This is a genomic window from Streptomyces sp. NPDC037401, from assembly GCF_055602345.1.
Genome location: NZ_JBVJWO010000001.1, coordinates 313,225 through 370,895 on the forward strand (window position 1 = coordinate 313,225; position 57,671 = coordinate 370,895).

The 57,671-nt window shown below is 73.3% G+C and carries 37 protein-coding genes, 2 pseudogenes and 1 riboswitch (1 of these 40 running past the window's edge); of the genes and pseudogenes, 12 read left to right on the plus strand and 27 right to left on the minus strand.

All coding sequences use genetic code 11. The annotated features are described in order from the left end of the window. Positions 1-190: 190 nt before the first annotated feature. Positions 191-1,501, minus strand: a complete 1,311-nt coding sequence (locus ACZ7H1_RS01345; RefSeq protein ID WP_470782683.1) for a serine hydrolase domain-containing protein — start codon at positions 1,499-1,501, stop codon at positions 191-193. Positions 1,502-1,825: 324 nt separating this feature from the next. On the opposite strand from ACZ7H1_RS01345, the gene ACZ7H1_RS01350 reads away from it, so the two are divergent. Then, a complete protein-coding gene (locus ACZ7H1_RS01350) occupies positions 1,826-2,452 on the plus strand; it encodes a LysE family transporter (RefSeq protein WP_470782685.1) in 627 nt (208 codons plus the stop codon). An 88-nt stretch (positions 2,453-2,540) separates the two neighbouring features. On the opposite strand, the gene ACZ7H1_RS01355 is transcribed toward ACZ7H1_RS01350, so the two are convergent. Next, the gene (locus ACZ7H1_RS01355; protein WP_470782687.1) at positions 2,541-3,455 is read right to left on the minus strand and encodes an oxygenase MpaB family protein; all 915 of its coding nucleotides are present in this window, start codon (positions 3,453-3,455) and stop codon (positions 2,541-2,543) included. A 236-nt stretch (positions 3,456-3,691) separates the two neighbouring features. On the opposite strand from ACZ7H1_RS01355, the gene ACZ7H1_RS01360 reads away from it, so the two are divergent. The 3 genes from ACZ7H1_RS01360 to ACZ7H1_RS01370 all read left to right on the plus strand — a co-directional run bounded on the left by ACZ7H1_RS01360 (position 3,692) and on the right by ACZ7H1_RS01370 (position 7,229). Then, on the plus strand, positions 3,692-3,847 hold the full coding sequence (locus tag ACZ7H1_RS01360) for a DUF6131 family protein (RefSeq protein WP_470782689.1): 156 nt from the start codon (positions 3,692-3,694) through the stop codon (positions 3,845-3,847). 595 nt (positions 3,848-4,442) lie between these two features. Further along, on the plus strand, positions 4,443-6,467 hold the full coding sequence (locus ACZ7H1_RS01365) for an RICIN domain-containing protein (protein ID WP_470782691.1): 2,025 nt from the start codon (positions 4,443-4,445) through the stop codon (positions 6,465-6,467). Positions 6,468-6,605: 138 nt separating this feature from the next. After that, a complete protein-coding gene (locus ACZ7H1_RS01370) occupies positions 6,606-7,229 on the plus strand; it encodes a hypothetical protein (RefSeq protein ID WP_470782693.1) in 624 nt (207 codons plus the stop codon). Between the two features lie 12 nt (positions 7,230-7,241). Here ACZ7H1_RS01370 and ACZ7H1_RS01375 read toward each other — a convergent pair whose 3' ends face one another. The 5 genes from ACZ7H1_RS01375 to ACZ7H1_RS01395 form a co-directional block, all read right to left on the minus strand. Further along, positions 7,242-7,994, minus strand: a complete 753-nt coding sequence (locus ACZ7H1_RS01375; RefSeq protein WP_470782695.1) for a class I SAM-dependent methyltransferase — start codon at positions 7,992-7,994, stop codon at positions 7,242-7,244. Between the two features lie 9 nt (positions 7,995-8,003). Further along, the gene (locus tag ACZ7H1_RS01380) at positions 8,004-9,227 is read right to left on the minus strand and encodes an aminotransferase class V-fold PLP-dependent enzyme (RefSeq protein ID WP_470782764.1); all 1,224 of its coding nucleotides are present in this window, start codon (positions 9,225-9,227) and stop codon (positions 8,004-8,006) included. Between the two features lies 1 nt (position 9,228). Beyond that, positions 9,229-10,548 carry a pyridoxal-phosphate dependent enzyme gene (locus ACZ7H1_RS01385; RefSeq protein ID WP_470782697.1) on the minus strand — a complete coding sequence of 440 codons (1,320 nt, stop codon included), beginning with the start codon at positions 10,546-10,548 and terminating at the stop codon, positions 9,229-9,231. Continuing rightward, a complete protein-coding gene (locus ACZ7H1_RS01390; protein WP_470782699.1) occupies positions 10,545-12,056 on the minus strand; it encodes a type III PLP-dependent enzyme domain-containing protein in 1,512 nt (503 codons plus the stop codon). The genes ACZ7H1_RS01385 and ACZ7H1_RS01390 overlap by 4 nt, the downstream gene beginning before the upstream one ends. Positions 12,057-12,187: 131 nt before the next feature. Beyond that, positions 12,188-12,751: a GNAT family N-acetyltransferase gene (locus ACZ7H1_RS01395; RefSeq protein WP_470782701.1), complete on the minus strand. Its 564-nt coding sequence runs from the start codon at positions 12,749-12,751 to the stop codon at positions 12,188-12,190. Positions 12,752-12,962: 211 nt separating this feature from the next. Between ACZ7H1_RS01395 and ACZ7H1_RS01400 the strand changes: the two are divergent. Then, positions 12,963-13,178 (plus strand): annotated as a pseudogene (locus ACZ7H1_RS01400) (TOBE domain-containing protein); the annotation flags it as partial. Between the two features lie 12 nt (positions 13,179-13,190). Here ACZ7H1_RS01400 and ACZ7H1_RS01405 read toward each other — a convergent pair. From ACZ7H1_RS01405 to ACZ7H1_RS01435, 7 genes and pseudogenes are all read right to left on the minus strand, one after another. Further along, a complete protein-coding gene (locus tag ACZ7H1_RS01405; protein ID WP_470782703.1) occupies positions 13,191-13,643 on the minus strand; it encodes a molybdopterin-dependent oxidoreductase in 453 nt (150 codons plus the stop codon). Then, positions 13,589-14,332: pseudogene (locus ACZ7H1_RS01410) on the minus strand (molybdopterin cofactor-binding domain-containing protein); the annotation flags it as partial. The pseudogene ACZ7H1_RS01410 and the gene ACZ7H1_RS01405, both read right to left, overlap by 55 nt. Further along, on the minus strand, positions 14,257-14,820 hold the full coding sequence (locus ACZ7H1_RS01415) for a hypothetical protein (RefSeq protein ID WP_470782705.1): 564 nt from the start codon (positions 14,818-14,820) through the stop codon (positions 14,257-14,259). The pseudogene ACZ7H1_RS01410 and the gene ACZ7H1_RS01415, both read right to left, overlap by 76 nt. Before the next feature lie 368 nt (positions 14,821-15,188). Beyond that, the gene (locus ACZ7H1_RS01420; protein WP_470782707.1) at positions 15,189-15,875 is read right to left on the minus strand and encodes a hypothetical protein; all 687 of its coding nucleotides are present in this window, start codon (positions 15,873-15,875) and stop codon (positions 15,189-15,191) included. Continuing rightward, on the minus strand, positions 15,872-16,357 hold the full coding sequence (locus tag ACZ7H1_RS01425) for a DUF6114 domain-containing protein (RefSeq protein ID WP_470782709.1): 486 nt from the start codon (positions 16,355-16,357) through the stop codon (positions 15,872-15,874). The genes ACZ7H1_RS01420 and ACZ7H1_RS01425 overlap by 4 nt, the downstream gene beginning before the upstream one ends. 1 nt (position 16,358) lies before the next feature. Beyond that, entirely contained in the window at positions 16,359-16,967 is a 609-nt protein-coding gene (locus ACZ7H1_RS01430) for a DUF6230 family protein (RefSeq protein WP_470782711.1), read from the minus strand. 135 nt (positions 16,968-17,102) lie between these two features. Further along, a complete protein-coding gene (locus ACZ7H1_RS01435) occupies positions 17,103-17,846 on the minus strand; it encodes a MerR family transcriptional regulator (RefSeq protein ID WP_470782713.1) in 744 nt (247 codons plus the stop codon). A 100-nt stretch (positions 17,847-17,946) separates the two neighbouring features. Here ACZ7H1_RS01435 and ACZ7H1_RS01440 point away from each other — a divergent pair, with 100 nt between their 5' ends. Further along, positions 17,947-20,022 carry a SpoIIE family protein phosphatase gene (locus ACZ7H1_RS01440; RefSeq protein WP_470782715.1) on the plus strand — a complete coding sequence of 692 codons (2,076 nt, stop codon included), beginning with the start codon at positions 17,947-17,949 and terminating at the stop codon, positions 20,020-20,022. Between the two features lie 90 nt (positions 20,023-20,112). Here ACZ7H1_RS01440 and metE read toward each other — a convergent pair whose 3' ends face one another. After that, positions 20,113-22,431 carry a 5-methyltetrahydropteroyltriglutamate--homocysteine S-methyltransferase gene (gene metE, locus ACZ7H1_RS01445; protein ID WP_470782716.1) on the minus strand — a complete coding sequence of 773 codons (2,319 nt, stop codon included), beginning with the start codon at positions 22,429-22,431 and terminating at the stop codon, positions 20,113-20,115. Between the two features lie 171 nt (positions 22,432-22,602). Next, positions 22,603-22,833: riboswitch (cobalamin riboswitch) on the minus strand. A gap of 182 nt (positions 22,834-23,015) precedes the next feature. Between metE and ACZ7H1_RS01450 the strand changes: the two genes are divergently transcribed. Further along, positions 23,016-23,849 (plus strand): class II glutamine amidotransferase, encoded by an 834-nt coding sequence (locus tag ACZ7H1_RS01450; protein ID WP_470782718.1) that lies wholly within the window; start codon positions 23,016-23,018, stop codon positions 23,847-23,849. Positions 23,850-23,898: 49 nt separating this feature from the next. On the opposite strand, the gene ACZ7H1_RS01455 is transcribed toward ACZ7H1_RS01450, so the two are convergent. Then, complete coding sequence (locus ACZ7H1_RS01455) at positions 23,899-24,864, minus strand: hypothetical protein (RefSeq protein ID WP_470782720.1); 966 nt, start codon at positions 24,862-24,864, stop codon at positions 23,899-23,901. After that, on the minus strand, positions 24,837-25,139 hold the full coding sequence (locus ACZ7H1_RS01460) for a hypothetical protein (protein ID WP_470782722.1): 303 nt from the start codon (positions 25,137-25,139) through the stop codon (positions 24,837-24,839). Before ACZ7H1_RS01460 ends, ACZ7H1_RS01455 begins: the two co-directional genes overlap by 28 nt. A gap of 872 nt (positions 25,140-26,011) precedes the next feature. Here ACZ7H1_RS01460 and ACZ7H1_RS01465 point away from each other — a divergent pair. The 3 genes from ACZ7H1_RS01465 to ACZ7H1_RS01475 all read left to right on the plus strand — a co-directional run bounded on the left by ACZ7H1_RS01465 (position 26,012) and on the right by ACZ7H1_RS01475 (position 28,934). After that, complete coding sequence (locus ACZ7H1_RS01465) at positions 26,012-26,521, plus strand: hypothetical protein (RefSeq protein ID WP_470782724.1); 510 nt, start codon at positions 26,012-26,014, stop codon at positions 26,519-26,521. Positions 26,522-26,696: 175 nt separating this feature from the next. Further along, the gene (locus ACZ7H1_RS01470) at positions 26,697-28,226 is read left to right on the plus strand and encodes an FAD-dependent monooxygenase (protein ID WP_470782725.1); all 1,530 of its coding nucleotides are present in this window, start codon (positions 26,697-26,699) and stop codon (positions 28,224-28,226) included. Positions 28,227-28,259: 33 nt separating this feature from the next. Then, positions 28,260-28,934, plus strand: a complete 675-nt coding sequence (locus tag ACZ7H1_RS01475; protein ID WP_470782727.1) for an FMN-binding negative transcriptional regulator — start codon at positions 28,260-28,262, stop codon at positions 28,932-28,934. A gap of 86 nt (positions 28,935-29,020) precedes the next feature. Here the strand turns inward: ACZ7H1_RS01475 and ACZ7H1_RS01480 are convergent, their stop codons facing one another. After that, positions 29,021-29,674 (minus strand): TetR family transcriptional regulator, encoded by a 654-nt coding sequence (locus ACZ7H1_RS01480; protein WP_470782729.1) that lies wholly within the window; start codon positions 29,672-29,674, stop codon positions 29,021-29,023. Positions 29,675-29,808: 134 nt separating this feature from the next. Between ACZ7H1_RS01480 and ACZ7H1_RS01485 the strand changes: the two genes are divergently transcribed. Together ACZ7H1_RS01485 and ACZ7H1_RS01490 are read left to right on the plus strand one after the other, a co-directional pair. Continuing rightward, positions 29,809-31,305: an MFS transporter gene (locus tag ACZ7H1_RS01485; RefSeq protein WP_470782730.1), complete on the plus strand. Its 1,497-nt coding sequence runs from the start codon at positions 29,809-29,811 to the stop codon at positions 31,303-31,305. Between the two features lie 217 nt (positions 31,306-31,522). Next, a complete protein-coding gene (locus ACZ7H1_RS01490; RefSeq protein WP_470782731.1) occupies positions 31,523-32,758 on the plus strand; it encodes a cytochrome P450 family protein in 1,236 nt (411 codons plus the stop codon). On the opposite strand, the gene ACZ7H1_RS01495 is transcribed toward ACZ7H1_RS01490, so the two are convergent. The 9 genes from ACZ7H1_RS01495 to ACZ7H1_RS01535 form a co-directional block, all read right to left on the minus strand. Next, entirely contained in the window at positions 32,712-35,543 is a 2,832-nt protein-coding gene (locus ACZ7H1_RS01495; protein ID WP_470782733.1) for a helix-turn-helix transcriptional regulator, read from the minus strand. The genes ACZ7H1_RS01490 and ACZ7H1_RS01495 overlap by 47 nt on opposite strands. Before the next feature lie 244 nt (positions 35,544-35,787). Further along, positions 35,788-37,881 (minus strand): HelD family protein, encoded by a 2,094-nt coding sequence (locus ACZ7H1_RS01500; RefSeq protein WP_470782735.1) that lies wholly within the window; start codon positions 37,879-37,881, stop codon positions 35,788-35,790. Between the two features lie 109 nt (positions 37,882-37,990). Then, on the minus strand, positions 37,991-39,571 hold the full coding sequence (locus tag ACZ7H1_RS01505; protein WP_470782737.1) for a prenyltransferase: 1,581 nt from the start codon (positions 39,569-39,571) through the stop codon (positions 37,991-37,993). Next, positions 39,568-40,398, minus strand: a complete 831-nt coding sequence (locus tag ACZ7H1_RS01510) for a glycoside hydrolase family 16 protein (RefSeq protein ID WP_470782738.1) — start codon at positions 40,396-40,398, stop codon at positions 39,568-39,570. The genes ACZ7H1_RS01505 and ACZ7H1_RS01510 overlap by 4 nt, the downstream gene beginning before the upstream one ends. Before the next feature lie 7 nt (positions 40,399-40,405). Then, positions 40,406-43,558, minus strand: coding sequence for a non-ribosomal peptide synthetase (locus ACZ7H1_RS01515; protein WP_470782739.1), 3,153 nt, complete (start codon positions 43,556-43,558; stop codon positions 40,406-40,408). Between the two features lie 50 nt (positions 43,559-43,608). Next, positions 43,609-44,463, minus strand: a complete 855-nt coding sequence (locus tag ACZ7H1_RS01520; RefSeq protein ID WP_470782740.1) for a hypothetical protein — start codon at positions 44,461-44,463, stop codon at positions 43,609-43,611. A 135-nt stretch (positions 44,464-44,598) separates the two neighbouring features. Beyond that, positions 44,599-45,357 carry a thioesterase II family protein gene (locus ACZ7H1_RS01525; RefSeq protein WP_470782741.1) on the minus strand — a complete coding sequence of 253 codons (759 nt, stop codon included), beginning with the start codon at positions 45,355-45,357 and terminating at the stop codon, positions 44,599-44,601. After that, a complete protein-coding gene (locus ACZ7H1_RS01530; RefSeq protein ID WP_470782742.1) occupies positions 45,354-55,601 on the minus strand; it encodes a type I polyketide synthase in 10,248 nt (3,415 codons plus the stop codon). Before ACZ7H1_RS01530 ends, ACZ7H1_RS01525 begins: the two co-directional genes overlap by 4 nt. Positions 55,602-55,605: 4 nt before the next feature. Then, the coding region annotated (locus tag ACZ7H1_RS01535) for a type I polyketide synthase (protein ID WP_470782743.1) crosses the window boundary (this coding region is incomplete at its 5' end): on the minus strand, positions 55,606-57,671 show 2,066 of its 3,321 nt. 1,255 nt of the annotated region lie beyond the right edge of the window.

Sequence of the window (57,671 nt, forward strand, 5' to 3'; positions counted from 1 at the left end):
GCGAAGAAGGGAGCAAAAAGCGAGGGGAACCCCGTGGCGGGGAGGTCGCCCCCTCTGTCGCCTCCCCTGCCCCCCCCCCCCCCCCCCCCCCTCCTCCCTCCCTCCCCCCCCCCCCCCCCCCCCCCCCCCCCCCCCCGCCACGCCCCGCCGTCGGCCCGGTCACTCGGACCGGGCCGACGGCGTCACCGGGTCAGCGGCGCGAGCCGCGCTCCGGCAGGTCGGCCTCGGCCGGGGCCGGCGTCAGCGCCGGGTCCTGCGACACCGCGGCCGCGAAGCCGCGCGCGGTGGCCGGGGTGGCCGGCTTGGGGCAGAACACGGCCTCCAGCGAACCGCCCAGCGCGGTGTTGGCCGTGCCCCGGTTGGAGGTGTTCGCCATGGCGGCGATGCTCCGGCTGCCGTCACGCGTGGCGAACGCGTAGGTGTAGAAGCCCTGCACGGTGCCGGTGTGGCCGTAGAGCTGCACCCCGCACGTCAGGTCGTAGCGGCGCAGCCCCAGCCCGTAGAAGCGGGTGTTCGTCGCGTCGGTCGGGGTCATGGTGATCATGGCGTCCAGCATGGGCTTGGACAGCAGCTTGCCCTTGAGGAGCGCCGACATGAAGGTGTTGAGGTCGGCCGGGTTGGAGATCATCGCACCGGCGGACTGGCCCCAGGACACCGTCTGCTCGGTGGAGTCGACCAGCGGGGCGCCGGCCTCGTCGGGGTGGAGGTAGCCGCGGGCGTGCAGGCCCTTGATGGTCGTCTTGGGGTGCACGTAGAAGGTGTTCCGCAGACCCAGCGGCTTGATGATGCGGCTGCTGTACTCCTTGGCGACCGTGCGCTTGCCGACCTTCTCGATGATCATGCCGACCACGACGAAGTTGGTGTTGGAGTACTTGTACGACACGCCCGGCTCGGTCGTGCGCGGCTCGGCGAGCGAGAGCTTGACCAGCTCGTCGTACGTGAACACCTTGTTCCGGACGGCCTCGAAGCCGGGCACGGTCTTGTCGAACATGGCGTTCGTGTAGTCCGCCAGCCCGCTGCGGTGCGTGAGCAGGTGGCGCACGGTGATCCGGTCGTCGGGCAGCAGGCCGGGCAGGTACGTGTTGACCGGGTCGTCGAGCTTGACCTTGCCCTCGGCCACCAGCTGCAGCAGGACGACGGTGGAGAAGGTCTTGGTGACGCTGCCGATCCGGAAGCGGGACTTCGGGTTCATCGCCGTGCCCGTGGTCCGGTCCTGCACGCCCACGGCCTTGGTCTGGACCCCGGCGGGGCCGGTGATCCGGGCCATGGCGCCGGGCGCTCCGGCCGCCATCGTGTTCTCCAGCACCTTCACGAGGGCGGTGAGGTCGGGGGTCGTCGCCTTGCGCGCCGTGACGGCGGAAGCGGCGGAGCCCGCGGTCGCGGCCGAGGCTGCGGAGACCGGGGTGGTCGCGGCGTGGGCGGCGGTGGCCGGGACCACGCCGGCGACGGCGGCCAGCAGGGCGGCACTTGCCGCGAGGCGGCGGTTCAGAGGCAGGGGCACGTGGTTCCTCAACTCGGCTGGTGTGGGGAGGGCATGCGGACAGGGGCCCACCAGTACGCACAACGTGCGGCAGGTGAGCCGATCTTACGAAAGCTGACGCAGCGTCCGAGCCGCCGACCTGCCGTTCCGTACCGGCGGCCGGGGCGGCTGACGACTCCGCGCAGAGATCAGGACGGAAAACGGGTTGCTCCCGTTCCCGGCGCGCGACCAGAATCCGCGCATGACTTCCACCTCGACCGCCGTCCTGCCGCCGTCCGCCGCCCTCCGGCCGGTGGGACGACAGCAGCAGTCCGGCCCGGAGCGGAGGCCGATCCCCGCAGACGCGTGAGCACGGCGCTGGTCGCCGGCCTGCTCGCCGGCTACGGCATCGCCGTGCCGGTCGGTGCCGTCGGGGCCTACCTCGTCGCCCTCACCGCCCGCACGTCGCTGAAGACCGGTGCCTGCGCCGCCCTCGGGGTGGCGACCGCCGACGGCGTCTACGCCCTGGTCTCCGTCCTGGCGGGCTCCGCGCTCGTCCCCCTGCTCCAGCCGGTCGTCGGTCCGCTGCGCGCGGTCTCCGCCGTCGTGCTCGTCGCGCTGGCGGCCCACGGCGCGGTCGCGGCCGTGCGCAGCCACCGCGGGGGCCGCACCGCGGATCCACGTGCGGACACACCTCCCAGCCCGTCGCGGGCGTACGGCGCCCTGCTCGCCCTCACGATCGCGAACCCGCTCACCGTGATCTACTTCGCGGCCCTGGTGCTGGCCGGCTCGTCGGCCGCGGACCCGGGCCGGGCCGAGCAGGCGGTGTTCGTCCTCGCCGCCTTCGCCGCGTCCGCCAGCTGGCAGCTGCTGCTCGCCGGGGGCGGCGCGCTGCTCGGCCGCCTGCTGACCGGCCGCCGCGGACGGCTGCTCACGGCTCTGGCGTCGAGCGCCGTCATCACCGCGCTCGCCGCCCGGCTGGCCCTTTCGTGACCGCCGCCGCGGTGGCGGTCGCCGGTCACGATCACCACGAAGGGCTTCGGCGGGGATTACACGGTCAACGACTCCGCCGTGCCGGCGCTCACCCCTGCACGGCGGGCACCTGCGGCACCGGAGGCCGCGCCATGGCCCACCGGATCAGCCCGGTCACGGCCGTGCCGGCCGGTCCCGCGAACCAGCGCTCGGTCCGGGGGAGCAGCGGCAGCCGCAGCGGCTCGCGGGCCCAGTCGGGCAGCAGGGCGACGGCCGCCGCGCCGAGCGCCGAGTAGGGCAGCCGCGCCGGCCAGGGCAGCGGCGGATGCAGCAGGATGAACCGCGCCGCCTCCCTGGCCTCGGGCGTGGACCGCAGCTCCGGACGGTAGGAGTCGATCCGTTCGGCCAGCGCGGCCGTGGTCGTGGGCGGATCCGCCACCCCGAGCGCGGCCCCCACGCGGGCCATGTCGGCGACGTACCCGTCGCAGCCCGCCGCGTGCAGCGGCTGCGCCCCGTACCGCTGGTGCGCCCGCAGGAAGGAGTCCACCTCGGCGATGTGCACCCAGGCCAGCAGGTGCGGGTCGGACGCGTGGTACGCCGTGCCGTCCGCGGTGCTGCCGCGGATCCCCTCGTGCACGGCCCGCACCCGGTCGACGGCCTGCTGGGCGTGGTCCGCCGTGCCGTACGTCGTGTACGCGAGGAAGGTGCTGGTGCGGGCCAACCGCCCCCAGGGGTCGCCCCGGTAGCCCGAGTGTCCGGCGACGGCCGCCATTGCCAGCGGGTGCAGGGACTGGAGGAGGAGGGCGGAGAGTCCGCCGACGAACATCGAGGCGTCGCCGTGCACGGTGCGGACCGGCCGGCCGGGGGCGAACCAGCGCGGTCCGGGGGTTCCGTGGATGCGCAGCCGGCTCTCCGCTCCGCCGGGGCCGGCGACCTGCCGGAACAGGGCGTCGCCGAGACGCTCGCGGACTCCGTGGTGGCGGCCCGGCGAGGAGCCCCCGGCAGGACGGCCCTGGCTCTCCATGGCGCCAGTATCGGCCGGACCGCCGCACAAGTGGTAGCCCGGCCGCCCTTGACCCCTGGCCACCCGCGTGCGGCCAGGGGTCAAGGTCGCTGCAGCGTGACGCGACTCTTACGCTCCGTACTCGCCGGGTACGGAGCGTCAGTCCGCCATGCATGACGCGGGGGGTTCGGGGTAGTCGCGCCAGTACTGCGGGACCGTTCACGTACCGCAGTCACTTCGCACGAAGGGCGGACACCATGATCCTCATAGGCGCCATCCTGCTGATCCTCGGCTGGATCCTGGGGATAACGATCCTGTGGACCATCGGAGCGATCCTGCTCGTCGTGGGCGTCGTCCTGTGGGTACTCGGGGCGGTCGGCCACTCCGTCGGCGGGCGTCGCCACTATTACTGATGGTGCATGACCCGATCCGATCCCACGCCGCTTCGCCGCCCGCGCCGCCACGGCCCGGGCGGCGCCCGACTGCCCGCGGCGCTCTGCGTGCTCCCGTACTTCCTGATGCGAGCGTGACGTAGCCGCTCGTCCCCGCCGCAGGTCCACGAACTCGCCCGAGAGGGCGAGTTCGTCGTTGTGTCCGCTTCGCACCGTGCCGTGCTCACCATTGGTGACCGGGGGAATTCGCGAGGTAAGCAAAGGGTGAATCTTCTACTGAATTCGCGTCAATAACCCTCCGGCGATTATCTCGATTCCATAACGAGATTACCCAGAAGGCCTGGACCAAGCTCCAGCAACGCGCGTAACTCCCTTTGTTTTCAAGTGAATTGAAGGTTCATCAGAAAAGGCCGCAAGGTAACGGAATGGATTCTTCGGGCAGGCTCCCCTTTGTCCGAATTCTCCACCGAGGGGGTCTGGCAGGCTTCCGCGCACCCACTCTTCTGACCAAAGAATTGAGGTGCGCATGTCCAAACATCGAAGACTGAAGCAGCGTCAGCCGCGTCAGCCGCGTCAGCCGCGTCCGCGCGGACGGTTCATAGGCATCACCGCCGCCATGGCTGTGGCGGCGGTGGTCGCAGGAGGCTTCGCCTACGAAGCCGGCCGTACCGACGGCGGCGGGAGCGCCCCGCTCACCCAACTGGGAGCGCACTCCGCGGAGATACCCGTTCCGGCCGCCGCACCGGCCAGGGACGAGGAACCGAAGCCCATCAAGAAGAAGCCGGCCAACGAGCCGGCCCGGGGCATGGTGTTCGACGGGCTGAAGATCGCGCCCAAGGGCGACCGCTGCGCGGGCGTCTACAGCACCACCACCGGCCACTGCACCCACGGCCCCGACGCCCCGCCCAAGGGCGTCGACATCAAGAAGGACACCCCGCCCGCGGTCAAGACCCGTGCGGCAGCAGCCGACCCGGCCAAGCCGGCCGCCCAGGACCCGGTGCCCGAGCAGGGCGGCGGGCGCTCTCAGGACACGCCCGCCGTGGACGCCCGTACCGCAGGCTCGGCCGCGGCGCGGCCCGCGCCCACCCCGTCGGCCGGCGGCAACACCGCGGCCGGCACCGCTGCAAAGGCCGCCGCGCCCGCCGGACAGGCCGTCCAGTGCGACGGCGACGGCAGCAGCGGCAACCGCGTCCAGGTCGTGTACGTCCACGGCCCCGGCCGCGACCGGTACTCCCAGTACGTCGCGTCCTTCCGCAAATGGGCCGCCGACGCCGACCTCATCTACTCGGCCAGCGCCCAGGAGACCGGCGGCGTCCGCCACATCCGGTACGTGACGGCCGCCGACTGCACGCCGACGGTCCTCAACATCGAGCTGACGGACTCCGCACTCTCCGAGTTCAGCGCCACCAACCGGGCGCTGGCCGCCAAGGGCCTCGACCGCCGCGACCGCAAGTACATGATCTTCGCCGACGCGCAGGTCTACTGCGGCATCGGAACGTTCAACGGCGACGAGCGGCCCGGCCAGACCAACCTCAGCAACTTCGGCCCCTCCTACGGGCGCACCGACACCGGCTGCTGGGGCGGTCACACCGCCGCGCACGAACTCGGCCACAACCTGGGCGCGGTCAACAACAGCGCGCCCAACACCAGCCGGGGCGCGCACTGCACGGACGAGTGGGACGTCATGTGCTACTCGGACAGTCCGCACTACCCTCGGATGCGCGACGTGTGCACCAACCGCGCCGCGGACAACATCCTCGACTGCAACCACGACGACTACTTCCACACCAACCCACGCCCCGGCAGCTATCTGGCGACGCACTGGAACATCGCGGACAACCAGTTCCTGATGCGCGGCAAGGGCGGCGGCGGAGGCACCGACCCGGGACCCGGGCCGAGCCCCAAGCCCACCCCGACGCCCACCCCGTCCCCGACCGCGCCGAGGCCCGGCGCCGGACCCGACGTGACGGTCGGCCAGATCCAGTCCGACTCCGCCGTGGCGAGCTGGCCGCGGGTCGCCGGAGCCGCCTGGTACCAGGTCATGTTCAACGGACAGCACCTGACGTGGGTGCAGGGCACCGCAGTGCGGATCTACGGCCTGCGGCCCGGCACCTCGTACACCGTCGCCGTATCGGTCCGTGACGGACAGGGCCGGGACAGCGGACCCGGCCGTGCGACGAAGTTCCGCACCGCCGGCCCGAGCGGCACCACCGCACCGAACACCCGCTACCTGCTCTCCAACGGCCGCACCGGCATGAACGCCGAGCTGTGGGGCGGTCGTTCGGCCGACGGCACGGTGCTCGTCGGCTCCCAGGCCAACGGCTACGCCCAGCAGCAGTGGTTGTTCGACAAGGCGGGCAGCGGGCTGGTCCGCATCCGGTCCGCCGCCTCCGGCAAGTGCCTCCAGCCCGGCGGAGCCCCGGCCGCAGGCATGTGGGTCGCCCAGCAGCCGTGCTCGACGACTTCCGCCGCACAGCAGTGGAAGCTGACCGTCAAGGACGGCGCGGCGACGATCACCCACCGCGGCGGAACCTACGCGCTGACCGTCAGCAGCCGGCCGTACTACGGCGCCTGGCTGCTCGACCTCCAGCGAGCGGACGGACGCCCGGCGCAGGTCTGGACGGCCCGCAAGGCCGGCTGAGCCGACAACACGCCCGGCCGGGCCGACGGTAAGACCGGCTGAGCCGGCCGTCGGGCCGCACGGGCCGACAGCAGGGCGGGCGGGCCGTCACGGGGGGCCCGCCCGCCCCACCCCTCTCACCGCCATCGGAGGACCGCAATGCACAGAAACCCGAGGCCGGCCCTCGTCCTCACGGCGCTGGCCGGGGCCCTGACCCTCGGTGCGCCCCTGCCCGCCGCCGCGCACGACGGCACCCTGAAGGTGGTCGTCACCGGTCACCGCGAAGGGCACGTCACCACGGATGTGACCTGGGAGAACGACGGCGACCCGGTCGAGGAGCAGGTCGGCGCCACGGTCAACGCCGTCAGCGGCGACGGCTCCCGTACGGCCGGACCGTTCCGGCTGGTCCGCGCTCCCGGCGGCGGCAGCAGCAGCTGGACCACCGCCGAGGCGCTCCCCGCCGGCGAGTGGACGGTCACCGTCGAGGCCGGGTACCCGGGGCTGGGGCGCGGCGAGCGGCGACTGACCGTCGCCGCCGCGGCACCGGTCAAGCCCGCGCGTTCCGCAGCCGCGTCCGTCGCGCCGTCGGCCCCTGCTTCGGCCCCTCCTTCGCTTCGGCCTCCGGCCGTGGTGACGGCCGCAGCCACGGACGGCGCGGAACCGGCCGACGACGGCGGCGGCAACGGCGCACTCGGTCTGACGCTGGCTGGACTCGGTGCGGCGGCGCTTGCCGGAGCCGGCGTCGGCATGGCCCTGCGGCGCTCCCGCGCGCGGCGCCGCTGACACGGCTCGCCTTCAGCGGACGGCGACCATCACGTGGCTGTGGCCGAACTGCCAGACGGTCCCGATCTGACGGAAGCCCGCCTCGCGGAGCAGCGCGGTGTGGCCGGACAGCGTCAGGTCGTTGCCCTCGCACGGCGGATGGCTGGGGCGCTCGGGCCGGGCGAGACGCGGCGCCAGCTCGGGATCCGCGGCGGCGTCCGACCACCAGGACTCCCAGTCCTCGGTGGTGTCCAGGTAGCGCTCGGTACGGAGCTGCCCGACGTGGAGGGCGAGTTCGCGGACGGATTCCGAGTCCGGGCCGATGTGGTCGCCGTTGACGAACACGCCGCCGGGGCGCAACAGGCCGGCGAGGTCCCGGTAGACGCGGCGCAGCGCCGCCTCGCCGAGGTAGTGCAGGGCCGTCGCCGAGACGGCCGCGTCGACCGGGCGGTCCAGGCCGAGGGGCTCGAGCCAGCCGGGTGCGCCGATCACGGACTCGACGTGGCGCAGCGCCGATCCGTAGTACGACCTGCCCAGTTCGAGCAGGAGCGGATCGGCGTCGACGGCCAGCACCTCGGCCGTGGGGAGGCGGGCCGCGAGCCGCGAGGCCAGGGCTCCGGGACCGCTGCCGAGGTCGAGCACCAGCGGGGCGGCCTGACCGAGGGTCACGTGCTCGACGACGTCGGCCATGACTGTGAATCTCTCCTCGCGGTCCACGGCGTACCGCTGCTGCTGGCTCTCCCAGCGCTCCACCCACCGTGCTGCCGTCATCGTGCTCATTCCCACAAATGGAAATCATTGCAGACTGGTGAGGACCGCGAGCAACTCTCGTACCTCTTCAGGTGTGTTGTGGACGTGCAGGCTGACCCGCACCGAGTCCTCCGTCTCCCCGGAGCCGGAGCCGGAGCCGGAGCCGCCCGCCTGGCAGTGCCCGTCCGAGCGCACCATGATGCCGTGGCTGTACAGGACGAACCCCAGGTCCTGGGCGCTGATCCCGCGGTGCCGGAAGGTCACGATGCTCCGGCGCCGCTGCACCTCGGACGCGGCCGCCAGGCTCGCCCCGCAGCCGAGCACCTCGTACGCGTCCATCCGGGCGAGCCCGTCGGTCAGCCGCGACGCCAGGGCCACGGTCCAGCGCTCGATGCGGTCGGTCCCGGCGCGGTCGAGCCAGTCGAGGGCCGCCGCGAGCGACGCGATCCCGGCGGTGTTCGGCGTTCCGGCCCAGCCGCCCGGCCGGAACTCCGGCCCGCGCAGCCCGCGGGCCCAGACGGCCCCGGTGCCGGGCAGTGCCAGTGCCTTGTGCCCGGAGAAGACCACGAAGTCCACGTCGAGCTCGGCCACGGACACCGGCAGGTGGCCGATGCTCTGTGCGGCGTCGAGGCAGATGGGTACGTCCGGCCCGACCGCCCTGCGCACCCGGTGGACGTTCATGTCGACCCCGTAGACGTGGTGCACGTGGGTGGCGGCCACGAAGCGGGTACGGGGGCCGGTGATCCGCGCGAGGGCCTCGGGGTCGTAGTCCCCGGAGCGCTCCTGGCACGGCAGCGCGCGCACCGCGATCCGTACCCCCTGGCGGGCCAGCAGCTCGCGGGCCTCCAGCCAGGGCGCCAGGTTCGCCTGGTGGTCGGAGAACGGGACGACGATCTCGTCCCCGTCCGCCAGCAGGCCGGGCAGCCAGTCCCGGGCGATGGTGCGCAGCCCTTCCGTGGCGCCGCTGGTGAAGTGCACGGTGGAGCGCTCCGGCTGCGGATCTCCCAGGAACTCCCCGATCCGCTCGCGGGTGCGCTCCACCAGTGCCGTCGTGGTGTTGGCCCACGGGTACGAGCCGCGGCCCGCGTTGGCGTTCGAGGTGGTCAGGTAGTCGTGTACGGCGTCCAGGACCGCCTGCGGCTTCTGCGACGTCGCCGCGCTGTCCAGGTAGGCGAGGCCGGGGTTCGCGGCCACGATCGGGAACTGGACGCGCAACTCCCGCTGCCAGGCCGCCAGTTCGCGGATGACCTCGTCGTACTCGGCGGCCACGTCAGTCACGTACCAGCGGCGCGCCGGCGTCCCGCCAGGCGACGATCCCGCCGGCGAGGCTGCGTACGTCCGGGTGGCCCATCCGGGTCAGCAGGGCCGCGTACCGGGCGGACTTCTCGCCGACCGGGCAGGCCAGCAGCACGGGCCGGCTCTTGCTGAAGGGCAGTCCGCCGCGGACGAGTTCGTCGAAGAGCTCGTCCACGATGTTGACCGCGCCGTCGATGTGCAGCGCGGCGTACGCGAAGGGTCCGCGGAGGTCGATCACCAGCGGCCGCCGGTCCTCGATCCACTTCTGCGCCTCGGCGGCCTCGATCACGCAGGCCGTGCGGACCTCGGCATCGGTCAGGGAGGCCACGGAATTGCGTACCGGCGGCCTGCCGAACAGCTCCGGACGCCGGCTGCGCACGTACCCGAGATAGCTCTCCGCCCGGTCGCACACGATGAAGACGGCCGTCGCCCGCTCCGTCAACGCGGCGTCCAGCGGCCGGAGATGGCGCACCGTGCCGTAGTACGCGGCCCCGCCGGTGGGGCCGGCGAGCAGCCCGCAGCGGCGCAGCAGGGTGAGCATCCCGTCGACGGCCTGCCCGGAGCTCACCGTCGCGATCGTGTCGTAGGCCGACGGGTCGAAGATGCCGACCTCCTGCACCTCGTCGGCGGTGCGGATGCCGGGGATGAAGTCCGACTTCTCCCCGACCAGGCCCACGACCCGGACGGCCGGATCGTGGGCGCGCAGCGCCGTGGTCACGCCGGTGGAGGAGCCGGCGGTCCCCACACAGGCGACGAACCAGTCGGGGGCGCGGCCGTCGAGATCGGCGATGATCTCCGGGCCGGTGCCCCGGGCGTGGGCCTCGGCGTTGAGGGGGTTGAAGTACTGGTCCGTGTGCAGGTGCGTGCTCCCGGGACGGCTCAGCTGCTGGTGGAAGACGGTCAGCGGGTCCTCGGTGTCCGTCGGGTCGAGGCACTCGCTCTGCCCGGGCAGCTCCTCGATCTCGGCGCCCAGCAGCAGGAGCAGTTCCTTGATCTCGGGGATGCGCATGCGGTTGGTGACGCTCTTGAACGGCAGCCCGTGCAGGCCCGCGATGAGGGCCAGCGCCTTGGCGGTGTTCCCGCTGGAGAGCTCCACGATCGTCTCGCCGCGCTCCACGGCCCCCGGCAGGCCGCCCCGGACCATGTTCCAGGCGGCCCGGTCCTTCAGCGAGCCGAAGGGGTTCAGCATCTCCAGCTTGGCGTAGAGGTCGATGTTCCGCAGGCCGTGCACGGCCGGGTCGATGCGGACCAGCGGGGTGTTGCCGATGGCGTCGGTGATGCTGTCGTACCTCATGCGCGCGCTCCCCCCGTGCGTTCTATCGGCCAGTACTGCTCGTCGAGGCACCAGTTCCAGGCACCGGCCTCCTCCTGGACGGCGACCTTGCGGGCGACGGGCTGCTGCTGGGCGTGGGTGGCGCCGAAGTCCATGCAGTAGCCGGCGGTGTTGGCGAAGGCCAGGAGGTCGCCGCGGCGGGGCAGGCGGGGCAGGAAGACCGTTCTGCGGGTGATGAGGTCGGCCTCCAGGCACAGGTTGCCCATCAGATGGACGGCGGCCGGTTGCCCGGTCCGCCCGGACCCCTCCTGCCGCTCCTGCCGATCCCGCCGCTCCGGATCCGCCGGGGAGCCGGCCCGGGGCACGACCAACGGGTCCACCAGCACGCCGTGGTCCTCCAGACCGACGTCGCCGGCGTTCATCGCGAGGCGCACCAGGTGCTCCCCGGACCCGGTGTCCCGCACCTCCAGCACCCGGGCGAGGGAGAGGCCGCACTGGTCCACGAGCGCCCGGCCGGGCTCGGCGTACAGGTCGTACAGGCTCTCCAGGAGCAGCGTGCCCAGCGGGCGCCCCAGGCCGGGCGCGGGGCGGGACAGCAGCTCGTCGAGGTAGCCGGGGCCGGCGACCGGCCGGTGCGCCGGGTAGAGCCCGAGCGCCCCCTTGAGGGTGCCGTTCTCCACGCGCAGCCCGTAGCCGTGACCACCCCAGGTCAGGGGCGGCCGGCGGCCCATGACGGCGGCCGTGAGGCCGGTCGTGTAGCGCTCCCACTGCGCGGCGTGGGCCAGGTAGCTGACGCCGAACCCGCCGCCGACGTCGATCGCGCCCGGCCGGAACCCCCTGAGCTGCAACTCCTCCATGGCCCGCAGGCACCCTTCGAGTGCCGTGGCCTTCTCGTCCAGGCTCGTGGTGTCGAGGTGGTAGCCGACGCCGACCGGCACCACCGCGTCCCGGTGGCGTTCCAGTACGTCGAGCAGGCCGCCCAGGGACTTCACGGACGTGCCGAACCGGCTGCGCCGGGAGAGCATCCGGGTGCCGGAGGTCTCGAACCCGGACAGCCGGAGCAGGACGCGTACCCGCGGCAGGCCGTACGTGCCGACGAGCCCGGCCACCTCCGCCAGCTCCGCGGCCCCGTCGACGCCGACGACCGCGCCGCTGCGCGCGGCGAGCCAGAGGAACTCCGGGTCCTTGGGGCCCGTCGCCATGATCCGGTCACCGGTGAACCCGGACCCGAGGGCGTGCTGCAACTCGCCGAGCGAGGCGGCGTCCAGGGCGGCACCGGTCGTGGTGAGCCGCCGGACCAGCGCGCTGGAGCGGTTGGCCTTGTGCGCGAAGTAGACCTGCCCGCCCAGCCGGTGGCGCTCCAGGACGGAGCGGAATTGCGCCACGTTCTCCGCGAACTGCTGGGGGAGTACGAGGTTCAGGGGCGAGCCGAGCCCGTCGACGAGCGCATGCAGGAAGGCCGGCTCTCCGAGCAGGGACGTCAGCCGCGGCGAGAGCCGCGGTTCCAGGTACAGAGGTGCGTCGCTCATCCCAGCTGTTCCTCCCCGACGAGGAATGCGTACCGGTTTCGGCAAACGGCCATACGACCGTAACCGCAGACGGGCGCTTTGCGCCCGGCCCGGCGGGGGGAGGGGCTGCTTCACGACGCCGGACGGCCGGATCAGGACGGTCGGAGGGCGAGGCTCATCAGGATCTCGTCCCGGTCGTCGCCGGGGGCGATCCGCAACGCGCCGGGCAGCCGGCCGACCTCGACCCAGCCCAGCTTGCGGTAGAAGTCCTCCAGTCCGAGTCCGCCGCGAGCGGCGAGCGAGAGCCGCTCGAGGCCCATCTCGTCCCGGGCGAGGTCGCGGGCCCGGTCCATCAGCGCGGCGCCGATCCCGCAGCCGCGGAAGCGGGGGTCCGTCTGGACGTGGTTGACCACCCCGCAATGCGCGACGAGGGGGTGCGGATCGCGGCGGACGATCAGCCAGCCCGCGAGGGCGCCGTCGACGGTGGCGACGAGCAGCCTGCGGCAGGCGGGGTCGAGCCCGCGCAGGAGCTCGTCCAGCACGGGGCGGACGTCGTGTGCGCTCACCGGCGGCAGCGGGAACTCCGCCGCGATCACCGCGCCGCCGGTGTTGACGACCGTCTCCCAGCAGGTGACGAGCTGGCCCCTGAGCGCGGCTGTCACGCCCTCGGCACGGGTGTAGTCCCGCAGGGCGATGGCCGCCTTGTGCACCGTCATGTCCGGCAGCCTTCCAGAACCCCCGCCGCCCCGTCACGCGGCACGAGCCGCCGCCGCGCAGGCGGCGCCGGTCTCGTTCATGTCGATGACGAAGACCGCCCGCCGGTGCGTCTGCGCGGCCGCTTCCCTGGATCTCGGGGCGCAGCCCCTATCGTCACGCTCGTGCGGCTTCGTCGGGCCGTGCCGAACCACTCGGTAAAGGGGTCGAACCGTCATGAGCCTGAGCATCCGCAACCAGATCGCGGGCACGGTGGCGGACGTCGCCGCCGGCCCGGCGATGGCCGCGGTGAAGGTGAATGTCGCCGGTGCCGGCGGCGGCCTGACCGCCGCCGTCACCGCCGACGCGGTGGACGCGCTCGGCCTGGCCCCCGGCACGCCCGTCGTCGCGCTGATCAAGTCGACCGAGATCTCCCTCGCCACCGCCTGAGGCGGCCCGCCCTCAGCCCGCGGGCGGCGGTGTCGGCAGGGACCCGAACCACACATCGGTGATCGCGCTGACGTAGCGGGCCCCGCACCGGTCCGAGGGGACCACCAGCTGGGCCCCCGCCTCGTCGAGGTCCTCACCATCGAGGCGGGTGGCGAGCAGCACCGGGCTGTCGCCGAAGTCGGCGTCCAGCTCGGCCCACGCGAGGACGGTGTGGTGCCCGTCCCCGCCGCTGACCGTCAGCAGGAAGCGCGACCGGTCCTTGCGGCGCCGGGCGTCGAAGGCCGGGCCCGCGCCCGCGACCACGTCCCGCAGCAGCGCGCCCTCGAACACGTGGTGCTGCGGGCCGTTGCTCGCGCAGTCGAACACCACCTCCGCGCGGATCTGCTCCCACTGGCGCAGGTCCGCGACGCTCAGCGTCGCGGGGTGGTCGAGGTCTCCGTGCAGCGTAAATTCGGCCATGGGCATCCGATGCCCGGACCTCCCGCGTGCTGAAACGCATCTGCCATGACGATTTCGCCATGTGACTTGCAGATGTGTGCATACCTGCCCTGTGCAGCTCGCATCTTCTGCCAGACCGCGTCCCGGGTCACGGGGAGCTCCGCGAAGCGCACCCCGGTCGCGTCCCGCAGCGCGTTCGCGAAGGCCGGGGCGACCGGGTCGAACGGGCTCTCGCTCATCGACTTCGCGCCCAGCGGTCCGATCGCGTCCAGCGTCTCCGTGAAGTGCACCTCCGTACGCGGGACGTCCGCGAACTGCGGGAGCCGGTAGCGGCGGAACGCCGCCGTCGTCACCTCGCCGCGCCCGTCGACGCGTACGGTCTCGAACAGCGTCGCGCCCAGCGCCTGCGCCGTGCCGCCCTCCACCTGGCCGCGGCACTGCATCGGGTTCATGACCTTGCCCGCGTCCGCCGCGTGCACGCTGCGCAGGATCCTCATCTCGCCCGTGTCCGGGTCGGCCGCGATCCGGAACCACTGCGCGTCGAACGCCACCGAGCGCGGGGAGCCGCCCCGGTGGCCGTCCGCCGCCAGCTCGGACGCGGCGCCCTTCGCGTGCGCCGCTTCGTACGGCTCCTTCAGCGTCACGGTGCGGCCCGCGCAGTCGAAGGCCTCGGCCGAGAGCGTGCAGAGGTGGCGGGCGACCCCGGTGTGCCGGGCCTGCCGCCGCTGATGCCCGCGCCACCGCTGACCAGGGTGCCGTCGCCTTCGCCGCATCCGACGGTGGCGCTCCGGCCGCTGGTCGCCGCGGTGGGGCCGCTCACCTCGGTGTGGCGGACCTTCACGGCGCCGCCGCTGCCGCCGATGCCGAGCCAGTGGGTGACGTCGGTGCCGACGACGCCGGTGGAGCCGGTGTACTCGGTGCTGCCGTCGGGGCTCGGTGACGTGCCGTTGACCTTGTTGCCGTTCGACGAAGTGCCCGTGCCGATGGCCTGGTTGAGGCCACCGCCGGAGACGAGGCCGCTGCTGCAGGCCGCATCGGTCGAAATCTCGGAGAAGGGGGACGCCGGTCCCGCCGTGGCGCCGGGCGTCTTCACGGTCACGCCGACCGTGTTGGCGTAGGCGATGCCCGGTACCGCCAGCGCCAACAGGGCGCCCACGGCCAGTGCTTTGCCCGCCGCGGGGTGCCGCTTCAGCGTGTTCCTCAACGTGCTCTCCCTCCGGATGGCCGGTCTCTGTGCGAAGGCAGCGCGGGTCACACGGCAGGGCCGTGACGGTTCCCGGGGTGGTGACTGCGGTGTCGGAGGAGCGTGGGCCCGCCCGGACAGGGGGCGGTGAATGCCGACGCCGACAGGGGCAGGCCAGGTCATGGGCTGCCGTGACGCGCTGCGGCGCTGATTTGCGCCTGCGGAATGTACCAGCCGACTTGGCATGCAAGTAAGGGAATATTCCGCGTAATGGACTCGCACATGCGGTACTGACGGATAGCCGTTCGGGGCGAACTCGCCTGCCCGTCGGTCCTGGAACCGCCGGTGCCCGGCCGGGGCGGGAGAGGGTCCGGCCGGGCACGCGGGGATCAGGGGGTGACGTTGATCTGCTGGGACGGATCCGTGGTGTCCGCCACCGTGTACACGGCGTTGAACGTCGACGTGGTCGCGCTGGTCGGGCAGCCGAAGCCGCCGGTGACCTTGACGGGGACGGTGGCGTTGGTGAAGCGCAGGGTGGGCGGGGCCCCGTTGGTCCAGGTGCCCGCGGCCCCGGCCGGTGCGGTCGGCGCGGCGAGCACGGTACAGGTCGCCAGGCCGGTCGTCTTGACCACCAGCCCGCCGGTCGGCACGGTCAGGGTGGTGGTGATGGGCGAGCCGTGCTGCATGGTCACCGTCCACGCACCGCTGGTGGTGACCGTCGGCGTGACGCCCGGGATGCTCGCCGTGCACGAGCTGTACGTGGGTGCGGAGATCGGCGACGAGACGGCTCCGGCCGGGTTGTGGTTGCCCGGGGCGGCGGGGACGCTGCCGGTGGCCACCGAGACCGAGCACGTCACCGTGACCGAACCGGCCTTGAGGGTGGCCTTGCCGCTCAGCGTGGCCTTGAAGCCGTGGCCGGCCGGGGTGACGGTGGTGGAGCCGGCCGCTGCCGGCGCCGTCGGTGCCGTCGGGGCCTTCGGTAAGGAGACGGGGGCTGCGGTGGCGGTGGCGGAGGCCAGGGTCAGGGCTCCGGCGGCTGCGATGCCGAGTGCGAGAGCGGTGCGCGTACGGCTCATGGCTGTGCTCCTTGGGGATGGTCGTGCGGGGTGGGGGTGGGACTGCCCGGTCCGGGCCCCGGTGGGGCGGGGTCCTCGCGGGTGGGGCCGCCGCGGCCGGTGGCGTCCGGCTGCGCGGCGGAGTCGTGGTGGTCCTGCCAGGCGAACATGAGGCCGCCGCCGAGGATGCCGAGCAAGGTGCCGATCAGGAAGCCGCCGAGGTTCGAGAGCACGAGCGCGGCGACGGCGATCAGTGTGGTGAGCACCCCCGCGAGGGACCGGTGCTGCGGGGCGACCCAGACGGTCAGGCCGAGAAGGATCATGACCAGGCCCATCAGGACGGACGGGATGCCCGCCACGCCCTGGGTCAGCATGACCTTCAGCGGGGCCAGCGGGATCGAGCAGATTTCGGCCCCGGCGAGCACGGCGGCGAGCCCGCCCCAGAAGGGCCTGCTGCGCCGCCAGCGCCGGAACCACGCGAGCGGGCGCGGATCCGACGGCATCTCAGAAGCATTCCTTCGAGCCCTTGCTGATCTTCATGCTGAGCCCGGAGAGCTTGAACGTCCCGGCGTTCGTGGCCCACGCCGTCTGCCGGAGGCCGGTGATGCTGACGCTGTCGGCCTGCTGGGCGAACAGGTCCTGCATGCCCTGCGCGTCCGTGGGCCCCTTGTCCAGGGTCGAGGCGTCGCGGCCGATCTCGATGTTGGTGAAACTCGCGTCGCCGGAGAGCTGGGTGGCGTCGACGAAGAGGTTCGTCGCCTCCACGGGGGTCCTGCGCCCGGCGGTGAGGTTCAGGGAGATGTCACCGATCACGGGGAGCCTGGTGACGACGGACTGGCACAGGTCGTGGAGCTTCGCCTCCCTGATGGCGGTGACGGCCACCGGGATCAGCTCCTCGCGGGCATTGACGTCCACGCTGCCGTACTGGACGAAGCCCTCGCCCGTCAGGCTGGACGCGGAGACCTTGAACTGCTGCCCCGACACCGCGAAGGAGGCGGCGAGCGCCCCCTCGGCCAGGGCGATGCCGAGGGCCGCGGTGACGGCGACGGCCGGGACGGTCAGGACGGCGAACCGCTGCCAGCGCACCCGGCCGCCACCTAAGTCATGATCCATTTTGTCCTCTTGTGATCGTTACTGACCGGTATGGTTGTGCGGTTGAATGTAAAGATGCCAATGGCGCTTGGCAAGGTCGTGCGACGGCTCCCTTTCGGCCATCTCCCACGCCCCGCCCGGGGGCTCGGCCGGGCCTCAGGACTCCGTACGCAGCAGCGCGGCGACTTCCTCGTCCACCCGGCGGGCCATGGCCCGGGCGAACTCCGCGGCCACCACCTCGCCCGCCGCCGGCCGCAGGGCCGCCACCGCCGCCGTGATGCCCTGCAGGCGGCCGGCCGAAAGCCCCTCCAGCCCCTCCGGGCCGATCACGTGCCGCCGGAACAGCGACACGAAGCGGTCCGCGAGCGCCGCCGCCTGCCGCTGCGCGAACTCGCCCGCGTCCAGGATCTCCTCGAGCGGTACGCCCTCCCGCACCAGCGCCAGCGTCGCCTCCAGCAGCCGCCGGCTCGGGAACGTCACCGCGTCCCCCTCGATCAGCACGTAACCCAGCGCCGCCGCCCGCCGGGTGTCCTCCGGCCCGGCCGACGGGCCGAACAGCTCCCGGAGTTCGTCCCGGCTGATGGAGACCGGCTCCTCGTGCACCCAGTCCCGGGTCATCTCCCGTTCCAGACCCAGCAGTTGCGAGAGCCCGCCGCCCTGCTCCCAGGCCGTCAGCAGCTCGGCGATCCCGTTCACGGTGTAACCGCGCCCCAGCAGGTCGTCGACCAGCCGCAGCCGCACCAGGTGGTCCTCGGAGTACCAGGCGATCCGGCCCTCCCGCTGCGGCGGGGGCAGCAGCCCCCGCTCCTGGTAGTAGCGCAGATTGCGCACCTTCACGTTCGCCGCCCGGGCCAGCTCCTCCCGGCGGTAGCGTGCTTCGCCCCCGACTTCGCTGCTCACGGCCCCGAGCCTAGTGCTGCGACCGCACCAGGTGCTCGCAGGTCGGTGCCCGCCCGGTGCCCGCATAATGGAGGGAACGGCGTGCGGAAGGGGACGTCTCGTGCCATCGGTCCAGCCGGGGGGCGAGAAGGCCCACGGCCCGTTCTGGTCCGAGCCGGGGACGCTGCTCCAGCACGTGCCGGTGGCCGTCTTCGGCATCGACGACCACGAGCGCGTCTGCTACTGGGGCCCCGGCGCCCAGGACCTCTTCGGGTACGACTCCGCCGCGGTCCTCACGCAGCCCGGCTCCCTGCTCCTGGCCGGCCCGTCCCGGAGCGCCGCCGACGCGTGCGCCGAGCTGGCGGGCCGGGCCCGGACCGAGGGGTACTGGCGGGCCCGGCTCACCGCCCGGCACCGCGACGGCACGGTCTTCGACTGCGGCTTCCGGGTGTTCCCCGTGGTGGGCGCCGAGGGCGGCTCGGTCGTGATGGCCCTGGTGAGCCGCAGCGACGAGCTCGACCGGGTCAAGACCAACCTGGCCTTCCTCGACGCCCTCTTCGAGACCCTCCCGGTCGGCCTGGTCATGCTCGACCCGCAGCTCCGGTACGTCCACCTGAACCAGGCGCTCGCCGACATGGACGGCCTGCCCGTCGAGGCCCACCTCGGGCGCCGCATGGAAGACATCATGATCACGTCCGACGGCGGCGAGTACCAGCGCATGCTCCGCGCAGTCGCGCAGGACGGGGTACCCGTCGTGGGGGCCCGCGTGGGTCTGCGCCCCCTGGGCCATCCGGACCGCGACCAGGTGCGGACGGTGAGCTTCTTCCCCCTCACCCGGGCCGTCGGATCGCGTCCCGGCGTGGGCGGGCTGATGGTGGACGTCACGGACCGGGAGGAAGCCGTACTCGAAGCCACGGCCGCCCGCCTGCGGCTGGCCCTGCTCGACCGGGCGTCCGCCCGCATCGGCACCACGCTGGACGTGGACCTCACCGCCCGGGAACTGGTCGAGGCGGCCATGCCGGACTTCTGCGACGGCTCCGTCGTCGAAATCGTCGAATGGACGCACCCCGGGGAGCAGTTCGACCCGGAGCAGCCGCTGTTCACCCGCCGGATCGCCTCCGGAACGATCCTGCCCCCTCCGGCAGGCGAGCTCGTGAGCGGCGTGGAGACCGTGCGGTACCCGCCCGGCTCCGTCATCCACGACATGCTGCGCACCGGCCGCCCCGTCAGCGCCGTGGTGGACGAGGACTTCGTGGCCCGGACCGTCGTCATCGAGTCGCGCGCACAGCTGCTGGCCGCGAGCGGCGTCGCGTACATCATCGTCGCCCCCCTCATCGCCCGGGGCACCGTCCAGGGCATCGCCATGTTCGGCCGGTCCGCCCGGCGGCCCGCCTTCACCCCGGACGACCTCAACCTGGCCGGCGAGCTCGCGTCACGCGCCGCGATCTGCCTGGACAACGCCCGGCTGTACAGCCGCGTCCAGGACATCTCGCTCACGCTCCAGCGGGCCCTGCTGCCCAGCGGGCTGGCGAGCGGCCCGTACGCCGAGGTGGCCCACCGCTACGTACCCGGCAGCCGCATCACCGAGGTCGGCGGCGACTGGTACGACGTGATCAGCCTGCCGGGCGACCGGCTCGCCCTCGTCGTGGGCGACGTGATGGGACACGGGGTGCCGGCCGCCGCGGCCATGGGCCGGCTCCGCATCACCACCAAGGCCCTGGCCAGGCACGGCATCGAACCGGACGACCTGCTCACCGAGCTCGACGCCTGCGCCCAGGAGGCCGGCATCGAGCTCGCGACGTGCCTGTACGTCGAGTACGACGCGACGAGCGGACGCGCCCGCATCGCCAGCGCCGGACACCCGCCACCCCTGGTCCGCCACCCCGACGGCACCGTCGAGACCGTCGACGACGTCCTGGGAGTCCCCCTCGGCGTCGGCGGCCTCCCCTTTCGGACGACCGGGATCCACCTCCCGGAGGACTCGGTCCTCGCCCTGTACACCGACGGCCTCATCGAGGCGCGGGGCCGCGACATCGAGGCCGGCCTCGGTGCCCTGCGCGCCGAGCTGAGCGGTCCGTCCGGCCCGCTGGAGGCCCTCGCGGACCGCATCCTGACGAACCTCCGCCCCGGCACCCCGACCGACGACACGGTCCTCGTCCTCGCCCGCGTCCACCGCCGCCGCGCCCCCGGGCCCTGACGGCGCCGAGCGCTCCGCTGCCGGAGCCGGAAGGGGCGCGCGCGGCGGCTCCTTCCGGCTCCGGCCGGGCTCGGCCGGGCCCAAGCGGACTCAGCCGGCGCGCAGTTCCGTCCGGACCGTGCGGGCCGCGGCGACCAGGTGTTCGAGTGAGGCCCGGGTCTCCGGCCAGCCGCGCGTCTTGAGGCCGCAGTCGGGGTTGACCCACAGCCGCTCGGCGGGGATCGCCGCGAGCCCCTTGCGGAGCAGGGCCGCCGCCTCCTCGGCCGACGGGACGCGCGGCGAGTGGATGTCCCACACGCCCGGCCCGACCTCGCGCGGGTAGCCGGCGCCCGCGAGTTCGCCGGCCACCTGCATGTGGGACCGGGCGGCCTCCAGGCTGATGACGTCGGCGTCGAGGTCGTCGATGGCCCGGAGGACGTCTCCGAACTCCGCGTAGCACATGTGCGTGTGGATCTGGGTGTCCGGCCGTACCCCGCTCGTGGTGAGGCGGAACGATTCGGTGGCCCACGCGAGGTACTCCGCACGGCCGGCCGCCCGCAGCGGAAGGGTCTCGCGCAGCGCGGGCTCGTCGACCTGGATGACGGAAGTACCGGCCGCCTCCAGGTCGCAGACCTCGTCCCGCAGCGCGAGCGCCACCTGGCGGGCGGTGTCGCCGAGCGGCTGGTCGTCCCGTACGAACGACCAGGCGAGCATGGTGACCGGGCCGGTCAGCATGCCCTTGACGGGGCGGCCGGTCTGCGCCTGGGCGTACGTCGTCCAGCGCACGGTCATGGGCGCGGGGCGGGAGATGTCACCGGCCAGCACCGGTGGCCGGACGTAGCGGGTGCCGTAGGACTGGACCCAGCCGTGCTGGGTGGCGAGGTACCCGGTGAGCTGTTCGGCGAAGTACTGCACCATGTCGTTGCGTTCGGGCTCGCCGTGCACGAGGACGTCGATCCCGGTCTTCTCCTGGAAGGCGAGGACCTCGCGGATCTCGGCCTCGATGCGCTCCTCGTATCCGGCCGCGTCGATCCGTCCGGCGCGCAGGTCGGCGCGGGCCGTGCGCAGGTCGGTCGTCTGCGGGAAGGAGCCGATGGTGGTCGTGGGGAGCAGGGGCAGGCCCAGGTGCGCGCGCTGCGCCGCGGACCGTTCGGCATAGCCCTGGGAGCGGCGGCCGTCGGCGTCGGTGACGGCCGCGGCCCTGGTCCGTACCGCCGGATCGTGCGTGATCGCGGAGCGTGCGCGCGAGGCCAGGTCGGCGCGGTTGGCGGCGAGTTCGGCGGCGATGGTGTCCGTGCCGCGCGCGAGTCCGCGGGCGAGGGTGGTGATCTCGGAGGTCTTCTGGCGCGCGAAGGCGAGCCAGCGCCGTACCTGGGGGTCGAAGTCCCGCTCGGCGGCGGCGTCCAGCGGTACGTGCAGCAGCGAGCAGGACGCCGCCACGTCGACCCGGTCGGCGAGCCCCAGCAGGGTGCCGAGGGTGGACAGGGACTTCTCGAGGTCGTTGATCCAGACGTTGCGGCCGTTCACGATTCCGGCGACGAGGCGCTTGCCGGGCAGGCCGCCGGTGGCGGCGAGGTCGGCCAGGTTGCCCGCGGCGGCCTCGGTGAAGTCGAGCGCGAGCCCGTCGACGGGCGCCTTGGCCAGGACGGGCAGCGCTTCGCCGAGCCGGTCGAAGTACGAGGCGACCAGGAGCTTCGGCCGGTCGGTGAGCCGGCCCAGCTCCCGGTAGGTGCGCGCGGCGGCGTTCAGGTCGGCCGGCGTCCGGTCCTGGACGAGGGCCGGTTCGTCCAGTTGGACCCATGCGGCGCCGGCGGCGCGCAGCTCGGCGAGGACCCGGGCGTACACCGGGAGCAGGCGGTCGAGCAGGGTCAGCGGTTCGAAGCCGGGTGCCACGCCGGGCGCGGGCTTGGACAGCAGCAGGTAGGTGACCGGGCCGAGCAGCACGGGACGGGCGGTGTGCCCGAGGCCGAGCGCTTCCCCGAGTTCGGCCAGCTGCTTCGAGGGGTCGGCCGTGAAGACGGTGTCCGGGCCGAGTTCGGGGACGAGGAAGTGGTAGTTGGTGTCGAACCACTTGGTCATCTCCAGCGGCGCCACGTCCTGGGTGCCGCGCGCCATGGCGAAGTACCCGTCGAGGGCGTCCGCGTCGACCGCGGCGCGGTGACGGGCCGGGATCGCGCCGACCATGACGCTGGTGTCGAGGACGTGGTCGTAGTACGAGAAGTCGCCGGTCGGGACCTCGGTGATGCCGGCGTCGGCCAGCTGCCGCCACGTGGTCCGGCGCAGGTCCCGGGCGGTCTCCTGAAGGGCGTCGGCGCTGACGCGGCCCTTCCAGTACCCCTCGACGGCCTTCTTCAGTTCCCGGTGCCGGCCTTGGCGGGGGTAGCCGTACACGGTGGCCTGCACCGCCGCGGCTGCGGACTTGGGGGTCACGGAACTCTCCTTCGCGAGCATGTCTCCATGGACCCGGCGACGGGTCGGGGCGCGAAGGGGTGACGCACCGGCGGACCGTCGCTGCCGCGTCCGCGTGGGTACGCGCGGACGTCCGCCTGATATGTGTCGCCGACCCGCCCACGAGGTCACCGGGATGTCCGCACACGGCTGGGCGCGTGCGGGCAGTGGCAGGTCTTCGGACTCGCGGGCACGCCTGCCGGGCCGTTCTCTCCCGGCGGGCACCTACTGGCCGTCGCTTCCCAGGACCGGTTCCGGTCCCAGTGCGTATGACGGCGGTCGTTCCCGCTCACCGCTGCGGGGCAGTCCCGGATTCCCACCGGGTTCCCTCTTGCGACGCATCCCGCCTGGCGGACGGGGCGAACCAGCTGCCCGGCCAGACTAGACGGCATTCCCGGAAGCCGGAGCGAGTTGTCCACATCCCGGTACGGCGGCCCCCGCCCGCGTGGCGATCACCGGTGCGGGTCGCCAGAATGAAGTGTGATCGCCGCACTCGTGCCGACCCGGAGCGGGGCCGAGCGGGGCGAGCGTCCGCAGGTGGCAGTGAGGAACACAGGTGATCGCACATGTGTCGATGGCTCGCCTACTCGGGAACACCCGTGCTGCTCGACACCATCCTGTACAGACCGGCCCACTCGCTGATCGACCAGAGCCTGCACTCCAGGCTGGGCGTGGAGACGACGAACGGCGACGGCTTCGGCATCGGATGGTTCACGGAGGAGAACAGCACGCCCGCGCTCCTCAGGGACGTGGGCCCGGCCTGGAACAACCGCAACCTGCGTGAGATGGCGGACCACGTCCGCTCCCCGCTGTTCTTCGCCCACATCCGCGCGTCGACCGGCACGGCGGTGCAGCAGTCGAACTGCCATCCGTTCCGGCACGGCAACTGGATGTTCATGCACAACGGCGCCATCGCCGGCTTCCACCTCATGCGCCGGGAGCTCATCCTCCGGATAGAGCCCGCGCTGTTCTCCGACATCGAGGGAACGACCGACTCCGAGGTGATGTTCTACCTGGCGCTCACGTTCGGCCTGGAGCAGGACCCGCCGTCCGCCGTGGCCCGGATGGCGGGAGTGGTGGAGCGCGCAGGCCGTGAACACGGCGTGGAGTTCCCGCTCCAGATGACGCTCGCCGTGACCGACGGGGTGCGCCTCTGGGCCTTCCGCTACTCCAGCGCGCAGCGGTCCCGGTCGTTGTTCTACAGCAGCCGCGTGGACGCACTGCGCAGGCTGCACCCGGATCTGGCGTTCCTGCGGGACGTCTCCGACGAGACCCGCCTCATCGTGTCCGAGCCCCTCGGCGACCTCCCGGGCGCATGGAACGAGGTACCGGAGAACAGCTACGGCGTCGTACAGCCCGGTGCCGACGAGATGCACCGCTTCGTGCCGCAGCCGGCATGAGCTGCCGCCGCCCTCGGGAACCGATCAACGCGGCACGCCCTCTCCGTGGTCAGCGGCAGCTCGCCGCAGGGTCGTCGTGGACGATGGCGCAGACCATCTGCTCGCCGCGCCGGTGGTCGGGATAGGCCCTGAGCAGCTCGGCCTTGAAGTCGTTCCACTGACGGGAGGTCTCGGCCGTGGCCCCGGACACGGCGCTGCGGAAGTTGCCGCCGGTTCGCGAGCGCGGGGATGCGGCCGTGTCCTTGTTCAGGTCGCGGTTGTGGGCGACACGGCCGGCGCAGTCGTCGGCCCTGACGCCGGTGGAATCGAAGTCGGAGTAGCAGCCGGTCGTCAGGTCCGCGGGTATGCGGGCGCGCGCCTCCCGGGTCCAGTCGGCGTCGTTCATGGTGCTGTAGCGGCGGATGTCGAGGAACGGTGCGACGCCGGTGCGCGCGAGTCCGGGAGGGTTGGTCACGCCGACCGGACCGGGGGCCGCACGGTCGGCCCAGTTCGAGTGCGCGTAGAAGTCCTGGATCTGGTGCCAGCCGCGGCCGAGCTGTGCCAGGACTCCGCACTTGGCCCGGTCGGGCGCTTCGTCCCAGGTGCAGTGGGAGGACAGGTCGCTCTGGTCGGCCCGTACCCGTCCCTGTGCGTCGACGAGGCCGTCGGCCGCCCGGACCGCGTTGCGGAAGCGGGCGACGGACGTACGGATGCAGGCGAGGAGTTCGGTGGTGGCCTCGTCCCGGCTGCGCGGATAGCCCCGGGCGTGGCGGGGGGCGAGGTAGTCGGCGTTGTCGCAGTGCAGCGGGCCCATGAGGAAGTACCCGCCGTGGTCGTTGGCATTGACCGCCCCGTCGCGCGCACCGGCCATCTCGGACAGGGTGGCGGGCTCCCAGGGCAGCGCCTTCCGGGTGATGTCCTCGTGGTTGCCGCCGGTGAACGCCAGCGCGGGGTCGGGCGGCGCAGCGGCCAGGGCGATCACGATGCCGGCCGCGACGGTCGTTCGCGTCAGGCCGGGCAGCAGGCGGTGTGACACGCGAAGCTCCCGTCGTACGGGTCCCGGTGCCGCGGGGGTCGGGCCGCGGAACGGGGGCGGCTGTAGTCGGAGCACAGGGCCCGGATCACGAAGACCGCGACGGCGATCGAGATGACGGCCCACACGGGCGTGTTGATCACGCCGAGTACACCGTCCACGAGGAGGAGTACGCCGGCGAACACGGTCCCACCCGCCGCCCAGCCGCTGCGGCCGTCGTACGGCACGCCGCCGCGGGGGGCTCCGGTAGCAGGGGTGGGAGGCGATGTCTGTGCCACGAGGAGCTCCTTCATCGGGCGTGGCGCCGGAAACGAGCGCCAGCCCCAGCCTCCGTGGGTCGCCGGGGGTCGAACACCCGGGCGCGTCCGTTCGGGTGAACGGCGCTGACGCCCGCGGCTCTCGCCAGCGCCCGAGCAGAGCCGCGTAGGCCCGTTCGATGCCCTGAGCGCGGCCGGTCCCCAACTCGACGTAGGCGTGCCCGCCGGCAGCACACGCATCGCGCAGGGCGGCGCTCTGTTCCCGGACCCACGCGGCGGTTTTCCGGTAGGTGGCGTCGTCGGCTCCCTCGAGCCACTCCGGGGCGGCGCGCAGGTGCTCGGGGGTCAGTTCCGTGTTCCCGAGGAAGACGGAGGCCAGCGGTATCCCGAGGGCGGCGGCGGCCGTGGCCGCTGCCGGTGTCACGATGTCGCCCTCGACCACGTAGCCGTCCTCGGGGTCGGAGGCGTCGAGGGCCTCGGCGCAGGCACGGACGAACTCGATGAGGAACGGCTGGGCGAGCAGTGCCTTGTCCGGATGCGTACCGTGCCGCACACCGTGCTCGGGAGCAGCGCGCTGCAGCATCGACACCAGGGCGTCGGCCGGGCATCCCGGGAGGCCCTGCCGGTCCAGCAGCATCCACGCGAGGGTGCTCTTGCCCACGCGGGGCGGGCCGCCGATCAGGTAGATCACCCGGGGACCGTACCCCGGCCCCCCGCACCCGGCCGAGCGGTTTTCGGGACGTCCGGCGCGGCCCGGGGCGAGCGTGGCGACGGCGGTATCCGGCCTCCGTGGCGCGGGGCTTACCGAGCCGGTTGCGGAACTGACAGTTCCTCGATGAGGGCACCGCGGTGCGTGCGGAGCGTGACGCGGTACGGGACTTACGGTGGGTTTTGTGACGGAACATGCGGCGGACGCCATGGGCACGGAGACGGCCGCGGCCCAGCTCAAGGAGCGGCTCTACGCGACCATCACCATGATCTCCGTCGTCATCGGGCTCGCGGGCGGCAGCCACGTGGACCTTGTCGGAGCCGCGGCGACGGTCGTCACCGCCTCGGCGGGCCTCTGGCTGGCCGCGCTGGTCGCCGACCAGCAGGCCCATCGCGTGACGCACGGCGCCCTCGCCCGGGGGCGGGAACTGCGCACGATGCTCTTCGTCAGCAGCCCCCTGCTGCTCTCCGCGGTGGGCCCGCTCATCCTGATCGGCGTCTCGGCACTGGGCGCGATGGGACTGGAAACGGCCCTGCTCACGGCGGCCGGGGTCAACGTCGCCAGCTTGTTCGCCTGGGGTTGCTACGGCGGGCTCAGGATGGGCGGGGGAATGGTGTTCGCGCTGCTCGCAGGCGTGATCGACGCGGCGATCGGGACGGCGGTCGCGGTCGTCAAGGCCGGTGCCGGGCACTGACGCCCACCCGTACCGGGGTGCACCTGCCGGGGCACCCCTACGCACGGCCGTGTCCGCCACCGCCGAGATCAACCGGGCTCTAGGGGATCACTAAGGGTTAGCCGGGGGCCGAGGCGATCCATAGCGTGCAGCCCTGATCGCAACAACCCACCCATCGACGAAATGGCAGGGCTGAATGAAAAGCGTCAGCGTGCTGATCAGCGGAGCGGGGCCGACCGGCCTCACCCTCGCGCTCGAACTGGCTCGCCGCGGTGTCCCGGTGCGGATCATCGACAAGCACGAGAGCTTCACGACCGCCTCGCGCGGCAAGGCAGGGATCCAGCCCCGCACCCTGGAGGTCTTCCACGACCTCGGCGTCATCGAGAAGGTCCTGGCCTCGGGTACGCAGCGGCTTCCGTTCCGGCGCTACCGCCGTGACCGGCTGATCAACGAGACGATCCCGTACCTCGACAACGCCCCCACCCAGGGCGAGCCGTTCCGCAGGCTCCACTTCATGCCGCAGTCCCGCGTCGAGGAGATCCTCCGCGAGCGACTCGCCGAATTCGGCGTCTCGGTGGAACTGGGAACCGAGCTCATCGAGTTCGGCCAGAGCGACCCGGACCGGGTGACGGCCACGCTGGCCACCGCGGACGGCACCGAGCAGGTCGACGCGGCGTACCTGGCCGGGTGCGACGGCGGCCGCAGTCTGGTCCGAAAGTCGCTCGGCATCTCCTTCGAGGGTTTCACCGAGGGGGAGAAGCAGCTGATGGTCGGGGACGTCGAGGTCGAGGGGCTCGCCCCGGACGCCTGGTACCAGTGGCTGGACCTCGACCTCGGAGTGGTCATGCTGTGCCCGCTCAGCGGCACCCGGTCCTGGCAGATCCAGGCCACGCCGCCCGTCGACGGGAGCGGGCGGCCGCTGGAGCCCTCGGTCGAAGCCCTGCAGCAGGCGATCGACCGGGCCACCGGGATGCCGATCCGGGTGCGCAGTGCGAGCTGGCTGTCGACCTCGCGGATCAACGTGCGGATGGCCGACCGGCTCCGGGTGGGCCGTGCGTTCCTGGCCGGGGACGCCGCCCACGTGCACCCCGTCCTCGGCGCCCTGGGCGCCAACACCGGGGTCCAGGACGCCTACAACCTGGGCTGGAAACTCGCCCACGTGCTCGGCGGCGCCGCGCCGGAGCTGCTGGACACCTACGAGGAGGAACGGCTCCCCGTCGCGCGCTGGACCCTGGACACCAGCGTGGCGAGCACCAAGCGCGTGTTCGAGGAGATGACCGGCGGCACCGGCGGCGCCGAGGCCGGCCTCACGCAGGAGACCCTGCAGCTCGGGCTGGACTACCGGGACAGCTCGCTCAGCCGCGGTCTGTCCACCGGCAGCACGGGCGTCCGGGCCGGCGACCGCGCCCCGGATTCGGTCTGCCTCGACATGGCCGGCCAGCTCGTGCGGCTGTTCGACGCGTTCCGCGGACCGCACTTCACGCTGATCGGCTTCGGCGGCGGCTGCGCGGCCGCGCTGCGCGAGGTCGAGGCCGCGGGCCCGGAGGGGCTCGAGACGTACCTGCTGGGCGAGCTGCCGGCGGCGTACGGACTCGACGGAGACACGCTGGTCCTCGTACGCCCGGACGGGTACGTCGGGCTCACCGCGCCGGCGGGGGGCGGCGCGGCGGTGCTCGACTACCTCGGCTCGCTGCTCGGCGGCGCCGTGTCCGCGACCACGGCCTGACCCGGCCGACAACCGACGGAAAGGAGACATCCGATGGTGTACCGGCCTGACTATTTCCGGCCGCCGGACATCGACGCGCAGTGGGACCTCATCGAGGAGTACCCGCTGGGTCTGATGGCGCTGTCGGTGGAGGGCCGGCCCGCAGCCGTCCACATACCGTTCGTGCTCGACCGTCACGCCTGGCCCTACGGCAAGCTGCGGGGACACCTCTCGCGCGGCAACCCGATCTGCGAGGCGCTCGCGGGCAACGTCGAAGTGGTCGTGTCCTTCCTCGGTCCCAGCGCCTACATCTCGCCCGACCACTACGCCTCCCAGCCGCACTTCCCCACCTGGGCCTATGCGTCCGTGCAGGTCATGGGACGGCCGCGGCTGCTCGACGAGGTGCGGACGATGCGGCAGCTGGACGACCTGATCGAGGACCAGGAGTCCCGGCTCGCCCCGAAGCAGCCGTGGTCGCTGCCGCGCCGGGCGAGCGCGCTGTTCGACGAGTACTTCCGGCTGATCCAGGGCTTCGAGATACCGATCGGACGCATCGACGGCGTCTTCAAGCTCGGGCAGAACAAGTCCCCGGCGGACATGGAGTCCCAGGCGAGGGCGTTCCGGGAGCGGGGCACCGACAGCATGGACCGGCTGGCCGACTACATCGAGCGGCACAACCGCCTGGAGCGGCAGCAGCCCGGGCCCGGACCGGCCGGCCCGGCCGACTGACCCGCAGGCCGACGGACGCATGACGAAGGCGCCGCCTCCGAAGAGGCGGCGCCTTCGTCATGCGTCCGTCGGCCTGTATCCGTCCGTCACCCGGCCGGCCGCGAGCCGGCTTCCGCCAGGCCGCGGCGCAGCAGTGCGAAGGCGTGGTCGGCGTCGGCCACCGCTTCCGGGTAGACCGCGTCGGCGGTCCGGCCGCCGACGATGCGCTGCCAGTTCACCGATGCCAGGATGCGCTCGGTGGCGATCACCTGGCCGGCCAGCAGGGCTGCGGTGATCTCGCGGCGCTCCCCGTCGATCGCGTCGACCAGGGTTTCCGCCAGTGCCCCTTCGGCCCGGGCCAGGTACTGGCTGACCCGCGCCACGAGACTCGGAGTGGAGTAGACGAGCGTGTGGAAGGCCAGCACGCCCTCGTCGTCGTTGAGCCCGGTGATGGGGTCGCGTTCCGCGAGCCCCTCCAGGAAGTGCCGGTGCAGGGCGTCGACCGCGGACACCCCCGGAGGCCGCTGCGCCACCACGGTGCTGCTCACCGTCTGGTGATCGGCGAACCGGTGTACGACCAGGTCTTCCTTCGTGGGGAAGTACTTGAACAGCGTGGGCTTGGAGACCTCGGCCACTGCCGCGATGTCGACCACCGACACCTGATCGAACCCGTGCTCGAGGAAGAGAGTGATCGCCGCATCGGAGATCGTCTCTCGCGTCTTCTGCTTCTTGCGTTCCCGCAAACCCATGGGTGCTGACACGGTCCCACCGTAGCACATTGCTTACCAGGGCAATCAGATGACCGAGTACGGGAATTGACTTGGTTAAGAAATCTCGTCTAGTGTCCGCCGTCGGACGGCGAACCGCTCCCGAGGCGACGGAAGGACTACACGGCATGGCACAGGCAACACCCGCATCCACGGAGAGGTCGGTCCGCTACCGGTGGTGGGGCCTCGGAGTGATCGCCCTGGCCCAGCTCATGGTCATGCTGGACATGACCATCGTGAACATCGCGCTGCCCTGGGCCCAGGAAGACACCGGGATGTCCGACGTGAGCCGGCAGTGGGTGGTGACCGCCTACACCCTGGCCTTCGGCGCACTGCTGCTGCTCGGCGGCCGCATCGGTGACCTCGTCGGCCGTCGGCGCGCGTTCATCGTCGGCGCCGTCGGCTTCGCCGTCGCCTCGGTGGTGGGCGGAGCCGCACCCGACGCCGCGGCACTCGTCGGCGCCCGGGTCGCGCAGGGCGTGTTCGCCGCACTGCTCGTTCCCTCGACCCTGGCGATGCTCGCCACCACCTTCACCGAACCGCGCGAGCGCGCCAAGGCCTTCGGCGTCTTCAGCTCGGTGGCCAGCGCCGGCGGCGCGATCGGTCTGCTCGGCGGCGGGATCATCACCGAATACCTCGACTGGCGCTGGTGCTTCTACGTCAACGTGCCGATCGGCGTGGCCGTGGTGGCCGGAGCGTGGCTGCTGCTGCCGTCCATGCCCGCGAACCGCCAGCGGGTGGACATCCCCGGCGCGGTGCTCTCCGCCTGCGGCATGCTCGCCCTCGTGTACGCCTTCGACCAGGCGGCCACCCACAGCTGGACCTCGCCCCGGGTCCTCGGCTGCCTCGCGGCGGCCCTGGTCCTGCTCGCCGCATTCGGGTTCGTACAGGCCAAGGGGAAGGCCCCGCTGCTGCCCCTGCGGCTGGTGGCCGACCGCAACCGGATCGGAGCCAGCCTGACCATCGCCCTCGCCATGGTCAGCCTCTTCGGCCTGTTCCTCATCCTGACCTACCAGCTGCAGGTGGTCATGGAGTACTCGCCGCTGCGCACCGGACTGGCGATCCTTCCCGCGACGGTGGCGACGGTCCTCACCTCGACACAGATCGCCGCCCGGCTGGTGCCCCGCGTACCGCTTCGCATGCTGGTGGTCCCGGGCCTGCTCGTCGCCGTGGCCGGACTCCTCAACCTCGGCCGGCTCACCCCCGAGAGCTCGTACGCCTCGACGCTCATGCCCACCCAGATCCTGCTCGGGATCGGCGTCGGCCTGGTGATCTCCCCCTGCATCAGCGCCGCCACGTACCAGGTGCCCCCGCGCGAGGTGGGCGTGGTGTCGGCCTTCGTCAGCACCTCGCAGCAACTGGGCGGCTCCATCGGGACCGCGCTGCTCAATGCGATCGCCACCAGCGTCACGGCCGACCGTCTCGCGGGCGGCGGGCACGGCGAGAGGGCCGTGACCGAGGCGACCGTCCACGGCTACGCCGTCGCCAGCCTGTGGGCCGCCGGCATCACCGCGGCCGCCGCGGTCTTCGCCGGGCTGCTGATCACCATCGACCTGCGCAGGCCGCAACAGCCCACCGCCGAGAAGGCGCCGACCACGGAGAGCGACCTGGCGCCCAGCCGCTGACGCTGCTCCCGACCAGCGGCCGCCGGGTAAACCCCCGGCCCGGCGGTCGCTTCGGCCGCCCGCGGGACGGTGTCGGACACCTCCCCGCGGGCGGCCCCTAATCAGCCCCTACAGCCCCTCATTTCACCTCAGGCCACCGGTCCCCCGGGAGAGTCGTCCGTAGGCTGCACCGCGACCCGTGAACGGCCCCGGAGCCGTCATTTTCGAGGATGTGCCCATGGTTCAGAATTCCGCCCCGCTCGAACTCGACCACGCATTCATGCAGGATCCCCACGCGGTGTACGCCAGGCTGAACGAACACGGCAGGGCGCACCGGGTGATGATGCCGCCCGGCGTTCCCGTGTGCGGAGGGCTTCCGGTCTGGCTCATCACCGGATACGAGGAAGTGCGCGCGGCGCTCGCCGATCCGCGGCTGAGCACCGACCTCAACCGGACGGACCGGCTGTTCGCGCAGAACGAGCCGGACCGCAACAAGCGCGGCGCCTTCTCCTCCGCTCTCGCCACCCACATGCTGCATTCCGACCAGCCGGACCACACCCGGCTCCGGAAGCTCGTGAACAAGGCGTTCACCAGCCGCGCGATCGAGAAACTCCGGCCCGAAATCGATCAGATCATCGGCGAGCTGCTCGCCGGACTTCCCGGCGAAGACACGGTGGACCTGCTCGACTCGTTCGCCTTCCCGCTGCCGATCCGCGTCATCTGCCTGCTCCTGGGCGTGCCGATCGAGGAGCAGGACAACTTCAAGTCCTGGTCCAAGGCGCTGGTTTCCGGGGACTCGCCGGAGGCCACCGCCGCCGCCTCGACCGCGATGATCGAATACCTCGGCGAACTCATCGAGCGCAAGCGCCGCGTGCCCACCGAGGACGTCCTGGCCGCCCTGGTCGCCGCCCGCGACGTGGACGACCGGCTCACCGAGACCGAACTGGTCTCGATGGCCTTCCTGTTGTTCATCGGTGGTCACGAGACCACGGTCAACACCCTCGGCAACGGCCTGCTCCACCTGATGACCAACCTGGACCAGTGGGAGGCCCTGCGGGCGGACCGCTCCCTGCTCCCCGGCGCCGTGGAGGAGTTCCTCCGCCTGGAGAGCCCGCTGAAGCACGCCACGTTCCGCTGCGCCACCGAGCCCCTGCGCATCGGTGACGTGGAGATCCCCGCCGGCGACTTCGTGCTGCTGGCGCTCGCCTCCGCCAACCGCGACCCGGAGCGCTTCGGCGATCCGCACGCGCTCGACATCCGCAGGCCCACGGGCGGCCACGTGGCCTTCGGACACGGCATCCACTACTGCCTCGGGGCGCCGCTGGCGAGGATGGAAGCGCAGATGGCGTTCAACGCCCTGCTCGACACGTTCCCCGCCATGCGGCTCGCGGCGGACCCCGAGGACATGCGGTGGCGGACCAGCACCCTTATCCGCGGACTCCACTCACTGCCGGTGCTGCTGAACCGCCGATAGCGTCGAGCCCCTGGGGCAGGTCGTCACGGCGGGACAGGTTGAGTTTGCGCAGGACCCGTGTCATGTGCTGCTCGACCGTACTGACCGTGATGAACAGCCGGCGGGCGATCTCCCGGTTGGTGTGCCCGTCCGCGGCGAGGGCGGCGACCCGCAGCTCCGCCGCGGACAGCACCTCGCGGGCCTGGCCGTCGCCCTGGTGCCCGCCGGCGCACGCCTGCACCCCGGCCGCGCGCTCCGCATCGGGCAGCAGGTTCCGGCTCAGCGGCTCGGCGCGGCACTTCTTGGCCAGCCGGTAGGCCCGCCGGATGATGACCCGGGCCCGGTTGGACTGTCCGAGCACCTGGTACGCGCGCCCGAGATCGCCCAGGGCCCGGGCCAGCAGGAACTCGGATCCGGATTCCTGCAGTTCGTCCGTGGCCTGCTTCAGGAGCCGCAGGCGCCGGCGGGGCGCGGTCGTCGCGGCCAGCAGGCGCAGCGCCTCCCCGTGGATCCGCGGGTGCTTCTCGTGCGCGGACAGTTCGTCGTGCAGGTAGGGCAGGGCCAGGGCCGTCTCGCCCAGCCGGAGGTGGGTCTCGGCCACCCCGGTGCGCCAGGGGATGAGGGTGGTGTGCCCGACCCCCCAGCTCTCCAGGGCCCTCCCGCAGGCCAGGAAGTCGCCGAGGGCCGCCTGCAAGCGGCCCGTGGCCAGGTGGAACTGGCCCCGGGCATAGAGGTAGTGCTGGCCGAAGAGCGTCTGGAAGGCCGCCTCGGGCAGCGGCTGTCCCAGCCGGGCCTGCGCTTCCTCGTACCGGCCCATCGCGGTCAGGGCGTAGACCGAGCTCGCCAGGGGCAGGCCGATGCTCAGACCCCAGCCCCGCGAGGACATCAGGGAAAGGGCGCGGTCGCAGCGCTTCTCGGCCTCGTGCAGCCTGCCCTGCCTGACGAGGTTGGCGGCCTGGAACGAGGACAGGAGCGCGTCCCAGGTCGGGATGTTCCGCTCCCGGGCCGCCTCGAGCAGCGTGGTGGACCACGCGTCGACCTGGTCCGTGCGGTCCGCGTAGAACAGCGTCATCAGTGCGAGCGGGATGGTCTCCAGCGTCGGGTTCAAGCTGGATATCTGCAGGATGTGCCCGGCGCCGACCACGGCCGGCTCGGGCTCGCCGCCCCGCAGGACGGCGGAGAGCGCGGCCGCGGCGTGGAAGCGGGGCTGCGCAGCGATCGCCGCGGGAGCGAGCTCCCCGTCGACGTCGGGGGAGGAGTCCCCGAACATCCGCCGGTGGAAAGGCGGGCACAGGACGGACAGCCACAGCCGCAGCGTACGGATCTCGGCCGCGGCCTCCTCGCTCGGCTCGGCCGCCAGCTGCTCGTCGACCAGCCGCAGCACGTCCGCGGCCTCGTCCACGTAGCCGTGCCAGACCAGGTTCTTGACCAGGGACATCGCCCCCGAGGCCACCGTGAGGTGCCCGGCCTTGAGGGCGTCCTTGAGGTCCGGGAGCCGGCGCATGGCCTTGGACGGGTCGACCTGCCAGGCGGACACGGTGCGCTGGAACAGGATCGACGCCCGCAGCCGCCCGTCCGGACTGGTGGCGTGCGCCAGGTCGAACAGGCTCATCGCCTTCGGGAAATCATCGTCGGCGAGGGCTTCCGCGGCGGCTTCCTGGAGCAGTGGGGGAGCCCAGGACTCGTGAATACCACCGGCCGCCACGATGTGCTCGGCGACCGTGCTCGGGTCGGAGCCGTTGTCGTGGAGCAGGACGGCGGCCCGCCGGTGCAGGCCGGTCCGTTCCTCGGTGGACACCTCGCCGCACAGTACGGAGTGGACCCTCGGGTGGCGGAAGCCCATGCCGGTCAGCAGCCCGGCCTGGGTCAGTTCCTGGACCAGCGGGGCCGGCGCCTTCGTGCCGTTGCCCTCGAGCACGACCGCCAGGGCATCGGGCCCCAGCACGGCGAGGTTCCGTGCGAGGTCCGCCGCGGGTGCGCTGATCCGGTGCGCGCAGTCGACCACCGCGGAGTCGAAGGCCTCGCCGGCCACCGGCAGCGGCACGGCCACCCCGGAGCCCGGCGCCCCGGAGTCCAGGGCGGTGCGCGTGTCCTCGATCAGGGCCTGCAGCAGCAGGGGGCTGCCTCCGCTCGCCGCGTGGAACTCCCGGACCGCGGCGGCGCCTGCGGGGGCGCCCAGCTGCTCGGCGAGCAGCCGGCCCACGTCCCCGGGGGTCAGCGGGCCGACCCGCAGCTGGCGGAATCCCGGCTGCCGGGCGAACTCCGCGCGAGCGGCGGAATACGCGGGACAGGCCCGCGGACGGTCCGTGAAGACGCCCAGGACGCGCGAGGCGAACATGCGGCGGCCGAGATAGGCGAGGCAGCTCAGCGATTCGGCGTCCGCCTCGTGGATGTCGTCCACGGCCAGTACGACCGGACCCGCACCGGCCAATGCCAGCACCGCAGCGGTGAATTCCTCGGTGATCTGGTCGGGCGTTGCGGATGTGGCCGGTGTGAGTGCGGAAAGATTTCGAGTTCCGGCTTCGAGCCGTTCCTTCGTAAACCCCGCCGCACTGTTCGGATGGCTTGCCCGGTGGAGCAGTTGGTGCACGACTCCCCATGCGGTGCCGCGTTCCTCACGGGAACACGCCGCTCGCAGGACAAGCGCTCCGGAAACCGCGGAACGTTGCGCGAAGTGGTGGAGCAGAGTGGTCTTGCCGACGGCCGCAGGTCCGCTGAGCAGGGCGATCGATCCCTGTCCGCGGTCACTCTCGGCCAATAGATGGTTCAGTTCCGTGAGTTGTGTGTCCCGTCCGACGATGGACATCCTCGGGTTTGCTCCCTAAGTGGCTGCAGCTTCGGTATGTCTTCAGCCATCCTGAGCAACTCCGCAGATTTGGACAGCATTCCGTGACCAGCACCACAGGGACTTGGCGTGAGTGTGACGGTTTCTGCGAATGATTCGGCCAACCTGACAGTACGGGAATAAGTCGGCAGCGGCGGTGTGAAAACAAAATGCTGCCCGGGGTAAACACCCCGGGCAGCGGATAGCGTCGAACTCGTCCGTGCGGTCAGCCGGCAAGCGGCTCCGGCAGTGGACGCGTGTGCAGTACGTCGAGCCGGGACACCGCCCGGGTCACCACGACGTACAGCCGGTTCAGTCCGCGCGGCTCGGACTCGACGATCGCGGCCGGCTCCACCACGACGACGTGGTCGTACTCGAGACCCTTCACGACCGTGGCGGGCAGTACCGTCACCCGCGCGGCCGTGCCGACGTCCTCGGCGGTCGCCGTCTCGATGCCGGCCTTCCGCAGTGCCGCCGACAGCCGGGCGACCTCCCCGTCGGCGGCGATGACGGCGATGGAACCCTCCCGCCCGAGGGCCTCCCGTACGACCGTCACGGCCTCTCCCGCGGTGTCCGCGACCCGGCGCACCGTCAGCTCGCCGTCGTGCCGCAGCGACCGGGCGGGCGGCACGTCCGCGTCGAGCGCCGTCACCAGCTGGTTGGCCAGCTCCATGACGGCGGCCGGCACACGGAATCCGGTGGTCAGCGGGACGAGCGTGGCCTGCGTCTTGCCCAGGTGCCCCAGCTGCTGCTGCCAGGTGCGGGCCGCCCAGGGCGCGGTGGCCTGGGCCAGGTCGCCCAGCACCGTGATCGAGCCGAAGGCGCTGCGCCGGGCGATGGCCCGGCACTGCATCGGCGACAGGTCCTGGGCCTCGTCCACGACCACGTGCCCGTAGCCCTCGGGGCGTTCGACGAGCCCCGCGACCTCGTCGAGGAGCAGCATGTCCTCGGCCGACCACCGGGCGCTCTTCTCCGACCGCGGCGGCTTGGCCCACAGCAGTACGGCCTGCTCGTCCGCGTCGAACACGTCCTCGGCCGCGGCGGCCAGCGTCGCGGCATCGCTCAGCAGCGAGGCCACCACCTCCTCCGGGCGAGCCACCGGCCACGCCGCTTCGAGGAGGGCGGCGACCGGCTTCGCGCGGCCGATCTTCCGGGCCCACGTGACGCTCTTCGGGCCGGCCCGCCGCTCGGCCTGCTGCTGGATCAGCGTCACCACACGGGTGCGCACGTGCTCCCGCCCGACCGAGTACGGCACTCCCTGCGCCCGTACGTCGTCGATGACCTGCGCGAGGTCCGAGGAATCGACCCGCCAGCGGTAGGAGCCGTCGGTGACCGCGATGGATTCCTCGGGGTAGCGGACCCGGGCGTACAGGGCCCGCTCCAGCACGACGGCCATGCGGTCGCTGTGCTTGAGGGCGGCCACGTCCTCCGGGTCGGTCTGCTGCACCGGGTGCCGGGCGACCACGTCCTCGACGGTGAGCTGCGCGATGTCGATCTCGCCGAGCGAGGGCAGCACCTCGGAGATGTAGCGCAGGAAGGTGCGGTTCGGGCCGATGATCAGCAGACCGCTGCGTTGCAGGCGCTCGGGGAAGGTGTAGAGGAGGTATGCGGCGCGGTGCAGGCCGACGGCGGTCTTTCCGCTGCCCGGCGCGCCCTGGACGCACACCGATTCGTTCAGTTCGCTGCGGACCAGGTCGTCCTGTTCCGGCTGGATGGTGGCGACGATGTCGCGCATGGGGCCGAGGCGGGGGCGCTCGATCTCGGCGGCGACGATGGCGCTCGCCGCGTCGGGCGCGTCGGCCTCGGCGGAGTGGTCGAGGCGCTCGTCCTCGAGCCCGGTGAGGTCCTCCGGAGCGCCGTGGCTCCACGGGGCCCAGCCGAAGCGGCGCCGGACCGAGACCCCCCGCGGATCGAGGGCGCTGGCCTGGTAGTAGGTCCGGGAGACCGGGGCGCGCCAGTCGATCACCAGGGGCGGGGCTGCCGGGTGTTCCGAGACCCGGCGGCGGCCGACGTAGTACCGCTGGCGGCGGTGGTCGCCCGCGGCCTCCGTGTCCTCGAAGTCGAGGCGGCCGAAGAACAGCGGGCTGTCGGGCTCCTCCGCCATCTGCCTGGCCCGGGTGCGCAGGTACCGTCCGAGGGCCTCCGCGCTCGCGCCGTCGCCCGAAACGTCCTCGCCCGCGATGACCTGGTGGCCCGCGTCGTCCACCTGGCGCGTCATCGCCTCGCGGCACACGGCCACGTACGCACGCTCCGTGGCGAGCTCGTCGCCGAGGCCGGCGGCCTCCCGGGTGGCGTCCCTCTCCTGGACGTGTGGCGTCATCGATCGAGACCTTTCCGCAGTGACGGTCGTGCGCCGCCGTCCGGCAGGCCGGACGGCGGTTCTCCGTCACAGCATAACTGAACCGAGTTAATAGACTGGCCGGGTTGCGTTATTCGCCGCCCGCGGCCGGGACCCCGGCCGGTGCCCGCCGGGCCGCCGACAGCGCACCCAGCACCGCCGCGCGCACCAGGTGGGAAGGGGCGTAGAGCTCCTTGCCGATCCACAACGGGGGGTGGGGTTCCGCATCCGGCCCGTGCTGCAGCAGGAAGGACACGCCCCGGTCCACCGCGGCCCCAGCCTCGCCGGGCCGCGCGTCCGCGCCGCCGGTGAGGCCCAGCAGCGTCAGCACGGCGTAGGCGGTCTCCTCCGCGGTGCCCTCCCAACGGCCCCACGAGCCGTCGCCGCGCTGCTCGCGCAGCAGCCGGCCGACGGCCTTGCGCAGGGTCTGCTCCGACCCGGGTCCCGCGTACCGGTGCAGGGCCAGGGCGCAGCGCATCGTCGCGAAGTACGGCGACGCGTGCCATTTGTCGGACCAGCTGCCGTCCGGAAGCTGACGGTCCCGCAGCCAGGCCGCGATCCGCGCGACGGCGTCGCGGTACCGGCCGGCGCCGTCCCCGTGGTCCCCGGCGGCGTCCAGATGGCAGCCCAGGGCCTCCAGGACGTGCGCGTTCGTGGTCGTGGAGGGCTGGTGCTCGGGGATCGTGGACATGAAGTGGCTGCCCGCGTCGTACTGCCACAGGTATTCCGGCTCCTGCGGGGCCCCGAGCCGTGCCAGGGCGGTCAGGACGATCGCGGTGGTCTCCGCCTCGTACGCGAAGCCCGGCGCGGTCGGGGCGCCCGACTGCCCGACGCGGTCCGGCAGTTCCTCGAGCAGCGGAGCGAGCAGCTCCCGGTCCACCCCGGCACCGGCCAGGGTCCCGGCGATCCACGCCCGCTCGTAGTACACGATCGACGTCATGGCCGGCACCGCGCCGGCTCCCCGTTCCTGAATCTCCCGAAGGAAGCGGACGGACGGGTTCCCGGGCTCGGCCGGCTCCCGCGGCCCGAGCCAGGCCGCCGTCGCCGCGGCGGAGCAGCCGACCACGCCGCCGACCGGCTCCATCTCCGCCGCACCCACGGCCGCGGGGCCCACGATCTCCAGATAGTGCCCGGCGAGCGGATTGCGCCACGCGCCGCTGCGCAGCCCGCGCAGCGCCTCGTCGGTCATGCCGTGCGGCAGCGGCAGCGGCCCGGCCGGACCCTCCGGGAGCACGGCGAGGCGGGCGTTGACGTCCTCGACCAGGGCGGGGATCAGCATGAAGAAGACGACGGTGGGCGGCACCGGGTCGTGCGCGGTCCGGGCGAGCTGCCCGGCCGCGGACGCCAGCCCCCGCCGTGCGGCCTCGGTGAGCACCGCCCGGGGCGGCGCGGAGGGGCCCTGCTCCCGCCCCAGGACCGCGAGCAGGGCCTCCGTCGCGCTCAGCGTCGGTACGAGGGCGTAGCCACCGGGCCCGCCCCAGCTCCCGTCGGAGCCCTGCCCGTCGAGGAGGAAACGGATCCTGGCCGCGTCCCCGTCCAGCCAGGGCGCCAGCGCCACCAGCCGGGCCGTCTCGTACACCGACGGACCCAGCGCACCGGTCGGATCGTCCAGCACCCGGTCGACCAGGCCGGTGACGAGGGCGTCGAGGTCACGGCCGATCGGCTCGCTCACGCCGGGAACTCCTCGGAGACGGTGATGCTGTCCACGAGGAGCGACGAGGGCAGCGAGGCCGGGTCGGGATCACCCGGCAGGACCGGGCCGCCCGGGCTGCCGATGATGATCGCCAGGCACAGGTAGACGGGCTGGTTGAAGAGCCACCCCTCGGGCGTGGTGTCCTCGGGAGTCAGCCGCAGGTACTCGCGGCCGTCCAGGTACCAGGTGATCGAGTCGGGGTCGCGGCGCCAGACCGCCGAGTACGTGTGGAAGTCCGCACTCAGCGGACGGCCGTCCTCGGTGGTGGTGCGCGCGCCCATGCCCAGGGACGGGATCTGATGGCATTCGGGGGAGTGGACGGCGCCCCACACCGCGTCGGGTTCGGAACCGAGCGCCTCCAGGACGTCGATCTCTCCCGCGCGGTACCACGCCTTCACCGGATCCTCGTCCCCGCGGCGGCGCAGCTGCGTCCCCCAGGCCCACAGCGCGCAGTCCAGCCCCGGCCCCGCCGCGGTCCTGATGCGGGCGTCGATGCGCAGCGCCCCTCCGGACGGCGGCAGGAAGTCCTCGCGCCGGGTCTCGATCCAGGCGGCCCGGTACTGCCCCTGCTCGTGGGTCGCGGTGATCCGCAGGTGCCCGGTGCCGTTGAGGCTGATGTTCCCCGCGTCGTCCGAGTGGACCTCGATGCCCGCCCCGAAGGGCTGTCCGGTGACGACCTGCCAGCGCTCCGGGTCGGGAAGGGCTCCGGCGGGGCCCTCGAACGTGTCCTGCCACAGGACGCGCCGCGACGGCGGTGCGCCCACGGCGGAGGAAGCGGTGTCGACGTGCTGGTTCACGGTCTCCATGTCTTTCTCAGGCTCCCTGCGCCGACTGTGCGGCGGAGTCCGGATCGAGGTGCTCGGCCATGGCGAGCGGGGTGGGATGGGCGAACAGGTCGGTCAGCCGCACCGGAAGCCCGAGCGACTTCTCGATGCGCTGCACGAGCTGCGCGCCCAGCAGCGAATGGCCGCCGCTGTCGAAGAAGTTGGCGTGCGGGCCGATGTCGGCCCGGCCGAGCACGGCCCGCCACAGGGACAACAGGTGCTGTGCCGTGCCGGCTTCGGGCAGCGGCCCGGCCCCGTCCGCCCCCTCGGCCGCGGCCGACGCGGCGCGCTCGGCCCGGTGCTGCTCGGCGAGGCGGGTCAGCGCGAGGTGGTCCGTCTTCTCGTTGGCGGTGGTCGGCAGGGACGGAAGCACCACGATCTCCCGGGGTACGGCGGCGGAGGGCAGCAGGGACCTGGCGCGGGCCGACAGCAGGGCGGTGTCCACCCCGTCCGGGGTCTCCACGAAGGCGACCAGGGCGGGGTCCGGGCCACCGTGACCGGCGACGACCACGGCTGCGCCCCGCACGCCCGGATGGTCAAGCAGCACCGCCTCGACCTCGCCGAGCTCGATCCGGTGGCCGCGCAGCTTGATCTGGCGGTCGGTCCGGCCGAGGAGCTCGACATTGCCGTCGGGCCGCAACCGGGCCAGGTCTCCGGTGCGGTAGTGCCGCCCGTACTCCGGGTGGTCGCCGAACCGCAGCGCGGTCAGCTCGGGCCGGTCGTGGTACCCGAGGGCCACACCCGCCCCCGCGATGCACAGCTCGCCCTGCACGCCGACGGGCAGTTCCCGGCCCTGCGGATCGACCACGAACACCCGGGTGTTGGCGATCGGCCGGCCCACGTCCACGCGGACGGTGTCCCGGTGCACCGGGCCCGACGTGGACCAGATCGTCGTCTCCGAAGGCCCGTACACGTTGAGCACCTGGCCGCCCGTGGCGGCGAGGGTGCGCGCGAGCGCCGGAGCGAGCGGTTCCCCGCCGCAGACCAGGCGGCGGCCCGAGAGCTGCCCCTCCACCGCCGCGTCGGCGACGACGCGCCAGGTCGTGGGAGTGGCCTGCACGATGCCGACGTCGTACGCCTCGACCTCGGCCAGCAGGGCCCGGCCGTCCGTACGCGCCTCGTCGGAGGCCACGACGATCCTGCCGCCGAGGGCCAGCGGCAGGAACAGCTCCAGGGCGGAGATGTCGAAGGCGAACGTCGTCAGCCACAGCACCGCGTCGTCCGCGTCGGCCTTCAGCTCCTCGGCGAAGTGCCGGACGACGTTGGCGAGGCTGCCGTGCCCGACCAGAGTGCCCTTGGGCTTCCCCGTCGACCCGGAGGTGTAGATCAGGTAGGCGGGGGAGCCGGGGTCGGGCTCCGCGCCGGCCGCAGCGCCGCCGGTCACCGGACCGGGACCGGGATCGCCGTCGGCGAGGGGTTCCAGCGTGAGCACGCGGGCCCGGACCCCCTCGGGGAGGGTGACGCCCGGAGCCGTGAGCACCGCCCGGGCCCCGGAGTCCTCCAGCACGTACGTCAGACGCTGCTCGGGGTGCTCCGGATCCACCGGCAGGTACACCGCGCCCGCCAGCCACACCCCGAGCGCCGCGGCCGCGAGTTCCGGACCCCGCGGCGCCGCCAGCGCGACGACCTGGCCCGCCGTGACACCGGCCCCGGCCAGCACGGCCCTCGTGCGTTCGGCGGCGTGCCACAGACCGGCGTACGTCGTACGGCGGCCGCCGTGCTCGACGGCCACGGCGGACGGCGTGCGGGCCGCTCGCTCCCGTACCGCCGCCAGGACGGTCGGCGGGTCCACCGGGCGTGCGGTGTCGTTGGCGGCGGCCAGCACCGCCCGGTCCGCCGGGCCGGCCACGGGGAGTTCGCCCACCGGCCGGTCGGGGCCGTCGGCGGCCGCGAGCAGCAGCGTCTCGAAGCGGTCGACCAGGGCGGCCACGTCCGCCCGGTCCAGGACCTCCGTGTAGTACGCGGCCCGGACACTCACCCGGTCCGCGGAGGACAGGAAGAAGAACTCGAGGTCGAACTTGCTGAAGCCGTTCTCCACGGGCAGCCGGCGGGCCGTCGTACCCGCGAGCGGGAACGTCGTACGGCCGCTGTCCGGAACGTAGTTGAACAGGTGCCGGAAGACCGTGTTGCGCCACGAGGCCCCGCCGTCGCTGCGCAGCTCCGGCAGCAGGATGTCCACCGGCACGTCCGCGTGGGCGACCGCCCCGAAGAACGCGTCGCGGGCCGTGCGCACCAGCTCCCGGAACCCGCGGCCGAGGTCGACCGGGATCCGGAGCGGCAGGGTGTTGACGTGGTACCCCACCGCCCTGGACGCCTCCCGCGCCCGGACGTTGACCGGGGTGCCCACCACGAGATCGGGGCCCGCGCCGTGCCGGGCCAGCAGCAGGCAGTACGCGGCCAGCAGCACCGCGGCCTCGGGCGCGCGCAGCTCCTTCTGCAGCCCGCGCACCACCGCCAGCGCCCGCGGGGACAGGTCGGCCGTGACCTGTCCGCCGGTCAGCGTCGGCTCGGGGACGTCCTCGCTGCCGCACCACAGCCCCAGGCCCGTCGGGTCGGCGCCGGCCAGGTGCCCGCGCCAGTAGGCGAGCCCGGCAGGGCTGGGGGCGGGCTCGCGGTAGCGGGGCTGCACCGCGAGGAGCTCGGCGGGCGGCGCGGAGCCCGCCGCCAGCGCCGTGTACGCGGCGCTGAACTCGTCCAGGAGGACCGCCCCGGAGACGGTGTCGAAGACGAGGTGGTGCACGGCGAGGCAGAACGCGTCCCCGTCTGCGCACCGCACGAGCGCCGCACGCAGCAGCGGCCGCCCGTCGATGTCGAAGGGCCGGGCCACGAACGCCCCTACGCGCGCGGCGACTTCACCGGGATCCGCGCGCAGTTCCTCCACCTCGACCGCGAGGGCCTCGGGAGTGAGGACCTCCTTGGTGAGCCCCCCGTCGCCGTACCGGAACACCGTGCGCAGGGACTCGTGCCGGCGCAGCAGGAGATCCACGGCGTCCCGGACCGCCGGGCCCGCCAGGTCGCCGTCGGCCTGGACGGAGACCGAGAGGTTGTTGACGCCCTTGACGGGCACCAGCTCGTCGAGCAGCCAGAGGGCCTGCTCCTTGCTGTCGGCCGGGATGGACCGGAGTTCCGTTGCTTCTCGCATTCCAACCGTTCCGTGAGTGAGCGGGACTTCGCGCCGCGGCGACCGGGTGTTCAGCCGCGCGGAGCCGTGCCGAGCAGCCCGGCCACCGTGCGGGTGACGCCGGGGTCGCGCAGCAGGTCGACGTGCGGGACGTCGACGCGGATCTCCCGGCCGACGGCGATCTCCCCTGCGGCACCGGCGGCGCGGGAACCGTTCAGCCCGCTGGTGGGCGACGAGGACGTCAGGACGACCGCGTCGCGCCAGGCCGGAAGGGGGTCGATCGCGGCCGCGGCGACCAGGTAGTCGACGAACGACGCGAAGACCGCGGTGATCTCCTCCGTGCGCTTGTCGTCCAGGTCCAGCCGCTCGAAGGCGGGCTTGGCGGCGCGCCGGTAGACGTCGAGCAGCTCGGCGCCGAGGGCGGCCATGGCGGGGTGCCGTTCGTGCGCCTCCCCGGCCGCGGCCGCCGCCCGCGCGGTCTCCTCGGGGCCGAGCAGCGTGGACATCGCGTCGAGGACCTTGTGGAACTGCGAGTACAGGGTCAGCGCGCCGGACTGTTCGGGGTCGAAGAGCACGATCGCCGGGGCCTGTTCCTGCCAGGCGGCGACGCGCTGCGCGATCGCGCCCGCGTACACGGCGCCGACGCAGAAGCCGAGGACCGCGCGGACGGGGCGGCCGTCGGCCCGGACCTCCGCCAGCCACCGGTCGACCGCACCGTCGCCGGGACCGCCGCCGTCGGCCGAGCCGGTTGCGGCGCCCGCCCCCTGCGGTACGGTCTCCCAGATCGCGAACGGCGGATCGCCCAGTCCCTGCGCCAGATCGGTGAAACGCCCCTCGGCCCGGCCCGTGGCGTCGAAGTCCACGGCGAGCACGAGACCGTCCGCCCCTCCCTCGCCGAGTACGCGCCACGCCTGTGGAGATGCCATGTCTCGGATTCCCCCATGTCCTTCGGAAAGCGGTGGATGCGCGGTCACGCTAACCGCGCCCCCTCAGTGCGATAACCCCTAGCCGACCCCTGTCACCCCTGGTCGGACGGCCTGCCGCGGCGGTGGTGCGCGCGCTCACCGGAGCCCCTCCAGCCGGCCGGAGAGCACCCGGGCGACCGCCTCGGTCTCGTCCGAGAGGTAGAAGTGGCCGCCGGTGAAGACCTCCAGGGCGAAGGGCCCGGACGTGTGCCCCTCCCAGGCGCGCGCCTCTTCCACGGTGGTCTTCGGGTCGGCGTCGCCGGTGAGTGCGACGACGGGGCAGCCGACCGCCGCGCCCTCCACGGGGCGGTAGCTCTCGATGGCCCGGTAGTCGGCCCGCAGGGACGGGAGGAACATCCGCACGATGTCCTCGTCGTCCAGTGCCTGCTGCGACGTGCCGTCCAGCGCGCGGATCTCCCGCAGCAGGGCCGCGTCCCCCGCCAGGTGGAGGTTCTCGGTGCGGTGCCGGGACGGCGCCCGGCGCCCGGACACGAACAGGGCCGCAGGGGTGGCCCCCGCCTTCAGTTCCAGCCGCCGGGCCACCTCGAAGGCGACGGACGCGCCCATGCTGTGCCCGAACAGGGCGAGCGGCCGGTCGGTCCCCAGGGCCCCGGCGACCGCCTCGAACGCGGCATCGGCCAGTTCGCGCAGGTCCTCGAAGGCCGGCTCGCGATGCCGGTCCTGACGGCCCGGGTACTGAACGGCCACCACGTCCACGCGCCCGGCCAGCGCCCGGGAAAGGGCGTGGAAGGACGTCGCCGCGCCGCCGGCGTGCGGGAAGCACACCAGGGTGACGGCATCGGCAGGGGCCGGCTGGTAGCGGCGGATCCAGGGGCTTTCGGTGAGTGTGGTCATGAGGCGGTCCTCTGCATCTCCTCGGCAAGGTGCGCGGCCAGCTCGGCCGGCGTGGGGTGGTCGTAGATCAAAGTCGGCGGAAGGGCGACGCCGGTGGCCTCCGTGAGCCGTCCGCTCAGCTCCACGGCGGTCAGCGAGGCGAAGCCGACGTCGAGGAAGTCCTGGCCGGCCTGGAGCGCGTGCGGGTCTGCGTACCCGAGCACGGAGGAAGCGGCCGACAGCACCACGTCCAGCAGCAGCGCCGTCCGCTCCGGCGCGGACAGCAGGGCCGCCGCACGCGCCAGTTCCGCGGGGCCGTCGGGCAGCCGCCCGGCGGCCTGCCGCGTGTCGTCGTCCTCGGTCCCGGCAGCCGTACGCGCCTCCGGGAGCTCCGCGAACAGCGGGCCCGGCCGGGCGGGTGCCAGAGCCGCCCCGAAGGCCTCCCAGTCCACGTCCGCCACGACGAGGGAGCCGCCGCGCCACTCGCGGGACACCTCCTCACGCGCCGCCCCGACAGCCCCGGCGGCCACCGCGGCCGCGGCGGAACCGGTCTCGGGACCCGCTCCGGCCCACGCGCCGCAGGCCACGGCCGTCACCGGCAGGCCACGGTCCCGACGCCGGCCCTGCGCCCAGGCATCCAGGCGTGCATCCGAGGCGGCTTGGAGGGCGTGTCCCGGCGCCCCCAGGGTCCCCGGCAGCGAGCAGAGCACCACGAAGGCGTCGAGCGCCTCGTGGCCGAGTACGGCGAGCAGCTGCTCGGCTCCGCGCACCCCCGCGGCCCCCGGATCCCCCGGTGCGCCGGACGGGTTGCCGTACGGGATGTCGTACGCGGTGCCCGTCAGGGGTGCGGGTGCTGCCGCGTCGGCCGCGTACACCACCGTGCGGACGCTGCGTCCCCCGGCCGTCAGTCGGTCGCGCAGCCCGGCCACGGCCACCGGATCGGCCGGATCGCACTCGACGATGGTGAACGGGTCATCCGGCCCGGCCGTTTCGGCCCGGAGCCCGGCGGGGGCCGCCCGGCCCGGGGCGATCGCCAGCACCAGGTCCCCGGCACCCGCCCCGGCCAGGGCACGGGCGAGCTGCTGCCCGTACGCCGCGGTGGCGCCTGCGATCAGCGTCGTGCCCCGCCACTGCGGTGCACCCGTACTGCCGGACGTCGGTGCGGAACGCCGGAGCCGGGGCGCGAGGACATGGGCCGTACGCACCGCCACCCGTTCCTCACCGGTGGCGCCCGAGAGCACCGCACGCAGCCGGGTCCGGGCCGCAGCGTCCTCGAGCGACGCGGGCAGGTCGACCAGGCCGCCCCACCGCTCCGGCAGCTCGGTCGCGGCGACCCGGCCCAGACCCCAGAACCGTGCCTGGTCCGGGTTCGCCGACGGCTCGCGCGGGCCGGTGCACACCGCGCCCCGGGTCGCCACCCACAGCGGGGCGGCGAGCCCGGAGTGGTCCGCGTCGCCCGGGATCCGCAGCAGTTCGACCGTGGCGGCCAGGAGAGCGGCGGCCCGGCCGGTCTCCCCGGTCTCCCCGGGATCCCCGGCACCCGCGCCCGCTGAGGCGAGGGGCAACAGGGACAGCAGGCCGGAAACCGGCCGCCCGGCGGCCGCCTCCCGCAGCTGCGCGACGAGGTTGCGAGCGTCCCCGGCCGAGTCCCCGGCCGCGGAGCCGTCCAGCGGCACGAGGACCGCATCGGCGCCACCCTCCGCCAGCGCGGTCACGACCCCCGGCACCAGCGGGTCCTCCGTGGCCCCGGCAGCGGCCAGGACGAGCCAGGTTCCGGCCGGCGCGGGCGCGCCGAGCGGATCGGCCAAGGGCCGCCAGGCGGTGCGGTAGCGCGCCGGGCCGGACCGGGCGGGCAGCGGAGCGCCACCGCGGTCCCACGCCGACAGCAGGGACAGCGCGGCCCGCAGGGACTCCGCCTCGCGGGCGGAGTCGACGTCGAGCACCGCCGCGAGCGCACCGAGGTCCCGGTCGCCGACGGCCCGCCAGAACCGCTCCTCCGGCCCGCCGCCGCCCGGCGGCGACGCCTCCGCAGGCGCTTGCGGGCCGCCGGCCGGCGCGGACGGCAGCCAGAAGGCCGTGCGCTGGAAGGCGTACGTAGGCAGCTCGACCCCGCGGGCACCGCTGCCGGCGTAGACCGCCTCCCAGTCCGGGGACACCCCGCGGACGTGCAGTTCGGCGAGGGCCCTGGCCGGCGTCCCGGCATCGTCGCGGTCCCGCCGCTGGGTGGGCACCACCAGCGCCTGGCCGCCCAGGCACTCCCGTGCCAGTGCGGACAGCACGCCGTCGGGACCGACCTCGACGTAGGCGGTGACGCCCTCCTTCTCCAGATGGGCCAGCTGGTCGGCGAAACGCACCGCCTCCCGTGCGTGCCGCACCCAGTAGCGGGGATCGCCGAGCAGTTCGTCCGGCGCGGTCTCGCCGGTGACGTCGGAGAGCAGCGGAATGCGCGGCGGGTGGTACGACACCTCGCGGGCCACCGCCTCGAACGCCGCGAGCGCCGGGTCCATCAAGGGGGAGTGGAACGCGTGGCTCACCCGCAGCCGCCGGGTCTTGCGGCCCAGCCCCGCGAAGTGCGCGGCGACCTCCTCGACGGCCGCCGCCCGGCCCGACACGACCACGGCCGCGGGCCCGTTCACCGCCGCCACGCCGAGCTCGTGCGTGCGCCCGGCCAGCAGCGGCAGCACTTCCTCCTCGGCGGCCTGCAGCGAGGCCATGGCCCCGCCGTCCGGCAGCTCCTGCATGAGCCGCCCGCGGGCGGCCACGAGCCGCGCCGCGTCGGGCAGTTCGAACACCCCGGCGACGTGCGCGGCGGCCAGCTCGCCGATCGAGTGCCCGGCCAGTACGTCGGGCCGCAGCCCCCATGCCTCCAGCAGCCGGAACAGCGCCACTTCCACGGCGAACAACGCGGGCTGGGCGTACTCGGTACGGTCGAGCAGCGCCGCCCCGGGGGTGCCGGGCGCGGCGAACACCACCTCGGCCAGCGGCCGTTCCAGGTGGGGGCCGAACTCCGCACACACGGCGTCGAAGGCGGCGGCGAACACCCCGGACGAGGCGTGCAGGTCCCGGCACATCCCAGGCCGCTGGGTGCCCTGGCCGGAGAACAGGAAGGCGAGCTTGCCGCCGGCGCCGACGGCGCCCCGCACCGCTGCGGGTACGTCCTCTCCGCGGGCCAGCGCGTCGAGGGCCGCGAGCCGTTCCGCCGGGTCGCCGGCGAGCACGGCGGCCCGGTGCTCGAACGCGGACCGGGTCGTGGCGAGCGAGAACCCCACGTCCGCGGGGGACAGTTCCGGCCGCTGCCGGACGAAGTCCCGCAGCAGGACCGCCTGGGCGCGCAACGCCTCGGGACTCTTGCCGGACAGCACCCACGGGAGAACGGCCGCCGGCTCCCGGTCCGCGGCCGCTTCCGCGCCGGCCGGCCCGTCGGGTCCGGCGTGTTCCAGGACCACGTGGGCGTTGGTCCCGCTGATGCCGAACGACGACACGGCGGAGCGCCGGGGGCGCCCGGTGTCCGGCCACTCGGTCCGGTCCAGCAGGAGCGACACCGATCCGGAGTCCCAGTCGACGTGGCTCGAGGGCGTGTCCACGTGCAGGGTCCTGGGCAGTACGCCGTGGCGCATGGCCATGACCATTTTGATGACCCCGCCGACGCCGGCGGCGGCCTGGGTGTGGCCGATGTTGGACTTCAACGATCCCAGCCACAGCGGCTGTTCGGTGGTGTGGGCCTGGCCGTACGTCGCCAGCAGCGCCTGCGCCTCGATCGGGTCGCCCAGCTTCGTACCGGTGCCGTGGGCCTCGACGGCGTCGACGTCCGCACCGGTCAGTCCGGCATGGGCCAGGGCCTGGCGGATGACCCGCTGCTGAGCCGGGCCGTTGGGAGCGGTGAGGCCGTTGCTGGCCCCGTCCTGGTTGACCGCGCTGCCCCGGACCACGGCCAGTACGGGGTGGCCGTTGCGCCGCGCATCGGACAGCCGCTCCAGCATGACGATGCCCGCGCCCTCGCCCCAGCCGGTGCCGTCCGCGGAGTCGGAGAACGCCTTGCAGCGCCCGTCGGGGGCCAGGCCGCGCTGCCGGCTGAACCCGATGAAGGTGCCCGGAGTGGTCATCACGGTCACGCCGCCGGCGAGTGCGAGGGAGCATTCGCCGTTGCGCAGCGACTGTGCGGCCAGGTGGAGGGCGACCAGGGAGGAGGAGCAGGCGGTGTCGACGGTGATGGCCGGGCCCTCCAGGCCCAGGGTGTAGGCCACCCGGCCGGAAGCGATGCTGCCGGCGCTGCCGCCGCCGAGGAACGCCTCGACGCCCTCGGGTACCTCGGCGACCTGCGTGCCGTAGTCGTGGTACATGACGCCGGCGAAGACGCCGGTGCGGCTGCCGCGCAGGGTGCGGGGGTCGATGCCGGCGCGTTCGACGGCCTCCCAGGAGGTTTCCAGGAGCAGGCGCTGCTGGGGGTCCATGGCGAGGGCCTCGCGGGGCGGGATCCCGAAGAACGCCGGGTCGAACTCGGCCGCGTCGTACAGGAAACCGCCCTCCACCGCGTAGGTCGTACCCGGGTGGTCCGGGTCCGGGTGGTACAGGGCCTCCGCGTCCCAGCCGCGGTCGGCCGGGAACCCCGAGATCGCGTCACCGCCTGCGGTGACCAGCCGCCACAGGTCCTCCGGGGACCGCACGCCCCCCGGGTAGCGGCAGGCCATCGCCACGACGGCGATCGCATCGGCGTCCGCGTCCGTGTCCGTGTCGGCGTCCTGCTGCGCGGCTCCGCCCGCCACCGCAGCCGCGCCGGATGCCTCGCCCAGCGCCTGGGTGACGACGAACCGCGCCAGGTCCGCCGGGCTCGGATGGTCGAAGACGAGGGTGGACGGGAGCCGCAGGCCGGTTGCGGCGTTCAGCCGGTTGCGCAGCTCGATACCGGTCAGCGAGTCGAAGCCCAGGTCCTTGAAGCTCCGGTCGGCCTCCACGCCCGTGGCCCCCGCGTACCCCAGGATCCCGGCCGTGTGCTCACGCACCAGGCCGAGCACCGCCTCCGTACGCGCGGCCGGCTCCAGGTCCGCCAGCCGCGCGGCCAGGGACCGGCCCTGCGCCGAGGCTTCCCCGTGCGCCGCGGGCCGGCGCGCGGGGCGGCGCACCAGGCCGCGCAGCAGTGCCGGAACGGGCTCTCCGCCGGCGGAGCGGCCCAGGGACGGTACGTCCAGGCGCATCGGCAGCAGGTGCGGCTCGCCCGCCGCGCAGGCGGTGTCGAACAGGGCCAGGCCCTCGGCGGCCGTCAGACCCGTCACCCCGTGTCGGGTCATGCGGTGGAGGTCGGTGTGGGTGAGGTGGTTGGTCATGGTGCTGCGGTTTTGCCAGAGGCCCCAGGCGAGTGAGGTGGCGGGGAGGTTTTGGGTGTGGCGGTGGTGGGCGAGGGTGTCGAGGAAGGTGTTGGCGGCGGCGTAGGCGGCTTGTCCGGGTCCCCCGAAGGTGGCGGCTGCGGAGGAGAAGAGGATGAAGGCTTCGAGGTGGGGGGTGTGTTGGGTGGTGAGTTCGTGGAGGTGGAGGGCGCCGTTGATTTTGGGGTTGAGGACGGTGTCGAGGTGGTGGGGGGTGAGGTTTTCGATGGTGGTGTCGTGGAGGGTGGCGGCGGTGTGGATGACGGTGGTGATGTCGGGGTGGGTGGTGAGGGTGTGTTCGAGGGTGGTGCGGTCGGTGACGTCGCCGGTGATGACGGTGGTGTGGGTGCCGTGTTGGTTGAGGGTGGTGGCGAGTTCGGTGGTGGGTTGGCGGGAGAGGAGGATGAGGTGTTTGACGTGGTGGTGGGTGGCGAGGTGGTGGGCGAGGAGGCCGGCGAGGGTGCCGGAGGCTCCGGTCAGCAACACCGTGCTCTCGGGGCCGAAGCCGGGGACGGAGTCGGCGTCCGGGGCGGGGACCGGCGCGGCACGGACCAGCCGCGGTGCCAGGAACTCGCCCTTGCGGACGGCGACTTGGGGCTCGCCGGTGGCCAGTGCGGCCGCGACGGAACGCGCCGGCTCGCCGTCGCCGTCGCCGTCGCCGTCTCCGTTGGCGTCGCCGTCCATGTCCATGTCCGAGTCGGTGTCGACGAGGACGAAGCGGTCGGGGTGCTCGGACTGGGCGGAGCGGATCAGGCCCCACACGGCGGCGTGTTCGAGGTCGGGGGCGTCCTCGCGTGAGACCGCCACCGCGTTCCGGGTGAGCAGCACGAGCCGCGAGTCGGCGAAACGGGCATCCGCCAGCCACGCCTGCACCAGCCCCAACACCCCGTACAGCGCCTCCCGCGCCCCGCCCGTGCAAGGGGCGATCACGACCTCGGGCGCCGTGTCCAGCGCGGCGAGAGCGGAAAGACCTGACAGACCGGCCTCACCGGACCGCCCCGCGGATCCGGACAGCCAGACCGGCCCCGGCCCCGGCTCCGGCGCTGCGGAAGCCGTCAGCCCCGCCGCCGCCGTCACCGGCACCCACTCCACGCGGAACAGTGCGTCGTGCAGGCCCGTCGTGCCCGCGGCCCCGTCCGCCACCGTGTCCGGGACCGGCCGCAGGGTCAGCGAGCCGACCGTGAGGACCGGGCTGCCCGCGGCGTCCGCCGCGTCCACGTGCACCTCGTCCTCACCGGTCACCGCCAGCCGTACCCGCAGCATCGTCGCGCCCGCCGCGTGCAGCTGCACGTCCCGCCACGAGAACGGCATCCGGGCCGGCGCGCCGCCCTGGGGGCCGCCCTGGGAACCGTCCTCGGCGAGCCGGCTGAGGCCGACCGTCTGGAGCGCGGCGTCGAACAGCGCCGGGTGGAGTTCGAAGTCCGCAGCCTCCGCCGCCACCTCCTCCGGCAGCGCGACCTCCGCGAACACGTCCCCTCCGCGCTGCCATGCCGCCCGCAGTCCCCGAAAGGCCGGTCCGTAGTCGAATCCGCTCTCCCGCAGCCGCTCGTGGTAGCCGTCGAGGTCGAGCGTCCCGGCCCCGGCCGGCGGCCACTGCGCGCCGAAGTCGTACGCCTCCCTCCGGGGGCCGCCGTGGGAGCCCCCGGAGCCGGAGCCGGGCTCGGCACCGGCGTACAGAGCCCCGCTCGCGTGCCGGGTCCACGGCAGGCCGCCGTCCGCGGGGTCGCCCTCGGGGCGGGCGTGCACCGTCAGGGGACGCCGCCCGGACGCGTCCGGGCCGCCCACCCGCAGCCGGAGCTGGAGTCCGCCGTCCTCCGGCAGTACCACCGGCGCCTCGAGCGTCAGCTCCTCCAGCAGCCGGCACCCGGCCCGGTCCCCGGCGCGTACGGCCAGCTCCGCCAGCGCCGCGCCCGGCAGCAGGGCGGCACCGTGGACCCGGTGCCCGCCGATCCAGGGCTGCCCGGCCAGCGAGACCCGGCTCGTGAAGACCAGCTCGTCCCCGTCCGCGGACTCCAGCACCGCGCCGAGCAGCGGGTGGCCCACCGACTCGAGGCCCAGCGCACGCACGGCGCCGGTCGCGCCCGACGGCGCCTTCGGCCAGTAGCGCTGCCGCTGGAACGGATACGTGGGCAGGTCCACCCGCCCGGCCCCGCTCCCGTCGAACAGCGCCGTCCAGTCCACGCGGGCGCCGCGGGTGAACACCGCGGCCACCGCCTCCACCACCGACACCGGCTCGGGCCGGTTCCGGCGCAGCGCGGCGGCGAACGCCTCCGTATCGTCCGGCAGGCAGTCCTGGCCCATGCCGGACAGCACCCCGCCGGGCCCGAGTTCCAGGTAGCTGCCGACGCCCTGCTCGCTCAGCGCCCGCATGCCGTCCGCGAAGCGCACGGCCTGCCGCACGTGGCGCACCCAGTAGCCCGGGTCGGCGAGCTCCCCGGCGGCCGCCGCGCGGCCGGTGACGTTGGAGACGACCGGAATCAGCGGCTCGGCGTACTGCAACGAGTCCGCGACCGCGCGGAACTCCTCGAGCATGGCGTCCATGCGCGGCGAGTGGAAGGCATGGCTGACATTGAGGCGCTTGGTGCGCAGGCCCCGCCCGGCCAGCTCGGCCGCCACCGCGAGCACCGGTTCCTCGTCGCCGGAGACGACCACGGACCGCGGCCCGTTGACAGCGGCGACGGACACCTGCTCCGTGCGCCCCGCCAGCGCCTCCACGACCTCGTCCTCGCCGGCGCGTACGGACACCATCGCCCCGCCGGCCGGCAGCTCCTGCATCAGCCGCCCGCGGGCGGCGACCAGCGTGCAGGCGTCCTGCAGCGTCAGCACCCCCGCCACGTGCGCGGCGGCCAGCTCACCCACGGAGTGGCCCAGGAGCGCGGCCGGACGCAGGCCCCAGCTCTCGACGAGCCGGAACAGCGCCACCTCCACGGCGAACAGACCGGCCTGGGTGTAGCGCGTCTGGTCGAGGAGGGCGGCCTCGGCGGTGTTCGCCTCGGCGAACACCACGTCACGCAGCGGAAGTTCGAGATGCAGGTCCAGATGCGTGCAGACCTCGTCGAAAGCTGCGGCGAAGACCGGGTAGGACGCGTGGAGTTCGCGCCCCATCCCCGGATGCTGGGCGCCCTGCCCCGTGAAGAGGAAGGCGGTCCGGCCCGCCCTGAGTCCCGAGCCCGTCACCGCCCCGGCCGCGGCGCCCGCGCCGTCGGTTCCCTCGGCGACCGCCGCCAGCGCGCCGTCGAGCCCACCGGGAGCACCGGAGTGCAGCACCGCCCGGTGCTCGAAGACGGAACGTCCGGAGGCCAGCGAGAAGCCGACGCCGACCGGGTCGGGGGTCTCCGTCGCGGACAGGTGCCCCAGCAGCCGCGCCGCCTGAGCGCGCAGCGCGTCCGCCGACCGCGCGGACAGCACCCAGGGCACCACGGGCAGGCCCGGCACGGCCGGGGCGTCGGTTGCAGCCGGTACGAGGGGTACGGCCGGTGCGGCCTCCTGCCCGGCTCCCCGGCTCCCGGCGCCCTCCGCCCGGCCGGACCCCTCCGGCGTCGCCGGGACCGGAGCCTGCTCGATGATGGCGTGCGTGTTCGTCCCGCTGACGCCGAACGACGACACACCCGCACGGCGAGGCCGCCCGGCGGCGGGCCACGGCCGCTCCTCGGTGAGCAGCGACACCGATCCGGAGTCCCAGTCGACGTGGCTCGAGGGCGTGTCCACGTGCAGGGTCCTGGGCAGTACGCCGTGGCGCATGGCCATGACCATTTTGATGACCCCGCCGACGCCGGCGGCGGCCTGGGTGTGGCCGATGTTGGACTTCAACGAGCCCAGCCACAGCGGCTGTTCGGTGGTGTGGTCCTGGCCGTACGTCGCCAGCAGCGCCTGCGCCTCGATCGGGTCGCCCAGGCCCGTACCCGTACCGTGGGCCTCCACGACGTCCACATCCGCCCCGGTCAGCCCGGCGGCGGCCAGCGCTTCCCTGATCACCCGCTCCTGCGCGGGCCCGTTGGGAGCCGTCAGGCCGTTGCTCGCGCCGTCCTGGTTGGCGGCCGTGGAGCGCACCACGGCCAGTACGGGATGGCCGTTGCGCCGCGCGTCCGACAGCCGCTCCAGCAGCACCAGGCCCACCCCCTCGGCCAGGCTGGTCCCGTCGGCACCGTCCGCGAACGCCTTGCACCGGCCGTCCGGCGCCAGCCCGTGCCCCTGCCCCCGGCTGAACTCGTCGAAGAGCGTCGGGGTCGACATCACCGCGACGCCGCCGGCGAGTGCGAGGGAGCATTCGCCGTTGCGCAGCGACTGTGCGGCCAGGTGGAGTGCGATCAGCGAGGAGGAGCAGGCGGTGTCGACGGTGACGGCCGGGCCTTCCAGCCCGAGCGCGTACGACACCCGGCCGGAGGCGACACTGCCCGCGCTGCCGTTGTAGACGTAGCCGTCGACGGCGTCCGGCGACTGGCCGACCAGTGTGCCGTAGTCGTGGTACATGACGCCGGCGAAGACGCCGGTGCGGCTGCCGCGCAGGGTGCGGGGGTCGATGCCGGCGCGTTCGACGGCCTCCCAGGAGGTTTCCAGGAGCAGGCGCTGCTGGGGGTCCATGGCGAGGGCCTCGCGGGGCGAGATCCCGAAGAACGCCGGGTCGAACTCGGCCGCGTCGTACAGGAATCCACCGTGGTCGTACAGCCCGTCCAGATCCCAGCCGCGGTCCGTCGGGAACTGCGAAACCGCGTCCTCGCCCGCGGCCACCAGCCGCCACAGGTCCTCCGGCGTCCGCACGCCTCCCGGGTAGCGGCAGCTCATCGCGACGATCGCGATCGGCTCCCGGCCGCGCTCGGTCAGCTCGCGGTTGTGCTGCCGGAGCCGTTCGGTCTCCTTGAGGGACGCCCGCAGGGCGGCGACGACCTTGTCGTTGGAATTGCTCATGTGGTCACTCACGCTCCGCGTCGGATCCGGCGGCATCGCCGTCGAGGGCAAGGTTGATCAGGAGTTCGACGTCCATCGCGTCGATGTCGTCGCCGATGTCGCCGATGTCGCCGATGTCGCCGAGGGAGTCCGGGGCGGCCCCGCGGGACGCCTCCGCGCCCGGAGCGTGAGCCTGCGCCGCCTGCGGGAACAGCTTCCGCTCCACGAACGCGGCGACGGCCTGCGGCGTCGGCTGGTCGAAGACGAGCGTGGCGGGCAGCCGCAGCCCCGTGGCCGTGTTGAGCCGGTTGCGCAGCTCGACCGCGGTCAGCGAATCGAACCCGATGTCCTTGAAGGCCCGGTCCGGTTCGATCGCAGCCGTGGAGGCATGGCCCAGTACGGCCGCCACCTGGGCGACGACCAGGTTCTCCAGCACCTCCGCCCGCTGCTCACCGGGAACCCGGGCGAGCCGCTCGGACAGCGACAGCTCCGTGGAAGGCCGCGCACCGGCGTCCGCGGCGCTGCGGCGCACCCCTCGAGGTGCGAGACCGCGCAGCAGCGCGGGGAGGCTCTCGTGGTCGGCCGACCGCCGCAGCGCGCCGACGTCGAGCCGCATGGGAAGGAGGTGCGGCTCGCCCGCCGCGCAGGCCGCGTCCAGCAGCCGGAGACCCTCATCGCTGGACATCGGACCGACTCCGTGTCGGGTCATGCGGTGGAGGTCGGTGTGGGTGAGGTGGTTGGTCATGGTGCTGCGGTTTTGCCAGAGGCCCCAGGCGAGTGAGGTGGCGGGGAGGTTTTGGGTGTGGCGGTGGTGGGCGAGGGTGTCGAGGAAGGTGTTGGCGGCGGCGTAGGCGGCTTGTCCGGGTCCTCCGAAGGTGGCGGCTGCGGAGGAGAAGAGGATGAAGGCTTCGAGGTGGGGGGTGTGTTGGGTGGTGAGTTCGTGGAGGTGGAGGGCGCCGTTGATTTTGGGGTTGAGGACGGTGTCGAGGTGGTGGGGGGTGAGGTTTTCGATGGTGGTGTCGTGGAGGGTGGCGGCGGTGTGGATGACGGTGGTGATGTCGGGGTGGGTGGTGAGGGTGTGTTCGAGGGTGGTGCGGTCCGTGACGTCGCCGGTGATGACGGTGGTGTGGGTGCCGTGTTGGTTGAGGGTGGTGGCGAGTTCGGTGGTGGGTTGGCGGGAGAGGAGGATGAGGTGTTTGACGTGGTGGTGGGTGGCGAGGTGGTGGGCGAGGAGGCCGGCGAGGGTGCCGGAGGCTCCGGTCAGCAACACCGTGCTGTCGTCGTGGAAAGGACCGCGGTCGGCCGGGTCTCCGTCCGCCGTCGGCAGCGCAGCCCGAGCCAGCCTGAGCGCCAGGAACTGGCCGTTGCGGACGGCGATTTGGGGCTCGCCGGTCGTCAGGGCGTCCGGTACGGACTGCACGGAACGGTCGTGGTCGTCGGTGTCGACGAGGACGAAGCGGTCGGGGTGCTCGGACTGGGCGGAGCGGATCAGGCCCCACACGGCGGCGTGTTCGAGGTCGGGGGCGTCCTCGCGTGAGACCGCCACCGCGTTCCGGGTGAGCAGCACGAGCCGCGAGTCGGCGAAACGGGCATCCGCCAGCCACTCCTGCACCAGCCCCAACACCCCGTACAGCGCTTCATGGGCCCTTGCCGCCAACCCGCCGGTGACGTCCTGACGAGGCGTGTAGGGAACGACTACGACGTCCGGCATCGCGTCGAGGACGACCAGGGACCCCAGATCGTCCGCGGCACACACCGTCAGGCCGCTCTCCTCGAGCGCAGGTCCCACCTTGAGCGGGTCCGGCCCGAGGACGGCGAAGGCACCGCCGAGCACGGGGGAATTGCCCGGAGGCACAGCCGCCCAGTCCGTACGGAACAACAGGTCGTTCGAGGTCGAGGCGGCCGCCTTGAGCTGCTCGGTGACCACCGGCCGGACGACGAGCGACTCGACAGCGGCGACCAGTGCGCCCGCGGAGTCCCAGACGGTGACCGACACGGTGTCCTCCGAGTCCTCGCCCGCGGGCGCCACTCGTACCCGCAGCGCCGGCGCCCCGACCGCGTGCAGCGTCACCCCACTCCAGGAGAACGGCA

Coding starts and splice junctions, on each gene's coding strand:
- ACZ7H1_RS01420 (WP_470782707.1), bottom strand. CDS start 15,875: ATGAGCCGTACGCGCACCGCTCTCGCACTCGGCATCGCAGCCGCCGGA.
- ACZ7H1_RS01470 (WP_470782725.1), top strand. CDS start 26,697: ATGAAAAGCGTCAGCGTGCTGATCAGCGGAGCGGGGCCGACCGGCCTC.
- ACZ7H1_RS01495 (WP_470782733.1), bottom strand. CDS start 35,543: ATGTCCATCGTCGGACGGGACACACAACTCACGGAACTGAACCATCTA.
- ACZ7H1_RS01510 (WP_470782738.1), bottom strand. CDS start 40,398: ATGGAGACCGTGAACCAGCACGTCGACACCGCTTCCTCCGCCGTGGGC.
- ACZ7H1_RS01425 (WP_470782709.1), bottom strand. CDS start 16,357: ATGCCGTCGGATCCGCGCCCGCTCGCGTGGTTCCGGCGCTGGCGGCGC.
- ACZ7H1_RS01395 (WP_470782701.1), bottom strand. CDS start 12,751: ATGACGGTGCACAAGGCGGCCATCGCCCTGCGGGACTACACCCGTGCC.
- ACZ7H1_RS01390 (WP_470782699.1), bottom strand. CDS start 12,056: ATGAGCGACGCACCTCTGTACCTGGAACCGCGGCTCTCGCCGCGGCTG.
- ACZ7H1_RS01365 (WP_470782691.1), top strand. CDS start 4,443: ATGGCTGTGGCGGCGGTGGTCGCAGGAGGCTTCGCCTACGAAGCCGGC.
- ACZ7H1_RS01490 (WP_470782731.1), top strand. CDS start 31,523: ATGGTTCAGAATTCCGCCCCGCTCGAACTCGACCACGCATTCATGCAG.
- ACZ7H1_RS01515 (WP_470782739.1), bottom strand. CDS start 43,558: ATGCGAGAAGCAACGGAACTCCGGTCCATCCCGGCCGACAGCAAGGAG.
- ACZ7H1_RS01405 (WP_470782703.1), bottom strand. CDS start 13,643: ATGCCCATGGCCGAATTTACGCTGCACGGAGACCTCGACCACCCCGCG.
- ACZ7H1_RS01360 (WP_470782689.1), top strand. CDS start 3,692: ATGATCCTCATAGGCGCCATCCTGCTGATCCTCGGCTGGATCCTGGGG.
- ACZ7H1_RS01500 (WP_470782735.1), bottom strand. CDS start 37,881: ATGACGCCACACGTCCAGGAGAGGGACGCCACCCGGGAGGCCGCCGGC.
- ACZ7H1_RS01485 (WP_470782730.1), top strand. CDS start 29,809: ATGGCACAGGCAACACCCGCATCCACGGAGAGGTCGGTCCGCTACCGG.
- ACZ7H1_RS01530 (WP_470782742.1), bottom strand. CDS start 55,601: ATGAGCAATTCCAACGACAAGGTCGTCGCCGCCCTGCGGGCGTCCCTC.
- ACZ7H1_RS01355 (WP_470782687.1), bottom strand. CDS start 3,455: ATGGAGAGCCAGGGCCGTCCTGCCGGGGGCTCCTCGCCGGGCCGCCAC.
- ACZ7H1_RS01370 (WP_470782693.1), top strand. CDS start 6,606: ATGCACAGAAACCCGAGGCCGGCCCTCGTCCTCACGGCGCTGGCCGGG.
- ACZ7H1_RS01450 (WP_470782718.1), top strand. CDS start 23,016: ATGTGTCGATGGCTCGCCTACTCGGGAACACCCGTGCTGCTCGACACC.
- ACZ7H1_RS01475 (WP_470782727.1), top strand. CDS start 28,260: ATGGTGTACCGGCCTGACTATTTCCGGCCGCCGGACATCGACGCGCAG.
- ACZ7H1_RS01430 (WP_470782711.1), bottom strand. CDS start 16,967: ATGGATCATGACTTAGGTGGCGGCCGGGTGCGCTGGCAGCGGTTCGCC.
- ACZ7H1_RS01520 (WP_470782740.1), bottom strand. CDS start 44,463: ATGGCATCTCCACAGGCGTGGCGCGTACTCGGCGAGGGAGGGGCGGAC.
- ACZ7H1_RS01385 (WP_470782697.1), bottom strand. CDS start 10,548: ATGAGGTACGACAGCATCACCGACGCCATCGGCAACACCCCGCTGGTC.
- ACZ7H1_RS01525 (WP_470782741.1), bottom strand. CDS start 45,357: ATGACCACACTCACCGAAAGCCCCTGGATCCGCCGCTACCAGCCGGCC.